The organism is Tatumella sp. JGM118, from assembly GCF_018257515.1.
Taxonomy (GTDB): Bacteria; Pseudomonadota; Gammaproteobacteria; order Enterobacterales; family Enterobacteriaceae; genus Tatumella; species Tatumella terrea.
Genome location: NZ_JAERJR010000016.1, coordinates 1 through 57,671 on the forward strand (window position 1 = coordinate 1; position 57,671 = coordinate 57,671).

A 57,671-nucleotide genomic window follows, 5' to 3' on the forward strand; every position below is an offset into this window, starting at 1 on the left:
TGAAATACAAAACGCCCGATGATGTTCATCAGGCGTTTTACAGACAAAAAACTGTCAACCTATATCAGGACTAGTCAATGAGTCATCAGGATCGTCAGGGATCACCGGCTCAGTCAGGATCCTTTTTCAGGATCAATAGTCACGCTGAACAGACATATGCGCCAGTGACTCAAGGGCCTGACGCCATGGCGTCTGTGGCAGTACCTGTAAAGCAGCAATCGCTTTATCGGCTTCTGCTTCGGCACGCTGGCGGGTCCATTCCAGCGAACCGCACTGCTGCATCGTTGCCTGAACCTCTTCTAACAGGTGACGGCCATTACCCTGTTCAATTGCCTGACGGATCATCGCGGACTGTTCGGCATTCCCGTGCTTCATCGCATGTAGCAGGGGCAGGGTGGGTTTACCTTCACTCAGGTCATCACCGACATTTTTACCCAGCGCAGCATTATCCGCGCTGTAATCCAGCAGATCATCAATCAGCTGAAATGCGGTCCCGATATAGCGCCCGTAGTCGCGCAGTGCCTGTTCCTGCGCATCCGTAGCCTCCGCGAGGATAGCAGACGTCTGTGCAGCCGCTTCAAATAACCGGGCCGTTTTACTGTAGATAACCCGCATATAGCTCTCTTCAGTAATATCCGGATCGTTACAGTTCATCAGCTGCAGCACTTCACCTTCTGAAATGACATTCACCGCTTCAGACATTAAGGCGAGGATCTTCAGGGATCCCAGCGAGGTCATCATCTGAAAGGCGCGGGTGTAGATAAAATCCCCGACCAGTACACTGGCGGCATTACCGAAGGCTGCATTAGCGGTGGCTTTGCCACGGCGCATATCGGATTCATCGACCACATCATCGTGAAGCAATGTCGCAGTATGGATAAATTCGATCAGCGCGGCATTAAGAATATGTTGATCATTCTGATAGCCAAGTGCCCGCGCAGACAGTACCGCAATCATCGGACGAATACGTTTACCACCACCGCTGACAATGTAATGACCTAACTGACTGATAAGCGCGACATCGGAGTCAAGCTGGTCAAGAATAGTCTGATTGACGGCCGCCATATCTGCGGAAGTAAGTTCTGTAATTTGTTCTAAGTTCATACGTCTGTTCAGTTTTGACCCGGTTTTAGCCCTTACAGGGCTTTTTAAACAAGAGTGCTCAGATAGCGTCATCGGTCTGTATCTGAATAAATTTCTCTGTCGGCAGTCGTGGCAGTCTCAGGCAGGATGAACACTGCGCCAGTGAACCACTGATGACACCCATTGTACTTGAAAATCGGTTACAGGAAACACCCGGCTGTGCCCTGTGTTTTTTTTCTGCAATACAGCGCAAAGTAGGCTTGTCTTCTGTCGGATATTTGCGTAGAATTCGCGCCCTATTGTGAATATTTATAGCGCCGCCTGATTTTATCATAAGGGCTAGCGCAGAAGCGGAGTTTATATGTACGCGGTTTTCCAAAGTGGTGGTAAACAACACCGAGTAAGCGAAGGTCAGACCGTTCGCCTGGAAAAGCTTGACATCGCAACCGGTGAAACTATCGAGTTTGACCAGGTTCTGATGATTGCAAACGGCGAAGAAGTTACCATTGGTGCGCCACTGGTTTCTGGTGGTGTTATCAAAGCTGAAGTCGTTGCTCACGGTCGTGGCGAGAAAATTAAGATTGTTAAGTTTCGTCGTCGTAAACACCACCGTAAGCAGCAGGGTCACCGTCAGTGGTTCACTGATGTGAAGATCACTGGCATCAGCGCTTAATAGGAGATTTGACAAATGGCTCATAAAAAGGCTGGCGGCTCCACACGTAACGGTCGCGATTCCAATGCAAAACGTCTGGGCGTAAAACGTTTCGGCGGTGAAACTGTACTGGCTGGTAGCATCATCGTTCGTCAGCGCGGAACTAAGTTCCACGCAGGCGCTAACGTAGGTTGTGGTCGTGACCACACCCTGTTTGCTACTGCAAACGGTCAGATTAAATTCGAAGTTAAAGGTCCTGATAACCGTAAATACGTAAGCATCGTTGCTGAGTAATTATGGCAAGACCCTGACAGTCTGATGACCGTCTGACACAACGAATTAAAGCCCCGCAGCTTTTGCGGGGCTTTTTACATTCTGCTGTCATGAACGCAGAAAGCCCGCGTTTTTCAGCAGAATGCTGTACACTTGACAGAAACCTACAGAATACTGATATCACTGGTTTGAATACCGGTATTATCCGCCGCCGGTCAGCTGAGTCGACCCTGGCGGGCCCGTCTGGCAGGCTGTTGACCTGACAGGCGCAAGAGTGACGGAGAAGAAAGATGAAGTTTGTTGATGAAGCGACAATCCTGGTCGTTGCCGGTGACGGCGGTAATGGTTGCGTCAGCTTCCGCCGGGAAAAATACATTCCTAAAGGTGGCCCTGATGGCGGCGATGGCGGAGACGGCGGTGACGTCTGGCTGCTGGCCGATGAGAACCTTAACACCCTGATTGATTATCGCTTTGAAAAAGCCTTCCGCGCTGAGCGTGGCCAGAATGGCCAGAGCCGTGACTGTACCGGTAAGCGTGGTAAAGATGTCATCATCAAAGTCCCGGTCGGTACCCGTATTATCGACCAGGATACCGGGGAAACCATGGGCGATATGACCCGTCACGAACAGCGTCTGATGGTCGCTAAAGGTGGCTGGCATGGCCTGGGTAACACCCGCTTCAAATCCTCCGTTAACCGTACACCTCGTCAGAAAACGATGGGGACACCGGGTGAAAAACGTGACCTGCAGCTGGAGCTGATGCTGTTGGCCGATGTCGGGATGCTGGGCCTGCCGAATGCCGGTAAATCGACCTTCATCCGTTCGGTCTCTGCGGCGAAGCCGAAAGTGGCCGATTACCCGTTCACCACCCTGGTACCGAGCCTGGGCGTGGTACGTATGGATCACGAGCAGAGCTTTGTCGTGGCAGATATCCCGGGCCTGATCGAAGGGGCTGCCGATGGTGCCGGATTAGGGATCCGCTTCCTGAAGCACCTGGAGCGTTGCCGTGTGCTGCTGCACCTGATCGACATCGCGCCTATCGATGAATCCGATCCGGTAGAGAATGCCCGTATCATCCTCGGCGAGCTGGAAAAATACAGCGATAAACTGTACAGCAAGCCGCGCTGGCTGGTTTTCAATAAAACTGACCTGCTGGATAAAGAAGAGGCTGAAAGCCGCGCTAAAGCAATTGCAGACGCCCTGGGCTGGGACGATAAATATTATCTGATCTCTGCTGCCAGCCGTGACGGTGTGAATGCCCTGTGCTGGGATGTCATGAGCTTTATTAAAGCCAACCCGAAAGAGGCTGAGCTTGAAGAGAAGCAACCCGAGAAAGTGGAATTCATGTGGGATGACTATCACCGTGAAGCCCTGGAAAGCGGCGCGCAGGAAGTTGAAGAAGATGATGAAGACTGGGATGACTGGGACGAAGATGATGATGAAGGGGTAGAGATCATCTATCAGCGTTGATCTTCAACGATCGTCAGTTTTCTCAGGATCATAAAGCCGGGTTATCCCGGCTTTTTTATGTCTGCGATTTAGCCCTGAACGGAGACGGTGAGTCGGGCGGTACAGCATAACTTTGCCCGATCGTTACGGATCTCTGTCTGCCAGACCTGTAATTGTCCGCCGATATGCAGCGGAAAGCACTTCGCGTGTACCCACCCCTGAGAGACCGCCCGGTGATGGCTGGCGTTCACTTCGATGCCGACCACACTCTGCCCGGCCTGAGTCGCCATGTAGCCAGCGACCGACCCCATGGATTCGGCCAGCACGACAGACGCCCCGCCATGCAGCAACCCGAAGGGCTGACGGGTGCGCTCATCGACCGGCATGCTGGCCTCCAGATGCTGTTCGCCTATCAGAGTAAAGACGATGCCCAAATGGCTGACCAGGTTTCCCTGGCCCAGCGCATTCAGTTCATCCAGCGTACAGACCCGCTTCCAGAGTTCGGCCATCCTTCAGCTCCCCAGGGTTGCGCCGCCATCCACCACAATATCCTGCAGGACCACGTGGCTTGCACGGTCAGAGGCCAGGAACAGGATAGTATCGGCAATCTCCTGCGGCTTTGCGATCTTCTTCAGCGGAATACCCAGCTTAAACTGCTCCGGGAAGCCCTCAATCGTCTGCTGCTCTGCCTGTGGTGTTTTCCAGAGGCTGCGTTGCATTTCGGTATCGGTGGAGCCAGGCGAAACGATATTACAGCGAACCCCGTACGGGGCCATTTCCAGACCGACCGTCAGGCACAGGCTACGCAATGCGGCTTTCGACGCGCCGTAAGCCGACATTCCCAGACGCGGGGCATGCGCGGCATTAGAGGCCACGGTGACAATCGCGCCGTGCTGCTGCCGGCGGAAGTGTGGCAGGGTTTGGCTGAACAGATTAAATGCACCGCCGGCATTCACGTTCAGGCACTGTTGCCAGTCTTCAAAGCTTAGTTCATCGGTGGCACCGATACGCAGGATCCCGGCGGCATTGACCAGCACATCCAGTTGTGGCTGGCGGGAAAGCAACGCCTGGCAGACCTCTTTGACCTGAACGGGATCAGCGACATCCAGTCTCTGGCAGCGAAACGGGTAGGCCTGCTCACCAAACTTAAGATCAAATGCGGTGACAATGGCCCCGGCCTGATGAAAAGCTAACGCGGTGTGATAACCGATCCCCTGGCCTGCGCCGGTCACCCACACATGTTTAGCGTGAAAGTCCTGCTGAACGGTCATGGTGTTTCACCCTGTGACAGAAGTGCCCACCAGCCATCGATAGAGGCATTTTTGGCGAGGGCCACAAAATCAATCTCCGGGAGGGCCTGACGCCAGCGGCCCGCCAGCGCCATCATGCGCACGGAGTCCAGCCCGTAGTCGATCAGGTTTTCATCATCCTCCGGAATGTCATCATCTTCCAGCAGCGGTAACACTAACGCGCGCAGCGCCGCTTTACTTTCCGGCAGGATCAGCAGGTCTTCACAGCGGACAACTTTACCGCAGCGGCCGGCAGTATATTTTAGTGCCATCATATGTTCTTCACGGGTGAAATCGGCCAGCGCATCGGCCACCATAAAGGGCTTAATATCGCGCATAAAGGCATCCGTGGCGGTGGTCAGGCAGCCGATATGGGCGTACACCCCGGTAATGATCAACTGGTCACGGCCCATTTCCTGTAACTGCTGCTCCAGCGGTGAACGCTGAAACGCACTGTACCGCCATTTGGTCAGCACAATGTCATCCGCCTCCGGCGTCAATCCGTCAACCACCTGCTGCTGTTCCGGATGACGGTTCAGCCCGGGACCCCACATATCGTTCAGTAGTGCACGATCTTTATCACTCTGCTCTGTGGGCTGTGCGGTATAAAACACCGGAATCCCCAGTGCTTTGCATTGTGTCCGCAGACGGGCGATATTCGCGATCACTTCCCTGACCAGCGAACTGTCTTCCTCCCAGAAGCGGAGAAAATAATTTTGCATATCATGAATAAGCAGGGCTGCCCGCCCGGGTTCAAAGGCCCATTTCACCTTATTATCAGGAAGTTCATCTGCTGTCGGCAGGCGATAAGATTCAGGTTGAGGGATACTCATAAGGACTCCATTTGCCGGGTCTGAACCCGGACTACTTTTGTTGTTCTGTCAGCCATTGACGTAAGGCTTTCTTATCCACTTTACCCACCGGGGTTAACGGCAGGCTATCCTGCTGAATGACCCGGTCAGGTAACTTAAATTCGGCGATGCCTTGTTCACGTAAGTGACGGCGAAGATGAGCAGGCTTAACAGGCTGGCTGACCACGATAAACGCACAGCTTTTTTCGCCCATCAGCTCATCTTCCATCGAAACCAGTGCCGCATGAATAATGTCCGGATGACGTTGCAGCAGGTTTTCTATCTCTTCGGCGGCAATTTTTTCTCCGCCACGGTTTATCTGATCTTTCTCGCGGCCCTCCACCCGAACGTTACCCTCCGCGGTGATGGCGATAAGATCTCCGGAGGCGTAGAACCCTTCTTCATCAAAGCAGGTCGCGTTATGGCCGGGATTACGATAATACCCACGGAACGTGTAAGGACCGCGGGTCATCAGGCGACCGGTGGTTCCCGCAGGGACAGGGCGGTTATGCTCATCAACCACGCGAATTTCATCATCTTCAGAGATGGGGCGCCCCTGGGTAGTGGTGATCACGTCTATCGGGTCATCCGGACGGGTGTAGTTCACCAGGCCTTCGGCCATGCCGAACACCTGCTGTAACTGACAGCCAATCTCTGAGAGCACCCGTCTGGCCAGCGACTCGCTCAGTCGTGCCCCGCCGACCTGCAGCAGGGTCAGGGAAGCGAGCTCGCGGGCATGACCGTTCTCTTTTATCGCCTGCAGCCACAGACTGACTGCCGGCGGGACCAGCGCGGTGACGGTGATCCGGTGGCGGGCAATCAGCGGGAAACAGAGGGTTGCGCTCGGATCACGTGCCATGACCACCCGCCCCCCGGCATAGAATACCCCCAGGCAACCGGGGGAACTCATCGGGTAATTATGAGCAACAGGCAGCGCACAAAGGTAACGGGTATCGCGGGTAAAGCCGCAGATATCCACGCTGCCGCGAATGCTGTAGTAATAATCGTTATGTGTTCTGGGGATCAGCTTTGGCGTCCCGGTACTGCCGCCGGAGAGCTGGAAAAAAGCGACCTCATCGGCTGCCGACGGGTCAGGTGTAAAACCGGCCACCGGGGTGTTGTACAAGCCGGAAAGGCTGAGGTCACCCGGGGTCGCGTTATGCATGACGACGGTGTTAAGTGACGGGATCTGCGCTGCAAATGTCTGCAGAAACTGGTCATCGGTAAACAGGCTGTGCTGACGGTCACCAATAAACAGGGCTGGCTCTGTCTGGCTGGCATAGGAAAGCAATTCACTTTTCTGATGGCTGAACAAGGCGTTGACCGGAGCGACCCCCAGCTTCAGTAAGGCGAAGAACACCAGATAGAATTCAGCACCGTTCCCCAGTTGTACCAGAGCGGTATCGCCCGGTTGCAGACCACGTTGTTGCAGTTGCGCGGCCAGCTGATCACTGAGGTTATCCAGTTGCTGATAAGTCAGCGTTCTTTCTCCGTCAATAATAGCGATGGACGGATTATCTTTCTGTCGCCCGCAGATATCACTGAGAGGCTTATCTATCCAATAGCCTTTACGACGATAGCGTTCTGCCAGGTCGTCCGGCCAGCGGGTATAAGGGAGCGTCATACAATTACCTTTCTGTTCTTTCAAGGCCGAAGGCGCGCAGCATCGTATTCAGTTTGATGCCGGTTTCCCGCCATTCGGAATAGGGATCGGAGGCAGGAATGATCCCTGCGCCGGCGAACAGGGTGACCGTTTTCTCTTTCACCGTGGCACAGCGGATGGTCACCACCCACTCACCGTTACCCTGATCGTCACACCAGCCCACCATGCCGCCGAACAGTTGCCGGTTAAAAGGCTCCAGCGTTTTTATCAGATCCAGAGCCTGCCGGTGAGGATAGCCACTCAGTGCCGGCGTCGGGTGCAGCAGAGCCGCCAGCGACAAGGCTGATGTGTGAGGATGATGCAGGGTTCCCCGGATATCGGTCGCCAGATGCCAGAGGGTGGATGTGGTCAGCAGATGCGGGACGTCCGGTACCGAGAGGGTCTGACTGACCGGTTGCAGTGTTCTGCGCATATCATCCGTGACCAGCTGATGTTCACGGCGGTCCTTTTCCGAGTTCATCAGTTCCCAGCCCCGCAACGAATCTTCTGCCGGATCCGTTGAGCGTCCGGCAGACCCGGCTAACGGACAGGAATAAAAGTTTTCACCTTCTTTTCTGAGCAGTAACTCCGGGCTGGCACCGAGCAGGGTGGCTCCGCAGGACAACGGCAGGTGGAAGTGGTAGTTATCCGGGTTCTGACGCACAATCTGTGTCATCAGTCCGGTCATATCGATAGCATCACGACTGCAAATTTCCTGCAGGCGGGATAACACCACTTTATCTGCCTCACCGCGTTTCATCGCCTCAATGGCCCGGGACACCATCGTCATAAACGCCGGCTGATCCGGAATCAGACGGGAGCCCGTAACCTCTCCGCCGGAGAAGGCCGGGAATGTCTTCGCTGCCCTCACCAGCTGATCGCGGTCAATGAAACGGCAGCTTTCAGGAATAAAGAGTTCTGAAGGCTGACCGGGATCAAAAGGGATTGCACCGGCAATGACAGGATGCCGGATACCGGCAAGACGGGCTTCGCGAAAAGCCGTCTCTGCCTGCGCGGAAAACTGTGCACCCGACAGGTCATTGCCGATAACAGGGGATGTCAGACGTCTGAAACAGCCATCGGTTAACAGGCTTTTCCAGCGGGAGGTAAACAGGAAACGGTCTGACAGGGAAGGAAAATCATACACAGAGGGATTTTCAAACTGTTCCATTTCTACCATAATCTAATCCTGGAATGATAAGATAATTAATAATGATTATCATTTGTATTATTCGTGTAAGCTAACCGGATCCCCGGATTGTGTCAATGGGATCGTCATTTGCAGAGGAAAATTCGCGAGCTATGCGACAGTTAATTTCCGGCAGGACCAGAAAAATCACATTAAAATCAACAATTCCGGGTTTCCTGTTGTGGGGGGCGTTACTCATACTGTTGACCGGCTTTCATGCCGTTGCCGGCGACGGGTGGCCACGGCAGGTCCACAGTGAAACCGGGACTGTGACGCTTCAGCAGCCTCCGCAACGGATAGTCTCTACCAGCGTGACCCTGACCGGCGCCTTGCTGGCGATCGATGCGCCGGTGATCGCCAGTGGTGCCGCAGCCCCGGGAGGGCGCTTTACGGATGCGGAAGGCTTTTTGCGTCAGTGGGGAGATATCGCCCGGCAGCGGCAGGTGAAACGCCTCTATATCGGGGAGCCTGACGCCGAAAGTATTGCCGGCATGGTACCGGACCTCATTGTGGTCAGTGCGACAGGCAATGACAGTGCTCTTCGTCTGGTGAGTCAGTTGCAGGCGATCGCACCGGTGCTGGTGGTCAATTATGACGATAAAAGCTGGCAACAGGTGATGACACTGCTCGGGCAGGCTACCGGACATGACGCGCTGGCGGCGAAGCGGGTGGCGGAGTTCGATCAGCGGGTAGCCCATTTGAAACCGCGGCTGAAATTACCGCCACAACCGGTCTCCGCAATGATCTGGAACGGTGGTGGTCGCGAAGTGAATCTCTGGACAGCGGCTTCCGCGCAGGGGGAGCTGTTGCAGGCCCTTGGATTTACGCTGGCGACGCCCCCGGCTGAGGTGAAAGGCAATACCAGTATGGGCCACCGTAAAGACATTATTCAGCTGTCTGGAGAAAATGTCGCCAGCGGGCTGAACGGGAAAAGCTGGTTGCTCTTCGCCGCCGGCGGGAACACCGTACCGGATGTCCTGAGCGATCGTTTCCTGTCACAGTCAGCGGCGGTGCGGGACAAACAGGTTTATGCGCTGGGCAATGATAATTTCCGTCTGGATTATTACAGTGCCAGCCATCTGCTGGATACGTTGCAGACGTTATTCACTCACTGAGTTATCCGGGCCACCGCTTTCCTGCCGGTGCCCGGGGTAATGGCGGGGGTTCCCGCCGTGTAAGGTCCGGAATGTTATGCGTCAATCCTGCTTACTGATCTTTCTGCTGGGGGTCCTGCTGTTACTGGTCATGCTCAGCCTGAGTACCGGGGCCCGGCCGGTGCCTGTCCGCGAGAGCTGGCAGGCCCTTTTTTCTCCTGAGTCCTGCCTGTCGCAGAACTGTACCCTTATCCGTTATGCCCGGTTACCGCGAACCCTTGCCGGTATTGCGGCCGGGGCTTCACTGGGGCTGGCCGGTGCATTGTTGCAGACACTGACACGTAACCCCCTGGCCGATACCGGGATCCTGGGCATAAATTCAGGGGCATCTTTTGCGATTGTTCTGGGAATTGCCTTTGCCGGGGCAGATACGCCACTGGCCTGGCTCGGGTTCGCCTTTGCGGGCGCATTGATTGCGTTGCTGATTATCGCTCTGACCGGCGCCGCGGCAGGGGGAAATATTAATCCGCTCCGTCTTACCCTGGCAGGAGTGGCGCTGGCCGCGGTACTGGAGGGAATGACAAACGGTCTGTCACTGATGAACCCGGATATCTATGATCACCTTCGCTTCTGGCTCAGCGGTTCGCTCGATATTCGTCAGTTTACGTCATTACTGATCCTCAGCCCGGCGATGATTGCCGGAGGGGTGCTGGCGCTGTTGCTGGCTCGCGCGCTGAATAATCTCAGTATGGGCGGGGAGGTGGCGGTGACGCTCGGTACCCGTGTGGTACGCACGCGGATCCTGGGGCTGTTATCGGTCGCCTTACTGGCCGGGGCAGCCACGGCACTCACCGGGCCTATCGCCTTTATTGGCCTGATCGCCCCTCATCTCAGCCGTTTTCTGGCGGGGTCCGATCACCGGCGAATGCTCCCGGTGACGCTGCTGCTGACACCCTGTTTATTACTGATGGCCGATATTGCCGGACGGTTGCTGACGGCCGGCGAGTTGCGGGTTTCCATCGTTACCGGCTTTATTGGCGCGCCGGTACTGATATTCCTTGTCCGCCGCCAGTCGCAGGGATCAATGTCATGAACCGGCAACTCACGGGCGGGATAGTATTAATCGCGGTGCTGATGACGGTCAGTTTTTTCGCCCTGACGCAGGGGGCATTTCCGCTCAGTGCCGGGCAGTTCGGGCAGGTCCTGCTGGGTAAAGCTCCTCAGGCGATGACGCGGGTGGTACTGGACTGGCGTTTACCGCGGGTATGTGCCGCTATGGTAACCGGCGCAGCACTGGCGCTGAGCGGTGCGATCTTCCAGTCACTGTTGCGTAACCCGCTGGGCAGCCCGGATGTGCTTGGCTTTAATACCGGCGCGTTTTCTGCGGTGTTACTGATGATGGTTTTCCTGCCAGGAGACCCCGGATTACTGGCTCTGGCCGCTCTGACCGGGGGCTTACTCACCGCCCTGACGGTGTATTTGTTTGCCTGGCGCAACGGTATTAACACGTTCCGGCTGATCCTGGTCGGTATCGGGATCCGCGCGTTACTGATGTCGCTGAATAGCTGGTTAGTCACCACGACCTCACTGGATACGGCATTATCGGCCGGATTATGGAGTGCCGGGTCCCTGAATGGCGTCAGCTGGCAGAAACTACTGCCGGTGACGGGGATACTGATTCCGGTCGCCGTGCTGGCAGGACTGATGGCACGCAGGATGCGTCTGCTGGAGATGGGCGATGAGATGGCTGTCGCGCTGGGCGTTCCCGCCGAACGCAGTCGGATGATTTTACTGATACTGGGCGTTATCCTGACGGCGGTGTGTACTGCCTTAATCGGGCCGGTGTCCTTTATTGCGCTGGTGGCACCGCAGATTGCGGCCCGCTTTACCTCCGGACGTCGCGATTCGCTGGCCCTCAGTATGCTGTGTGGTGCCGCCCTGATGCTGACCGCGGATTATCTGGCGACTCATCTGTTTGGTGTTTATCAGTTACCGGTGGGGGTCGTCACTGTCTGCCTGGGGGGCATCTACTTAATGAGTTTACTGATCCGGGAGACGCGCTATCGATGAATAAACTCACTTCCCCGCTGGCAGGCGAACACCTGACGGTGGGATATGACAAAAAAATAATTATCCGTGATCTGTCGGTCGCGATACCGCCCGGAGAAATTACGGTGATCATCGGGCCGAATGCCTGCGGAAAGTCGACGCTGCTGAAAACACTGAGCCGGCTGATCACACCGGTGGCAGGGAAGGTGTTGCTGAACGGTAAAGATATCAAAACGTATCCGACCAAAGAGACGGCCCGCCACTTAGGATTACTGCCTCAGTCACCGACGGCACCCGCCGGCATCACGGTTCGCGAGCTGGTTTTCCGCGGACGTTATCCGTACCAGACATTGTTTAACCGGCCAGATGCGCAGGACCAGGAGGCCGTAACGCGTGCGATGCAGGCGACCCGTGTCGATCATCTGGCCTGCCAGGCGGTCGATACCCTTTCCGGCGGACAGCGTCAGCGGGTATGGATTGCGATGGTGCTGGCTCAGGAAACACCGTTGTTACTTCTGGATGAACCGACGACCTGGCTGGATATCACCCATCAGATCGAGCTGATGGAACTGATGCACGACCTGAACCGCCAGCATGGCAGAACGCTGGTGGTGGTCTTGCATGAGCTTAATCATGCCTGCCGTTATGCGACTCATCTGATAGCGATGCGTGACGGGCAGATAGTGGCGCAGGGTAAACCGTCGGAGATTGTGACCCCGGCACTGATCGAACAGGTCTATGGTCTGAACGCGATGATTATCAGCGACCCGGTCGCAGGAACCCCGATGGTGATCCCCCTCGGAAGAGAGTGAACGTGACGCCGGCGGTCTTTACAGATCCCCGCCGACGTCACAGAACCGCTAGCGCAGGGCCGCTGACAATAGTCTGTCGAGTTCCGGCCCTATCTGTGCAAATACCTCTTCCGCAAATATTTCTGCGTGTGCACACTGGATGGGGATAATTTCCGTCCGGGCGATGTAGGGCGCCCAGCATGGGCCGGCTTCCATCCCCGGCTGTCGGGTTTTTTCCGCGACAAACAGCGTGGCTTTCCCGCCGAAACGGGCGCTGGTGGCCGTCCCCAGCAGCCTGACCGCACTGGCATAGTTAGCGCTGATGGTATCAAACATTACCGACATATCTTCGCCGGCCTGGTTCCGCTGGCTGGCCATAAAGGCTTCCCGCTCCCGGTCCACTTCGGCCAGCACGGCCGGGTCCGGCAGATTTTCACCCTGCCGCTGATCCCAGCGTTGTGTTTCCGGTGGCCAGGTATCGAGTAACCCGAGGAATGCCACCTCTTCACCGGCAGCCTCCAGGCGTGCCGCGATCCCTTGCGCCAGTGTTCCCCCGAGGGAGTAGCCGGTGAGGTAGTAGGGGCCGTGGGGCTGATGCTCACGCAGTCGCTGCAGATGGTCATCACAGAGTTCATTAATGTCGCGGCTGCGGTTGAGGATCCCGTCGGCAGAAGGTGACTGGATCCCGGTGACTGACCAGCGCGGGTCCAGATAACGTCGCAGCACACTGAACTGCCAGGCAAAGCCGGAGGCCGGATGGAAGCAGAACAATGTCGGGCCGGTACTCTGACGCAGTGGCAGCAGAGGTTCATAACCGGCACGGCGGGCTGCATCCTCTGAGGGTTCACTGAGCAGAGCCGCCAGTTTCTCCACACTCGGGGCCACCATAATCTGACCGACCGTGACCGGACGTTGCAGCCTCTGACGCAACCGGGCAGCAAGGCGCATGGCCAGCAGAGAATGGCCGCCCAGCGCAAAGAAATCATCGCCGGCAGAGACACTGTCGCAGTTCAGCAGTGCAGCGAACTCTGTCGCCAGCTCGCTTTCCACTCCGGGGGAAGGGGCACGCTGAACCGTATCCCGATGTACCGAGGGCAGAGGCAGGGCTTTACGATCCAGCTTGCCGTTAGGGCTCAGCGGAAAGGCATCGACCTGCATAATCGCCACCGGTACCATCGGCGGTGGCAGGCAAGCTTGCAGGGCCGTCAGTAGCTGCCCGCTGTTTACCGGCTCCGGGCTGATTACATAGGCGATCAGCTGACGAGAGTCTTCCCATCCTTCGCTATGCGAGCCTAAGGTTCTTGCCAGCGTTACCGCCTGATGGATGCCTGGTAACTGTTGCAGCTGATGATCGATTTCTGTCAGTTCAATACGCTGACCGCGGATTTTCAGTTGGTCATCATTACGGCCCAGATATTCGATGGCACCGTTTTCCAGACGACGTACCACATCCCCGGTCCGGTACATCCGCTCACCCCCGCCTCCGGGCAACGCCACAAAGCGGGAGGCGGTCAGCCCCGGTCGGCCCAGATAGCCTTTCGCCAGCTGTATCCCACTGAGCCACAGCTCCCCGGCCACACCGGCAGGCAGAGATCGGAAACGGTTATCGAGGACATGTAACCCGGTGTTCCAGACCGGATAACCGATCGGCACACTGTTACCGGTGACGGCGGCTAATGCCGGGCCGAAGGCCGGATAACTGCTGACATCCACCGCGGCTTCTGTCGGTCCATAGAGATTATGCAGAGGCGCACCACAGGCAGACTCCCACTGACGAGCCAGTGCGGTCGGCAGGGCCTCACCGCTGCAAAATACCCGTTGTAACTGCTTTCCGACGCGACGTGCGCTGTCAGCGCAGAGGGCTGAGACAAAGGCAGATAACATCGACGGAACAAAATGCACGGTGGTGATGCGGTAATCGAGCATCAGCTGCAGCAGAACATCCGGTTCACGGTGGGCCTCCGGAGGCGCCATCATCAGGCTGGCCCCGGTGATCAGTGGCCAGAAAAACTCCCAGACCGAAACATCAAAGCTGGCCGGCGTTTTCTGTAACACCACATCCTCTGTCGTGAGCGGATAACTGTCCTGCATCCACAGTAAGCGGTTAACGATGGCCTGATGCCCGACCAGCACCCCTTTCGGGCGACCGGTCGATCCCGAGGTATAGATCAGGTAGGCACCGTCCTGCGGGGCGGGCGGCTCAAACGAGTTATCCGGGGCCGGTTCCGGTAGCAGCGACTGATAATAACAGGCCGGGACGGTACTGAGCTGGCGGAAACGCTCAGCCAGTTCATGGCCGGTGATCAGTAAGGCCGGAGCGGCATCTTCCAGCATAAATTGCAGACGTTCATCCGGATACCCGGTATCCAGAGGCAGCCAGACGGCACCGACGCAGACGATCGCCTGCAATGCCAGCGACAGGAAAACGGAGCGGGGCAGAGCCACCGCCACAATATCCCCGCGCCTGACTCCGGCATCCTTCAACTGTTGGGCCAGAGCGAGTACCTGCTGGTGCATCTCCCGGTAGGTTAATGTGTGATGAATATCTGCCAGCGCCACGGCTTCCGGGGTACGCCGGGCCTGCTGGCTGAGCAGGCTGAATAGTGTTTCCGGTGCTAACGGAACCTGTGTATGGTTGAGTTTATTGATCTGCCGGGTCTCATCTTCCGTCAGCAGCCCGGCATCGCCGCACTTCAGTCCGGGGGTTTCCCCGAAACGGGCCGCCAGCAGTGGCAGACGTTGCAGATAGCCTGCCAGTTGCTGCGGCGTATAACGTTCGGCGTTAGCCAGCAGTTCGATGGTCAGATCCCCGTCCTCGCCGGGATAGAGCGCAATTTCAAGATCACGGACCGGCCCCGACGCCAGATGTTCTGTTTCTGCGATCACGCCGTCGAAATCCAGACGGTAGTCAAACATTTTAACGTTGATCACTGGCCCATACAGGGGATGGTGATCGGCATTCAGCCCGGCATCCCGCATAATCTGTTCAGCATTGAAACGCTGATGCCGGCGATTTTTTTTGATTTCCGCGGCCAGCCGGGACGCCAGCGCCGGCAGGGTCAGATCCGGATCATAATCGACGGTCATCGGTAACACATTAATGACCGGGCCGGTAGCACACAGAGCGGCTGAACCCAGACGGCGCATAAAGATAAATCCGGCGCTGAACGGCTGCTGTCCTGTCAGCCGGGCCAGCCACAGTGAGACCAGGGCGATAGCACCATCGGTCAGCGTTAACCCGTGGGCGGTAAACTGTTCCGTCAGGGGCTGTAATCCGGCGACCGGCAGTTGCAGTTGCTGACGTATCAGCCGGACCCCCGGGACCTGCCCGGCGAGCGCCTGTTCCGACAACGTCACCGGGGACGGCAGTGAGGCCAGTTTTTCCTGCCAGTACCGGCTGTCACGCTGCCACGCGGAGGACTGCTGGTAGTGCAGGTATTCGTCGACGACCGCTGAAAACGGTGTAAACGGGGACGAGGCTGCCGGGGTTTGCTGCATCCTTGCGGTATAAATTCCGGCGATATGGCGGGTGAGTGCCGCGAAACTAAAACCATCCACGGCAATATGATGATAACGCTGGTACCAGAGCCAGTGAGTATCACCAATCTGCAATAACAGATGCCGGTACAGGGGCTCTGCGGAGGTAATACGCAAGTCGCTGTCGAGATCACGACGTATATAGTCTTCAGCGGCTGACCGGGGGTCGGCTTCCTGCCGTAAATCATAATATTCGGGGACGATGACCGGCAGCGGACCGGGAATTTGTACGGCTTCACCGTCCTGCTCTTCATAGCGCATCCGGAGCGTATCGGCGCCGGCCATAGCGCTGATAATGGCAGCACTCAGCACCGGCTGAGAAATTTCGCCGGGAATATCGATCAGGTGGGCAACGGCGTAGGCATTGCGGTGAGGAGAAAGCTGATCGGCCAGCCAGATCCCTGGCTGAGCCGCCACCAGCGGTAACGCATTCTGTTTATCAGTCATGGGAGTTTTCCCGGGCAGTGAGTGGCGCGGGACGAAGCGTGTCCCCGTTATCGTCCAGCCAGAGCAGGCACTGTTCCAGCGTGTCCGGGCCCGCGACCAGCTCCCAGCCTGCCGGGATTTCCATCAGGCCGGGCCACACGCTGTACTGCTGCTGATGGTTTTTTAAAACGCAGGTCGTTGCCTCTGGTTGATCAAAGGGATGCAGATGATTCACGTCAGGCTCCTTATTATTCGCTTGCAGGAAAGGGGGATAGGGCACCGGGGCCGAGCAACGCCTGTAATCCGCTCAGCAACCCTCCGCGCCAGCACAACGCATCGTGTCCGCCCTCAACCTCTGTCAGGGTTGCCTCAATATTCCGGCGTTGTAATGCATGGAAAAGCTCATTACCCGCCTGATAAACCACCGGTTCACGGCGGCCCGCTTCGAGATAGATTTTTCGCGGGTCAGCGGAGAAATGGCCTTCGTCCAGTTCGCGGGTCAGAACTCCCCGCGAACCTCCCCGTTGCGGCCACCAGAATGACCCGGACAGGCTGATGGCGTTGCCGAAAACGTCCGGCCAGTTAAGCGTGGCATAGACCGCGGCAAGACCACCGAAACTCTCTCCGGCAACCAGGGTACGGGCGGCATCATGCTGCCAGCCGGTCTGCCGGGAAATCAGCGGTAAAAGCTCCTGCTGCACCGCTAACCAGAAATCCTCATTGCAGGGCAGTTCATGGCTGCGGTGCTGGCGATCGATGGTATCTATCATGACGTAGATAGCTGGCGGCAGTTTTTGCCTGTCGGTCAGGGATTGCAGCGGGGCTGCTATCGGCATTTGCTCAGCCCAGAACTGCCCGTCGAGCAGTAATACCAGCGGGCGGTCCGGGGCTTCAGTCTGGCCTGTCTCGCAGAGCCAGAGAGGGCGTTGATTATTCAGTCGCTGACTGTGCCACTGTAAGCGGCTGATGTTCAGGGGTAAGGCGTGCCCCTGATCCAGCGGAGCCCAGTCGGCCTGGCACGGAGCTTCCGGCATATGCAGCGGAGACACTGACATTCCCCGTCCACCCTGCCAGGGGCGCAGCGGATTCAGCGGATCATGGCCGGCGATGGCAAACTTTTCACGCCACCAATCCTTGCGCTGACTAAGGTCGGTTAACCTCTCCGGCGATTCGGCAGACGTATCCGGGATCAGGCAATAGCTTCCGCGCCAGTCGGCCGGCAGTTCGGTCTGCCAGTACCAGACATCACTGCCGGGGACCCGTTGTAAGGAGCGGGGAGGTGCCGGCTGATGATGGTCGGTAATGCCGGTGATATTAATCCAGACATGCTGAAAGGCTGACGTTTCCTCAGTGCCCTGCGGGTCCCGCCATAGAAAGGTGACCCGGCAGAGCGAATTTTCCAACCGCTCAATAAAGGGTAATCCTCGTTGCTGTTGTTGTTGCCACCAGGCATCAGTTCCGGGAGAGACAAACCATTCAGGGATCACCATCAACACCGTGTTCAGTTCAATAAAGGGTAATAGTATTGATAATACTATTGATAATTATTTCCATTTGCAATACTCTGTTTCACCGCCTGCCGTTGTCGTATTGATCAACTGCTCATTGCCTCTGAACCTTCTTCAGGCGCACAGACCGCAAGCCGTTGTCCGTCAGACTGCAGCTAAAAAACAGTGTAAAAACAGTGGCTCAATAACAGGATCCTCGCCATCACATTCTCTGTGGCAGAGGACCAGGATCCTCATAATGAAAAAATTATCCCGACTTTCAACTGCGATTTGTCTTGAACTGGGCGCCAGCGCCTTCTTTATTTCTTTTCAGGTGATGGCAGCAGAGACAGCCTCTGTGACAACGCCCCCGGCCAGCCAGCAGCAAACCAGCGGCAAGGCGGAAGACAGTACGACGCAGGCAGAGAGCGGCACACTTCTTGTGACCGCCAGACAACAAAATTTACAGGCACCCGGGGTGTCGACCATTACGTCGGATGAAATCCGTAAACATCCGCCAGCCCGCGACGTTTCCGAAATTATCCGTACTATGCCGGGCGTCAACCTGACCGGAAACTCCACCAGTGGTCAGCGCGGAAATAACCGGCAGATCGATATCCGCGGGATGGGCCCGGAAAATACCCTGATCCTGATCGACGGTAAGCCGGTGTCCAGCCGTAACTCCATCCGTTTCGGCTGGCGGGGTGAGCGTGATACCCGCGGGGATACTAACTGGGTCCCGCCGGAGATGATCGAGCGTATCGAAGTGATCCGCGGTCCTGCCGCAGTCCGTTACGGTAATGGGGCGATGGGCGGGGTGGTTAATATCATCACTAAACAGGCGACCAGTCAGTGGCATGGTTCCTGGAACACTTACCTGAATGCGCCGCAGCATAAAGCGGAAGGCTCGACCAAACGCACCAACTTCAGTCTGATGGGCCCGGTGACTGACAGCCTGACACTCAGTATCTGGGGGAACCTGGATAAGACGCAGGCAGATGCGTATGACATCAATAAAGATCACGCGGCGGAGCGAACCGGTTCTTATGCCGGCAGCTACCCGGCCGGCCGGGAAGGTGTGATCAATAAAGATCTGCACGGTAAGCTGAACTGGGAGTTTGCCCATAACCAGCACCTGGAATTTGAAGCAGGCACCAGCCGGCAGGGGAACCTGTATGCCGGTGATACGCAGAATACCAATACCTCGGCCTACGTGAAGTCTAAATACGGTGACGAAACCAACCGTATTTACCGTCAGAACTATGCGCTGACATGGACCGGGGTCTGGGATAACGGCGTCAGCACCAATACTTACGCCCAGTACGAAAGAACCCGTAACTCCAGGATCACCGAAGGCCTTGCCGGCGGTACCGAGGGTATCTTTAATACTAACGCCGGGTTCTCGGATATCGATTTAAGCGATGTCCTGTTACACAGCGAAGTCAGTATCCCGTTTACGGCGCTGGTTAACCAGAACCTGACGCTGGGGACGGAGTGGAATCAGCAAAAAATGAAGGACGGGGTGTCCACCAGTCAGGCACTGACCGGCACCAATACCGGGGGCGCCATCGATGGCACAGATACCGGCACACGTAATCCCTATACCAGTGCGCAGATCTTCTCCCTGTTTGCCGAAGACAACATGGACCTTACCGACAGTACCGTCCTGACGCCGGCATTACGTTTTGATCATCATTCCATTTCCGGCACTAACTGGAGTCCGTCGCTCAACCTGTCACAGAATCTGACCGACAATATTACCCTGAAAATGGGCATCGGACGGGCCTATAAAGCCCCTAACCTGTACCAGACTGATCCAAACTATATTCTGTACAGTAAAGGACAGGGATGCTATGGCTCCTCGGCGTCGGGTTGTTACCTGATGGGCAACGATAACCTGAAAGCTGAGACCAGTATCAACAAAGAAATTGGTCTGGAATATAAAGATGATTCCGGCCTGCAGGCCGGTGTGACCTGGTTCCGTAATGACTACCGCAATAAAATCGAAGCCGGCTATAGCCCGCTCAGTACCAACAGTTCGGGCACCCGTATTTATCAGTGGGAGAATGTCCCGAAAGCGGTGGTCGAAGGACTGGAAGGCACGTTGAATATCCCGGTTACCGACACGGTGAGCTGGAATAACAACATGACCTGGATGCTGCAGAGTAAGAACAAAACGACCGGTGATCGCTTATCGATCATTCCGCAGTTTACGCTGAACTCCGGCGTCAGTTGGCAGGCACGTGATGATTTATCTCTGCAGACCACGCTGACCTGGTATGGCCGTCAGAAACCAAAACGTCTGGATTACCAGGGGAATGTCGTGAGCTATCCGGATACCCGTGAGGTGAGTCCGTACAGCATTATCGGGGCCAGTGCGACCTGGGATGCGACCAAAAATGTCAGCCTGACGGCCGGGATTGATAACCTGTTTGATAAGCGTCACTTCCGTGAAGGTAACTCCCAGTCCACCGGAACGATCAACGGGGCAGGGGTCAGCAGTTATCTCTACGGTGCGGGTGCTAATACCTATAATGAATCAGGCAGAACCTTCTATATGAGTCTGAATACTCACTTCTGATCCTGTTCTGATAATGCATCACCCATAAAAAAGCCGCTTTCATCACTGAAAGCGGCTTTTTCTTTGCCCGTCAGTATTGCTGATATAAATCGCGATACAGACGGCTTTCAAACCGTACCAGCGGGGCACGGCGGGTTCGCTGGTCCTGAGGCGGGACCGCGTAACCGGAAAGATACTGCACAAAGGCGACCCGGGTACCGCTGGCGGTAGTCAGGAATCCGGCCAGGTTGTAAACCCCCTGCAGTGAACCGGTTTTCGCAGACAGCTTACCGTCGACACCGGCTTCATGCAGCCCGCCACGATACTGCAGTGTGCCGTCATGGCCGGACAGGGGCAGCATACTGATAAAGTCCAGTGTGCTGTCATTCTTGCCGATATATTGCAGCGCCTGCATCATCGTCGCCGGAGACACCAGGTCATGACGTGATAATCCTGAGCCATCCATCTGCACGGTATTACCTAAATCAATGCCCGCTTTTTCTCTCAGAATGCGTCTGACCGCATCCGAACCGGCACGGTACGTCCCCGGGACATTGAAATAGTGGTGGCCGATGGTACGGAAAATGGTATCCGCGTACATGTTATCGGACACTTTCAGCATATGATGCAGAAGATCGTGCAGAGGTGCCGAGTCATGGCTGGCCAGCAGCGTCGCCGGAGGTGTCGGCTGTGTGCGGCGCAGCAGATGGCCGGAATAGTCGATATCTGCCTGGTGTAATTCATCACGCAGGATCTCACCGGCCCAGGCCGCGCCGTTCTGCACGGCAAACGCTAACGGCAGCGGGTCAGCCCGTTTACGCAGACATCCGGTCAGGGTGTAGCGGTTCAGTTCGCCCGGTACCACATCCAGCTCGCAATACTGGCCTTCACCGGAGTCAGGGGCAATCGTGCGTACTTCGCTGAACATATGCGCAGGATAATAAGACGCGATACGGATATACGCATTTTTGCCCGGGGTATCGGCGCTGTACAGCGCGACCGAGAAGCAGTTTTTATCGATGATCGCGGCGCCCGGCGGGGCATCGAAGCATTGAGTCAGGTCATTCCAGGGCCAGCCCGGAGCAGCATCATGGCTGGCAAACACCGAAGTATCGATCACCAGGTTGCCATCGATATGGGTAATGCCCTGTTTTTTCAGACTACTGACCATGGCCCGCAGATCCTGGCGGGTAAAACTCGGGTCGCCGGCAAACCGGGCCACCAGGTCCCCTTGTAATGTTCCGTTACTGATTTTCCCGGAGGTTTCAAACGTGGTTTGAAATCTGAAATCTTTGCCGAGCTCCAGTAACGCGCTCAGCGCCGTAAAAATTTTCATGGTACTGGCTGGCAGAGCCATTTGCTCACCATGATAGTTGACCAAAGGTTCCTGCGAGCCGACTTTTTCTGCCAGAAATGCCAGACTGGTTCCGGTCGGCAAATATTGTGTATATTGCTCTACAGGAATAGCCGCCTGGGCCTGCAGAGTAAAAGCGAGAGTCAATCCTGATATAAGTCGTAAAAATCGCATAATCTCGGGCTAAGTAACGGAGGAAGTCGCAATACTACGTCCCCTTATAGGGCAAAGTAAACGATGACCCATAGGGAACTCCGGGGTAAAATACGTATCAAAATGAAAAACTGATCCTTGTCTGTGGTGGATATTGCCCCGGACAGGGTTGTTTTATTCCTAAATTAACGCGTTGCAGAACGTTGTTTTCTGCAGTCATCAGTCAGGATGACACTTCTACACATAAGAGAATGAGGAGTTTAAGATGAGTCAGGTTCCTATGACGCTGCGTGGGGCTGAGAAACTGCGTAAAGAACTGGAAGAACTAAAAACAGTTAAACGTCCGCGGATCATTGCCTCAATCGCGGAAGCCCGTGAACACGGGGATTTAAAAGAAAATGCCGAATATCATGCCGCCCGTGAAGAGCAGGGATTTTGTGAAGGACGCATTCAGGAAATCGAAGCGAAATTATCGAACGCACAGATCATCGATGTGACCAAAATGCCGGCCACAGGACGGGTCATTTTTGGTTCCACAGTCACCGTTTATAACACCGCGACCGATGAAGAATCGACTTACCGTATCGTGGGTGATGATGAAGCGGATTTTAAGCAAAATCTGATTTCTGTAAATTCACCGATGGCACGTGGTTTGATTGCAAAACAGGCAGATGATGTTGCCATTATCAAAACGCCGGGCGGGGATGTGGAATATGAGATCCTGCGGGTGGAATACCTGTAATCTCTTGCTACGCTTAAATAACTCCCGATGATTCCTTCAGGCATCTCAGGCAGTCATTGCCGTGAAATCTGAGCGTTAAAGCGACACCGGTACCCCGGGCGTGGTAACATAAGCCGTTCTTCAGGAATGTAAAGAACAGAAAAGGCCGCGGTGCGGCCTTTTCACCCACACCGGAGCGTGGCAATTTCTTTGGCGCCGGAATCAGCGCGGCAGAGAAATTTTGTTTTCTTTAGAACGGCGATACAGCACCAGTATTTTGCCGATAACCTGAACTTCACAGGCTTTGGTCTCACGGACGATTGCGCTAACAATTAAATTTTTGGTTTCGCGATCTTCGCCGGCAATTTTCACCTTGATAAGCTCATGGTGTTCCAGTGCATTTTCGATTTCCGCCAGAACACCTTCAGTCAGGCCGTTGTTACCTAACATGACAACCGGTTTCAGGGGATGGGCCAGACCTTTGAGGTGCTGTTTTTGTTTGGTGCTTAGATTCATCGTATTATTTACTTACTCAGGGATTGAAAACGGGTCATTCTACCGCCATCTCTGGGTTATCGCCAAATCAACGCGACATTTACGTGATGTTTTATCGCGAGGATGTGGAATTAGTTGGAAAAATTATGACCGGTAAGAAGCGTTCAGCCAGTTCAAGTCGCTGGCTTCAGGAACACTTTAGCGATAAGTATGTGCAACAGGCACAAAAAAAAGGGTTGCGCTCGCGCGCCTGGTTTAAACTTGATGAAATTCAGCAGGGTGACAAATTATTTAAACCCGGCATGACAATCGTCGATCTGGGGGCAGCTCCCGGCGGCTGGTCCCAATATGCAGTACAGCAAATCGGATCGAAAGGACGCATTATTGCTTGCGACCTGCTACCGATGGACCCTATTGTAGGAGTTGACTTCCTTCAGGGGGATTTCCGTGATGAAGCTGTCCTTGCGGCATTGCTTGAACGGGTCGGTGATAATAAAGTTCAGGTCGTCATGTCTGATATGGCACCGAATATGAGTGGTACCCCGGCGGTGGATATTCCACGTTCGATGTATCTGGTAGAACTGGCGTTAGATATGTGTCGGGATATTCTGGCGCCGGGTGGTAGTTTTGTAGTGAAAGTGTTTCAGGGAGATGGCTTCGAAGAATACCTGCGGGAAATTCGCTCCCTGTTTACGAAAGTGAAAATTCGGAAGCCTGACGCTTCACGTTCACGTTCACGTGAAGTGTACATTGTAGCGACTGGGCGCAAACTATAGTACCCTACGCTGTCTGTTAACATCGTTGTAATATGAGGTTAATCCCTTGAGTGACATGGCGAAAAACCTGATTCTCTGGCTAGTCATCGCGGTCGTACTGATGTCGGTATTCCAGAGCTTTGGGCCCAGCGAGTCGAATGGCCGGCGGGTTGATTATTCAACTTTCCTGTCGGAAGTGAACCAGGATCAGGTCCGCGAGGCACGTATTAACGGGCGTGAAATTAACGTTATCAAAAAGGACAGTGGTAAATATACGACTTATATCCCTGTCAACGATCCCAAGTTGCTCGACAACCTGCTGACTAAAAATGTGAAAGTTGTCGGTGAGCCACCGGAAGAGCCAAGTCTGCTGACTTCAATCTTTATCTCCTGGTTCCCGATGCTGTTGCTGATAGGCGTGTGGATCTTCTTTATGCGCCAGATGCAGGGCGGTGGCGGTAAAGGCGCAATGTCTTTCGGTAAAAGTAAAGCGCGCATGCTGACCGAAGACCAGATCAAAACGACGTTTGCTGATGTTGCCGGGTGTGATGAGGCAAAAGAAGAAGTCAGTGAACTGGTTGAGTATCTGCGTGAACCCAGCCGTTTCCAGAAATTAGGCGGAAAGATCCCTAAAGGTGTACTGATGGTAGGCCCTCCGGGGACCGGTAAAACCCTGCTGGCAAAAGCGATTGCAGGTGAAGCCAAAGTACCTTTCTTTACTATTTCCGGTTCAGATTTCGTCGAAATGTTCGTGGGTGTGGGTGCATCCCGTGTCCGTGATATGTTCGAACAGGCGAAGAAAGCCGCACCTTGTATCATCTTTATCGATGAGATCGATGCCGTAGGCCGTCAGCGCGGTGCAGGTCTGGGTGGCGGGCACGATGAACGTGAACAAACTCTGAACCAGATGCTGGTTGAGATGGATGGTTTTGAAGGTAACGAAGGTATCATCGTTATTGCCGCGACTAACCGTCCGGATGTTCTTGACCCTGCGTTACTGCGTCCGGGACGCTTTGACCGTCAGGTGGTTGTCGGTTTACCGGATGTCCGTGGCCGTGAGCAGATCCTGAAAGTCCATATGCGTCGCGTTCCTCTGGCAACAGATATCGATGCTGCGATCATCGCCCGTGGAACTCCGGGCTTCTCCGGGGCAGACCTGGCGAACCTGGTCAACGAAGCTGCACTGTTTGCCGCCCGTGGCAACAAACGTGTCGTCTCCATGGTTGAGTTTGAGAAAGCGAAAGACAAAATCATGATGGGTGCGGAACGTCGCTCAATGGTTATGACCGAAGCTCAGAAAGAGTCCACGGCTTACCATGAAGCGGGCCATGCGATTATTGGTCGTCTGGTGCCGGAACACGATCCGGTACACAAAGTGACCATTATTCCGCGCGGACGCGCACTGGGTGTGACCTTCTTCCTGCCGGAAGGCGATGCTATCAGTGCCAGCCGTCAGAAACTCGAAAGTCAGATTTCCACGCTGTACGGTGGTCGTCTGGCAGAAGAGATTATCTATGGTGCTGAACGTGTTTCGACCGGTGCGTCTAACGATATTAAAGTGGCCACCAACCTGGCACGTAACATGGTAACGCAATGGGGCTTCTCAGAAAAACTGGGTCCACTGCTGTACGCGGAAGAAGAAGGTGAAGTCTTCCTCGGCCGTTCAGTCGCCAAAGCGAAACACATGTCAGATGAGACAGCACGTATTATCGACCAGGAAGTGAAACATCTGATCGACAGCAACTATGATCGTGCACGTACGCTACTGAATGAGAACATGGATATCCTCCATGCCATGAAAGATGCGCTGATGAAGTACGAAACCATAGATGCCCCTCAGATCGATGATTTGATGGCCCGTCGTGATGTTCGTCCGCCAGCCGGTTGGGAAGAGCCGAAAAACAACGGTTCTTCGTCCGACGGTAACAGCGGTACGCCTGCACCTCAGCCTCCGCGTCCGGTTGATGAACCGCGCACTGAGAACCCAGGTAATACAATGTGTGAATCATTCGATAAATAAGATGATTTCGCGTTAAAATGAAACCCCGGCCTGTCCGGGGTTTTTTATTGCCGTTTTTTGCCGCAGGGAGAAGTTGCTCAATGAAGCTGTATGCCCGGGATTCCGAACTCGACCTCTCATTTCCCCATGTGATGGGAATACTCAATGTGACACCGGATTCATTTTCAGACGGGGGAAATCATGCCACACTGTCTGATGCCATTACCCATACCAACGAAATGGTTATTGCCGGTGCCACTATCATTGATGTCGGTGGTGAGTCTACCCGGCCAGGCGCAGCCGAAGTCAGCGTTGAGCAGGAGCTTGAACGGGTGATCCCGGTCGTCACCGAAATAGCCCGTCGCTTTGAAGTCTGGATCTCCGTGGATACGTCACGCCCGGAAGTGATCCGCGAAGCGGCCCGGGCGGGAGCGCATCTCATTAATGATGTGCGTGCCTTACAGGTGCCGGGGGCACTGTCGGCGGCGGCAGAGACCGGGCTGCCGGTCTGTCTGATGCATATGCAGGGGCAACCGGAAACCATGCAGAACGCGCCCGGCTATACCGATGTGATTGCGGAAGTGGACCATTTTTTTACAGAACATATTGCACGCTGTCTCGAAGGCGGCATAAAAAAAGAGAATCTCCTGCTCGACCCGGGCTTTGGTTTCGGTAAAAATCTCGGACATAACTATCAGTTGCTGGCCAGTCTGCACCATTTCCACCATTTCGGCCTGCCATTGCTGGTGGGTATGTCACGTAAATCGATGATTGGACAGCTGCTGAATGTCGGACCGAACCAGCGTCTGAGCGGGAGCCTGGCATGTGCGGTGATTGCCGCGATGCAGGGGGCACACATCGTCCGTGTCCATGATGTTAAAGAAAGTGTTGAGGCGCTGCGGGTTGCGGAAGCCACATTAAGAGCGAAAGGATAACAGTATGAGTGAGCGTAAATATTTCGGCACCGATGGGATTCGCGGCAAGGTCGGGGAAGCGCCGATTACGCCAGACTTTGTACTCCGCTTAGGCTGGGCGGCCGGAAAGGTATTAGCCCGCCACGGCTCTAAGACAATTATTATCGGTAAAGACACGCGCATTTCCGGCTATATGCTGGAATCCGCGCTGGAAGCCGGGCTCGCCGCGGCGGGACTCTCTGCGGCCTTTACCGGACCTATGCCGACGCCGGCGATTGCTTACCTGACCCGTACCTTCCGCGCAGAAGCCGGTATTGTGATCTCCGCCTCCCATAATCCGTTCGATGATAATGGTATTAAGTTCTTTTCGACAGAAGGGACAAAACTGCCTGATGATGTCGAAACCGCTATCGAACAGGAAATGGAAAAAACGATCACCTGTGTGCCTTCCGCCGAACTCGGCAGAGCCAGCCGGATTGTGGATGCCGCAGGCCGGTATATTGAGTTCTGTAAGGGGACGTTCCCGAGCGAACTGAACCTGAATGGTCTGAAAATTGTGGTCGACTGTGCGAACGGGGCAACCTACCACATTGCACCTAACGTCCTCCGGGAACTGGGGGCGGAAGTTATTACCATTGCGGCACAGCCGGATGGGATGAACATCAATAAAGAGTGTGGTGCCACCGATCTGCGTTTACTTCAGCAACGGGTACTGGCAGAAAAAGCGCACGTGGGGATCGCTTATGACGGCGATGGCGATCGCATTATGATGGTGGACCATGAGGGCAACCAGGTCGACGGTGACCAGATCCTCTATATCATCGCCCGCGAAAAACTGCGCCAGGGGAACCTGCGTGGCGGTGTCGTCGGGACGCTGATGAGCAATATCGGCCTGGAGCTGGCACTGAAACAGCTAGGGATCCCGTTTGCCCGGGCGAAAGTGGGTGACCGCTATGTGCTGGAAAAACTACAGGAAAAGGGCTGGCAACTGGGGGCAGAAAACTCGGGCCATGTCATTTTACTGGATAAAACAACCACCGGAGACGGCATCGTGGCCGGTCTGCAGGTATTAACGGCGATGGTACGTAATCACATGAGTCTGCATGACTTATGCAGCGGTATGAAATTATTACCGCAGGTACTGGTGAACGTACGCTTTAGCGGGGATTCCGACCCGCTCACTTCGGATTCCGTAAAAGCGGTGACCGAAGCGGTCGAAAAAGAACTGGGTAGCCGGGGCCGTGTACTGTTGCGCAAATCGGGCACAGAACCTCTGATCCGGGTCATGGTGGAAGGGGAAGATCGACAGCAGGTGACCTTGCTGGCGAACCGGATTGCCGATGCGGTGAAAGCGGGTTAATCCGTTCCGGAAAAGGGGGGTTGCCGATAAAAACATCAGAGTGGTGATTTTATCGGCAGTCGGAATCTGCAAAGAAAATTGCTCTTGCAGAGAATCACGCCATTGGTTAGTATTCAGACCCGCTTCTGATAGGTACTCTGTTATCTGTCGGCGCAAGGTGAAGCTTTAACTGTACGGTGGCGTACAAGGAAACAGGTCAATTATGTACGAAGCTCTTTTAGTTGTTTTCCTTCTGGTAGCACTTGGCCTTATCGGCATGGTAATGCTGCAGCAAGGTAAAGGCGCTGATATGGGAGCATCTTTTGGTGCTGGTGCGTCAGGTACACTGTTTGGTTCGAATGGGTCTGGTAACTTCATGACTCGCACAACCGGCATTCTGGCTGCGCTGTTCTTTATAATGAGTCTGCTCCTTGGCAACATGAACACCAACAAAAGCGCCAAAGGAAGTGAGTGGGAAAACCTGAGTGCCCCTGCGAAGTCTGAACAGACCCAGCAACCGGCTAAACCGGCAGCACCAGGTAGCGATATCCCGCAGTAAGCAGTAAACGAAGCAGTATCAGCAGTACCCTTACTTTCGACGGCTGGTTTCTCCGGCGTCTTAAGCAGTACCGAGGTGGTGGAATTGGTAGACACGCTACCTTGAGGTGGTAGTGCCCAATTGGGCTTACGGGTTCAAGTCCCGTCCTCGGTACCAATTCAGTTTAACTTGCAATTATTGCATGTTCGGCGTAAAATTCGCCACGTTTCGGACGCGGGGTGGAGCAGCCTGGTAGCTCGTCGGGCTCATAACCCGAAGGTCGTCGGTTCAAATCCGGCCCCCGCAACCACTTTCCCTTAGAGTTGTTTTTCAAAAGACCAGCAGGTATCCTTTCTCACCTGATTTTGAAAAAAACTCTTTTGGTATGTGTTTCTGTCGCATGGCGACAAACACAGGGTCCAGTGATAAAAAGCCCCGAATATTCGGGGTTTTTTGTTATCAGGTAATCGTGATTTTGGGCTTCAGGCCCTTTTTTTATGTCTTGGGGGTGGGCTTGTCCACATTAGAACAAAAATTAACAGAATTAATCACTGCTCCGGTAGAAGCGCTCGGCTACGAACTGGTTGGTATTGAGTTTGTCCGCGGTCGTACCTCGACTCTGCGTATCTACATTGATAGTGAGGATGGCATCAATGTTGATGATTGTGCTGATGTCAGCCGCCAGGTAAGCGCCGTTATGGATGTCGAAGATCCGGTGACAGTCGCTTATAACCTTGAAGTTTCCTCACCAGGTCTTGAAAGACCACTGTTCACTGCCGCACACTACCAGCGTTTCATCGGCGATGAAGTCAGCCTGGTATTGCGCATCGCGGTGCAGAACCGCCGTAAATGGCAAGGTATCATTAAAGCCGTAGAAGGTGAGATGGTGACCGTGACCGTCGAGGGTAATGATGAAGTATTCGCGCTGAACAATATTCAGAAAGCGAATCTGGTCCCCCATTTTTAAACGTCCGGATTGAGGCTAACCAGGATGAACAAAGAAATCTTAGCTGTTGTAGAAGCCGTTTCTAACGAGAAATCTCTGCCGCGCGAAAAAATTTTTGAAGCGCTGGAAAGTGCGCTTGCAACGGCCACAAAGAAAAAATACGAACAGGAAATCGATGTTCGTGTTTGTATTGATCGTAAAAGTGGTGACTTTGATACCTTCCGTCGTTGGCTTGTCGTTGAAGAAGTGACGCAGCCTACGCGTGAAATCACGCTGGACGCTGCGAAATTCGAAGACGAAAACCTCAATCCAGGCGATTTTGTTGAAGATCAGATCGAGTCAGTCACTTTTGACCGTATCACCACCCAGACCGCGAAACAGGTCATTGTCCAGAAAGTACGTGAAGCTGAACGTGCGATGGTCGTCGACCAGTTCCGTGAGCAGGAAGGTGAAATCATCACCGGTGTGGTGAAAAAAGTTAACCGTGACAATATCTCACTGGAAGTCCGCCCGACCGATGGTTCTAATACCAGCGCGGAAGCGGTCATCATCCGTGAAGATATGCTGCCACGTGAAAACTTCCGTCCGGGTGACCGTATCCGCGGTATTCTCTATGCCGTCCGTCCGGAAGCCCGCGGAGCGCAACTGTTCGTCAGCCGCTCTAAACCTGAAATGCTGAAAGAACTGTTCCGCATTGAGGTGCCGGAAATCGGCGAAGAAGTGATCGAGATTAAAGGTGCGGCCCGTGATCCGGGGTCCCGTGCGAAAATCGCAGTAAAAACGAATGACAAACGTATCGATCCGGTGGGTGCCTGTGTAGGTATGCGCGGAGCTCGTGTGCAGGCCGTTTCCAGTGAACTGGGCGGTGAGCGTATCGATATCGTGCTGTGGGATGATAATCCGGCACAGTTTGTTATCAATGCCATGGCCCCTGCTGATGTCGCCTCCATTGTTGTGGACGAAGATAATCACACCATGGATATCGCTGTTGAAGCCGGTAATCTGGCCCAGGCGATCGGTCGTAATGGCCAAAACGTACGTTTAGCCTCACAGCTGAGTGGCTGGGAACTGAACGTGATGACAGTTGATGACCTGCAGGCGAAGCATCAGGCAGAAGCACATGCAGCCATCGATATGTTCACAAAACACCTCGATATCGACGAGGAATTTGCCACTGCACTGGTAGAAGAAGGGTTCTCTACTCTGGAAGAACTGGCCTATGTGCCGGTCGATGAGCTGCTGGAAATCGATGGGCTCGATGAAGAGATGGTAGAGGCTCTGCGTGAACGAGCTAAAAATGCGTTGACCACCCTGGCGTTAGCGAAAGAAGAGAGTTTAGGCAACCAGAAACCTGCGGATGACTTACTGGCACTGCAGGATATGGATAAAGACCTGGCCTATCGTCTGGCCGCTAAAGGCGTCTGCACTCTGGAAGATTTAGCTGAACAGGGTATCGACGACCTCGCAGATATTGAAGGGCTCTCCTCAGAGAAAGCCGGTGAGCTAATTATGGCTGCACGTAATATCTGCTGGTTTGGCGGCGACGCATAACAAACAGGAAGGAACAGCATGACTGATGTAACTGTAAAATCGTTAGCTGCAGAAATACAGACCCCTGTCGATCGTCTTGTACAGCAACTGGCTGATGCAGGGATTTCCAAGTCTGAAAACGACTCTGTGACTGAGCAGGAAAAGCAACAGCTCCTGTCACATCTGAATCGTGAGCATGGTAATGCCGATTCAGGTAAACTGACTCTGCAACGCAAAACGCGTAGCACCTTGAATATTCCGGGCACCGGCGGTAAAAGTAAATCGGTGCAAATTGAAGTCCGCAAAAAGCGTACCTATGTGAAAGATGATGCCGAGGCAGAACGCCAGGCAGAAGCAGAAGCGCAGGCACAGCGTGAAGCGGAAGAGGCGGCACGCCGTGAGGCTGAAGAAGCAGCCAAACGCGAGGCCGAAGAAAAAGCGAAGCGTGAAGCCGAAGAAAAAGCTAAGCGTGAGGCAGACGAAAAAGCCAGACGTGAAGCTGCGGAAAAGACAAAAGTGACAAATCAACAAAACAACGATATGACCAAGGCAGCGCTGTCAGACAAAGCTCGCCGCGAAGCGGAAGCCGCTGAACTCAAGCGTAAGACCGAAGAAGAAGCCCGCCGTAAACTGGAAGAAGACGCGAAACGTATCGCGGAAGAAGCCCGTCGTCTGGCCGAAGAGAAAGGCGAAGAGTGGCAGAAGCCGGTGGAAACTGAAGATTCTTCTGATTACCACGTGACGACCTCGACCCATGCCCGTCAGGCAGAAGACGAGAACGACCGTCAGGTTGAAGGTGGCCGTGGCCGTACCCGTACCGCGACGAAGAGCCCGCGTGCCAAAAAAGGCAACAAGCACTCCGAAGCGAAAACCGACCGTGAAGAAGCCCGTGCAGCCATCCGTGGCGGCAAAGGCGGTAAGCATCGTAAAGGCAGCGCACTGCAGCAGGGCTTTAACAAGCCGGCACAGGTCGTTAACCGCGATGTGGTTATCGGTGAAACGGTAACCGTTGCGGAACTGGCGAACAAAATGGCCGTTAAAGGCTCTCAGGTCATCAAAGCGATGATGAAAATGGGTGCGATGGCAACCATTAACCAGGTGATTGATCAGGAAACTGCGCAGCTGGTTGCTGAAGAGATGGGTCATAAAGTTATCCTGCGTCGTGAGAACGAGCTGGAAGAAGCGGTAATGAGCGACCGTGATCTGGGCGGTAACACCGAAGCGGAATCACGCGCGCCGGTAGTGACCATCATGGGTCACGTTGACCACGGTAAGACCTCTCTGCTGGATTACATTCGTTCTGCGAAAATTGCCTCCGGTGAAGCGGGTGGTATTACCCAGCATATCGGTGCTTACCACGTTGAGACCGGTAACGGGATGATCACCTTCCTGGATACCCCGGGCCACGCCGCGTTTACCGCGATGCGTGCACGTGGTGCTCAGGCGACTGACATCGTTATCCTGGTCGTTGCTGCAGACGATGGTGTGATGCCTCAGACTATCGAAGCTATCCAGCACGCCAAAGCGGCTAACGTCCCTGTCGTGGTAGCAGTGAACAAGATCGATAAGCCGGAAGCCGATGCGGACCGTGTTAAGAACGAACTGACTCAGTACGGAATCATTCCGGAAGAGTGGGGCGGCGAAAACATGTTCGTCAATGTTTCTGCGAAAGCCGGTACCGGTGTTGACGATCTGCTGCAGGCTATCCTGCTGCAGGCGGAAGTGCTGGAACTGAACGCAGTACGCAGTGGCATGGCAAGCGGTGTTGTCATCGAATCTTTCCTGGACAAAGGACGTGGCCCTGTCGCGACCATCCTGGTCCGTGAAGGTACGCTGAACAAAGGCGATATCGTCCTGTGCGGCTTCGAATATGGCCGTGTTCGTGCCATGCGTAACGAACTGGGTCAGGAAGTCCTGGAAGCCGGTCCGTCTATCCCTGTAGAAATCCTGGGTCTGTCAGGTGTGCCTGCAGCCGGTGATGAAGCGACAGTGGTACGTGACGAGAAGAAAGCCCGTGAAGTTGCACTGTACCGTCAGGGCAAATTCCGTGAAGTGAAACTGGCTCGTCAGCAGAAATCTAAACTGGAAAACATGTTTGCGAACATGAGCGAAGGTGATGTTTCTGAACTGAACATCGTTCTGAAAGCCGACGTACAGGGTTCTGTGGAAGCTATCTCTGACTCGTTACTGAAACTGTCTACCGACGAAGTCAAAGTGAAGATTGTCGGTTCCGGTGTCGGTGGTATCACCGAAACGGATGCTACGCTTGCCGCAGCGTCTAACGCTATCGTCCTGGGCTTCAACGTCCGTGCCGATGCGTCAGCCCGTCGTGTTATCGATGCTGAAAGTCTGGACCTGCGTTACTACTCCGTCATCTATCATCTGATTGACGAAGTTAAAGCCGCGATGAGCGGTATGCTGGCCCCTGAATACAAACAGCAGATTATCGGCCTGGCTGAAGTCCGTGATGTCTTCAAATCACCGAAATTTGGTGCGATTGCCGGTTGTATGGTGACCGAAGGTATCGTGAAACGTCACAACCCAATCCGTGTTCTGCGTGACAACGTGGTTATCTACGAAGGTGAGCTGGAATCTCTGCGCCGCTTCAAAGATGACGTTAACGAAGTCCGTAACGGTATGGAATGTGGTATCGGTGTGAAGAACTATAATGATGTTCGCGCCGGCGATGCTATCGAAGTGTTTGAAATCATCGAGATCAAACGGACCATCGATTAATCGTTATCGGATTACGACGATTTGGGAGGCCGCTGGCCTCCCGAATTATTTGAGAGGAGCAAAATATTATGGCAAAAGAATTCGGTCGTTCTCAGCGTGTGGCTCAGGAACTGCAAAAAGAAATTGCCCTGATCATTCAGCGTGAAATCAAAGATCCACGTCTCGGGATGATGGTCACTGTTTCCAGTGTCGAAGTCTCCCGGGATCTGGCCTACGCCAAAGTCTTCGTGACCTTCCTGAATGACAAAGATGAAGATGCAGTAAAAACCGGCGTAAAAGCCCTGCAGGATGCGTCCGGCTTTATCCGGACACTGCTCGGCAAAGCCATGCGTCTGCGTATCGTGCCTGAACTGACATTCTTCTACGACAACTCCCTGGTTGAAGGGATGCGGATGTCTAACCTGGTCTCCAGCGTCGTCAAAAATGACAATGAACGTCGTGGTAATACTGCAGAAGAGAGCAAGGAGGACTGATGGGCCGTCCCCGTCGCCGTGGTCGTGATATACACGGGGTACTGTTGCTGGATAAGCCCACCGGTATTTCCTCCAATGACCTGCTGCAGAAAGTAAAACGTATTTATAACGCCAATCGCGCCGGGCACACCGGTGCGCTTGATCCTCTGGCAACGGGGATGTTACCCATCTGCCTGGGGGAAGCGACTAAGTTTTCCCGTTATCTGCTGGACTCCGATAAGCGTTATCGGGTGATTGCCCGACTGGGCCAGCGGACAGATACGTCTGATGCCGATGGTAACGTGGTGGAAGAGCGTCCTGTGACTTTCACGGCAGAGGAACTCGCTCAGGCGCTGGAAAGTTTTCGCGGGGAGACGCAGCAAGTTCCTTCGATGTTTTCTGCACTGAAGCACCAGGGACGCCCGCTGTACGAATATGCCCGCCAGGGGATCACCGTCGAACGCGAACCGCGTCCGATCACGGTGTACGAGTTACAGTTTATCCGTCATGACGGTGATGAACTGGAGCTGGAAATCCATTGCTCGAAAGGCACTTACATCCGGACCATTATCGATGATCTGGGTGAAAAGCTGGGCTGCGGGGCGCATGTCATTATGCTGCGTCGCGTGCAGGTCGCCCGTTATCCGATGGAGAACATGGTGACCCTGGAGCAGCTACAGGCTCTGGCAACGCCGGATGAGCAGGGGCAGGTCAATACCGCGCCGCTGGATGAATTACTGATGCCAATGGACAGCCCGGCCGCGGATTATCCGCTGGTTAACCTGCCGGAATCCGTCAGTCACTGGTTTAAACTGGGACAGCCGGTGCAGATAGCCGGTGCGCCTTCTGACGGGCTGGTGCGTGTCAGTGAAGGTGAGGCTAAAAAGTTCATCGGCATGGCAGAAATTGACGATCAGGGCCGTGTTGCACCGCGCCGGCTGGTCGTTGAAAATTTCGACTGAGTTATTTGCACTCATCTCTGCCGCAGAGTAGAATGGCGCGGCTTTAAAGTGGGAAGCTGAATTAGAGATCGGCGACCTGAAATCAAACATATACTGGAGTTTATTATGTCTCTAAGCGTAGAAGCTAAAGCAGAGATCGTTGCTAAATACGGTCGTGGTACTAATGACAGCGGTTCAACTGAAGTTCAGGTTGCTCTGCTGACTGCTCAGATCAATCACCTGCAGGGTCACTTCTCTGAGCACAAAAAAGATCACCACAGCCGTCGCGGTCTGCTGCGTATGGTTTCCCAGCGTCGTAAGCTGCTGGATTACCTGAAGCGTAAAGATGTTGCACGCTACACCAGCCTGATCGAAAGCCTGGGTCTGCGTCGCTAAGTCTGACGAATTTTTCCAGGGTCAGAACTATGCCTCGGTATCATTCTGTTTCCGGCGGAAAAATTTGAGCGAGTTTCGCGAAAAGGGGGCCTTTATGGCCCCTTTTTTTGGGTGACCGGCAGTATTTCTGTTAAAACTCATGTATTGTTACTGTGAGTGATCTTTATTTGCACGATTCGCGCGGCTAATGAGAAACCTTATCCGCCCTGAGCACCGGGACGAGAGCTTTGTCATTAGTCGCGAGGATGCACAAAAGATCAAAACCAAGACTCAGACCGCCCGAACGTGGCGTCTGATAAAAAATTAAAGGATCTAAATTTTGCTGAATCCGATTGTACGTAAATTCCAGTATGGCCAGCATACCGTCACTCTGGAAACCGGAATGATGGCTCGCCAGGCGAGCGGTGCTGTAATGGCTAGCATTGATGACACTTGTGTCTTCGTGACCGTCGTTGGTCAGAAAAAAGCGAAGCCAGGTCAGGACTTTTTCCCGTTAACCGTGAACTACCAGGAGCGTACTTACGCTGCCGGTCGTATCCCGGGAAGCTTCTTCCGTCGTGAAGGTCGTCCGAGTGAAGGTGAAACCCTGATCGCTCGTCTGATCGACCGTCCGGTACGTCCGCTGTTCCCTGAAGGTTTTGTTAACGAAGTCCAGGTCATTGCGACCGTGGTTTCCGTTAACCCACAGGTGAGCCCGGATATCGTTGCCATGATTGGTGCTTCTGCTGCACTGTCTCTGTCAGGCGTTCCTTTCAACGGCCCAATCGGTGCGGCACGTGTCGGTTATATCAATGACCAGTACGTTCTGAACCCGACCCGTGATGAAATGGCTGAATCCCGTCTGGATCTGGTCGTTGCAGGGACTGAGAATGCCGTACTGATGGTTGAATCAGAAGCGGACATCCTGAGCGAAGAGCAGATGCTGGGTGCGGTCGTGTTCGGTCACGAGCAGCAGCAGGTTGTTATCGAAAACATTAAATCTCTGGTGGCTGAAGCGGGCAAACCTCGCTGGGACTGGCAGCCAGAGCCGGCGAACGAATCGCTGAATGCGCGTATCGCTGCGCTGGCTGAAAGCCGTCTGAGCGATGCTTACCGCATCACTGAGAAGCAGGAGCGTTACGAGCAGGTTAACCTGATCAAGAGCGAAACCACTGCCGCATTGCTGGCAGAAGACGAAACGCTGGATGAAGGCGAAATCAGTGATCTGCTGCACGCTATTGAGAAAGACGTTGTACGTGTTCGTATCCTGAACGGTGAACCACGTATCGATGGCCGTGAAAAAGATATGGTTCGTGGTCTGGATGTCCGTACCGGTGTTCTGCCACGTACTCACGGCTCTGCGCTGTTTACCCGTGGTGAAACTCAGGCGCTGGTGACCGCGACCCTGGGTACCGCGCGTGATGCACAGAACCTGGACGAGCTGATGGGTGAGAAGACCGACAGCTTCCTGTTCCACTACAACTTCCCTCCATATTCTGTCGGTGAGACAGGAATGGTCGGTTCGCCTAAGCGTCGTGAAATCGGTCACGGTCGTCTGGCGAAGCGTGGTGTTCTGGCTGTGATGCCAAAACAGGATGCCTTCCCGTACACCGTACGTGTTGTTTCTGAAATCACCGAATCAAACGGTTCATCTTCAATGGCTTCTGTCTGTGGTGCTTCTCTGGCACTGATGGACGCCGGCGTTCCTATCAAAGCAGCCGTTGCCGGTATTGCGATGGGTCTGGTTAAAGAAGGTGATCGTTACGTGGTACTGTCCGATATCCTGGGCGACGAAGACCACCTGGGCGATATGGACTTTAAAGTTGCCGGTAGCCGTGAAGGTGTGACTGCACTGCAGATGGATATCAAGATTGAAGGTATCACCCGCGAAATTATGCAGGTTGCACTGAATCAGGCTAAGGGTGCGCGTCTGCACATCCTGGGCACCATGGAACAGGCTATCAGCACGGCTCGTGTTGAAATTTCTGAATTCGCTCCGCGTATTCACACTATCCGTATTAACCCGGATAAGATCAAAGATGTCATCGGTAAAGGTGGCTCTGTGATCCGTGCTCTGACCGAAGAGACTGGCACCACCATCGAAATCGAAGATGATGGTACCGTGAAAATCGCAGCAACGGACGGCGATAAAGCGAAAGAAGCGATTCGTCGTATCGAAGAAATCACCGCAGAAATCGAAGTGGGTCGTATCTATAACGGTAAAGTGACCCGTATCGTCGATTTCGGTGCTTTCGTTGCGATCGGTGGCGGTAAAGAAGGTCTGGTACATATTTCTCAGATCGCTGACAAGCGTGTTGAGAAAGTGACAGACTATCTGCAGATGGGTCAGGAAGTACCGGTCAAGGTACTGGAAGTCGACCGTCAGGGTCGTGTCCGCCTGAGCATCAAAGAAGCGGTTGAAAAACCACAGGCAGAAGAAAATACCGCGGCGAACCCGGCTGACGCTGGTTAATCGTCCGATGATTATCCTTCTCTCTGAGTATTCAGGGAGAAGGATTGATGTTATCGCGAGGGCAGGATTCCTTTGCACGGCAGGCGGATGAAAGGATATTCATCCTAATGTTTGTATTCGGGAGTGGGATAATGAAGCCTTATTTGCGCTGGGGTTTTGTTGCAGCAGCTTTAGTGCTTGCAGGATGCAGCAGCTCTGACAACTGGCGTCAGAATGAAGTTCTTGCCGTCCCTTTGCAACCCACATTGCAACAGGAAGTGATTCTGGCAAGGATGGAACAAATACTTGCCAGTCGTGCCCTTACAGATGATGAACGCGCACAGCTTTTATATGAGCGCGGAGTGTTGTATGATAGTCTTGGTTTGCGGGCACTCGCACGGAACGATTTTTCCCATGCGTTGTCTATAAGACCAGATATGCCGGAAGTGTTTAACTATCTCGGCATATATTTAACGCAGGCAGGTAATTTTGATTCTGCCTATGAAGCGTTTGATTCTGTACTAGAGCTTGATCCAACTTACAATTATGCGCATTTAAATCGAGGTATCGCCCTCTACTACGGTGGACGATACAAGTTAGCGCAAGATGATCTGCTGGCGTTTTATCAAGACGATCCTAATGATCCGTTTCGTGCGCTTTGGCTCTATCTCGCAGAACGTGAGATCGATGCTAAAAAAGCGAAAGTCGCGCTCAGACAGCGTTACGACTCTGCGAATAAAGATCAATGGGGATGGAATATTGTCGAGTTCTACCTGGGCGATATCAGTGAGAAAACACTGATGCAACGACTACAGGCAGATGCAACGGATAACACCTCGCTCGCTGAACATCTCAGTGAAACCAACTTCTATTTAGGTAAGTACTACCTAAGTCTGGGGGAGAAGGACAACGCAGAAGCGTTGTTCAAACTGGCGGTTGCCAACAATGTGAATAACTTTGTTGAACACCGATATGCATTGTTGGAACTGGCAGAACTTGGCCAGGCACAAGACGACCTATCAGAATCTGACCAGCAATAGCTGACGAAAATTGACACCCTTTTTTTATTTCCTGTCATCCTTCGGGGTGAGGGGTGTTTTATTCGTCAAAAACTTCTAATTTGAGCCGGTTCACACTTTTCAATGAAAATAACTGAAAGTTTTCATGACGAGTTATGTAGACTGGCCGCCGTAATCTAAGAGGCACGTGTACTACATGACTGATATTCAAACCACTTTTTCCGATCTGGGCCTTAACGAATCTATCCTGTCTGCGCTGAATGACATGGGATACGTTAAACCATCGCCAATCCAGGCGGCCTGTATTCCACACCTGCTGGCAGGTCGTGATGTACTGGGTATGGCTCAGACCGGCAGTGGTAAAACAGCGGCATTCTCTCTGCCATTGCTGAACAACATTGATCCTGCCCTGAAAGCACCTCAGATCCTGGTGCTGGCGCCAACGCGTGAGCTGGCGGTACAGGTAGGCGAAGCCTGTAATGAATTTTCCAAACACATGCGCGGTGTAAACGTCCTGGCCCTGTACGGTGGTCAGCGTTATGACGTTCAGCTGCGCGCCCTGCGTCAGGGACCACAGATTGTTGTGGGTACTCCTGGCCGTCTGCTGGACCACCTGAAACGCGGTACCCTGGATCTTTCCAACCTGCGCGGTCTGGTACTGGATGAAGCTGACGAAATGCTGCGCATGGGCTTCATCGAAGACGTAGAAACGATTATGGCTCAGATCCCTGAAGGCCATCAGACTGCGCTGTTCTCTGCGACTATGCCTGAAGCGATTCGTCGCATCACACGTCGCTTTATGAAAGATCCACAGGAAGTCCGTATCCAGTCAAGCGTTACCACGCGCCCTGATATCAGCCAGTCTTACTGGACTGCTTATGGCCGTAAGAGTGATGCTCTGGTTCGTTTCCTGGAAGCCGAAGATTTCGATGCGGCAATCATCTTCGTTCGTACCAAGAATGCCACGCTGGAAGTGGCAGAAACGCTGGAGCGTAACGGCTACAGCAGTGCTGCCCTGAACGGTGATATGAACCAGTCACTGCGTGAGCAAACCCTGGAGCGCCTGAAAGATGGTCGCCTGGATATCCTGATTGCGACAGACGTTGCTGCACGTGGTCTGGATGTTGAGCGTATCAGCCTGGTCGTTAACTATGATATCCCGCTGGATGCTGAATCTTACGTTCACCGTATCGGCCGTACCGGTCGTGCAGGTCGTACCGGTCGTGCGCTGTTGTTCGTAGAGAACCGCGAGCGTCGTCTGCTGCGTAACATCGAACGCACCATGAAGCTGACTATTCCTGAAGTTGAACTGCCGAATGCGGAACTGCTGAGTACCCGTCGTCAGGCGAAATTTGCTGAACGTGTTCAGCAGCAGCTGGAAAGCAGCGATCTGGATCAGTATCGTGCACTGCTGGAGAAATTATCTCCTCAGGAAGATCTGGATATGGAAACTCTGGCCGCAGCACTGCTGAAAATGGCTCAGGGCGAACGTCCGCTGATCGTTCCTGCTGATGCACCTCGTCCTGCGCGTCGCGAATTCCGTGACCGTGATGAGCGTAGCGACCGTGGTGGCCGTGACGATCGTCGTGGTAACCGTGAACGTGATGGCGGTGACCGTCCGCGTCGTGAACGCCGTGATGTGGGTGATATGCAGATGTACCGCATTGAAGTTGGCCGTGATGATGGTGTTGAAGTACGTCACATTGTTGGTGCTATTGCCAACGAAGGTGATATCAGCAGCCGTTACATTGGTAACATCAAACTGTTTGGTACTCACTCAACGATCGAGTTACCGAAAGGTATGCCAGGTGAAATCCTGCAGCACTTCACCAAAACGCGTATTCTGAACAAACCGATGAATATGCAACTGATTGGTGATGCACAGCCACAGTCCCGTGAACCACGTCGTGGTGGCGGTCGTGAAGGTGGCCGTGACGGCGGTCGTGAAGGTGGTCGTGAAGGCGGCGGACGTCGTTTCTCTGACCGTCGCGAAGGTGGTGGCCGTGGTTCTTTCAGCGGTAACCGTGAAGGCCGTGGTCCGCGTCGTGAAGACGGTGCAGCACCGGCTCCGCGTCGTCGCGAGTACTAATCCGCAGGACGGGCAGATAAGGAGAACACTCTGAATTTGCCCGCCATGCTGAATAAAAAAAGCGAGGGGATAATCCCCTCGCTTTTTTTTTAACGGTGTCCGAAAATACCTGCCTGCCTGCCTGCCTGCCTGCCTGCCTGCCTGCCTGCCTGCCTGCCTGCCTGCCTGCCTGCCTGCCTGCACATCACTGCATCACTGCATCAGTGACTGTGCCGCCGCCATCGCCAGAGAGAAGGAATAAATTCTGGAATCAGGGTCAAAGATCTGACCGTTAACGATGATCTCATCAGCCTGATATTGCTGCTGTAAGGCAGCCATTCCCTGCGCAACCGAATGCTGATCGCCGACCAGTGACATCCCTAATGCCCGATCCACCCCGTATTTCTCTGCCGGAGACCAGAGGGGATCCATGGTTTCTACCGGTTCGGGGAGGGGGCCTGGCATACCGCGACGCAGGTTAATAAACTGCTGTTGCTGCGACGTGAACAGGAAACGTGCTCTGGCTTTACTTTCCGCGGCAATCACATTCACCCCGATAATCACATACGGTTCAGCCAGCCGTGAGGACGGCCTGAATTTTTCACGGTACAGCGTGAGCGCGTCGGCGAGCATATCCGGGGCGAAATGCGAGGCAAAAGCAAACGGCAAGCCCAGCTGCGCAGCAAGTTGTGCGCTATAGAGGCTGGAGCCTAATAACCAGACCGGAATCTGTAACCCGACACCCGGCACCGGCTGGACGTCAAAATGGCTGCCTGCCGGCGCATCAAACCAGCGGATAAGCTGTTCAATGTCCTGCGGGAAACTTTCTTCATGACTGCCCGACAGATGCCGGCGTAAGGCCATCATGGTGCGCTGGTCTGATCCGGGCGCCCGACCTATTCCGAGATCAATTCGTCCGGGGTAGAGTGTTGCCAGGGTTCCGAACTGTTCAGCTATCACCAGCGGGGAATGGTTAGGGAGCATCACACCGCCTGACCCCAGCCGCAGATGCGTGGTGTTGGCCGCCAGATAACCTATCAGTACTGAGGTTGCCGCACTGGCAATGCCCGTCATATTATGGTGTTCGGCCAGCCAGTAGCGGTGAAATCCCGCGGATTCCGCATATTTCGCTAATGCCAGTGAGTTGCTGAAGGCAGCCTGCACGGAGGACCGGGCCGGTACCGGTGCGAGATCTAATACAGAGAGCTTAAAGGGTTTCAGACAGGACATAAGTATACCTTTATCATACCGAAGCACCTGGCAGTCGCCAGCAGGGCGATGCTGAAAGCATCCCCCTGAATGTAGCGTTTTTCAGCGGTAAATACCTACGCGGATTGTGCCCCGACGGTCGTCTCCAGTGCCATACCCTCGATATTATGCCAGTAGCCGTTACAGTGAGTCCGTTTATCCAGCGTGAACGGCATCTCTGCCTGCTGATTACGGCGAAATTCGCTGATTAAGGCCGGAGTCTCTGCATCCTGCGGCGATATCCGCAGCACATCGACCAGCGACTGCATAGCATGTTGCTCATTACCCAGATGGTAACAATAGCTGCTCAGGGTCTGGATGCCATTCAGCACAAAGACCGGTTGTCCTTCCCGTGACAGTACTTCACGGCCCTGTGGGTAGCGCAGGCAGCAGGTTTCACAGTGGTCTTTATCACGGTTTTCTGAGCGCGCCGTGAAGCAGCGCGCCGACAACGCCAGCGGTAAATGACCGTAACCGAAAACTTCCACTTCAAACTGATCCCGGAAACCGTCATGCTCACAGGCTTCCAGCAATGCGGTCAGCCAGTCGCGGGAAAGCTCTACCGGCATACACCAGCGTACCATCCCCTGTTTCAGCAGTATTTTCAGGCTGGCGGCGTTATAGATGTTCAGCGCAGGACCGGCGACAAAGGGTAACCGGTGGGTAGCTGCCAGATTCACGGTACCCATATCACTCGCTTCCACCATAAATTCGCCGTTATCCACATAACGTCTCAGTTCTTTCAGCTCAGACGGCGACTGTAATAAGGCCAGGGTACTGAGAACGACCTGTTTTCCGGCCGCTGCGAGGGGCCTTGCCATTTCCATCCATTGAGAAAACGACGTCGCACGGCGTTTACTGCAGACCGTTTCCCCCAGATAGATAATCTCCGCGTCACTGCTGGCGGCCTGCTGGTAAAAGGTGTTCAGTTTTTCTGTCGGCCAGTACCACAACACCGGCCCGAGCGAATATTTCATGGTTGTTTCCTATTGCCATTGGCGGTGCAGGGCACCCAGAGTGGTTTGCGTACCTTCCGCAAGCTCTCCCAGTTGCTGCATCCAGCGCGGGTCAACATTAAAGGTCGCCGGCGACGTCCGGCAGTGATCGATGGCCTGCCGCCAGACGCTCGCTACCTGCCTGACATAGGCGGGGCTGCGCTGTCGCCCTTCAATTTTCACCGAGACAATCCCCATCTTTTGCAGTTCCGGCAGCAGGGCCAGCGTATTCAGACTCGTGGGTTCTTCCAGTACGTGGTAACACTGACCCCCGACCTGATAGCGTCCTTTGCAGAGGGTGGGATAGCCTGCATTTTCGTGCGGCGGATAACAATCGATCAGCACTTCGTTGAGCCTGGCCTCCATGCCTTGCGTCGTGGTTTGCCAGCGCACAAATCTGGCCGGCGAGCAGGCGCCAGCGGTGTTCGGGGATTCACCGGTCATCCATGAGGACAGATAGCAACGCCCTTCAGCCATAATACACAGGCTTCCGAAGGCAAAGACTTCGAGCGGGACGGTGGTTTCGCGCGCCAGCTGCCGGACCTGGTGTAAAGACAGCACGCGCGGCAAGACCACACGATGAACCGCGAACTCACGTTGATAGAAGAGAATGGCTTCGGTATTGGTAGCCGACGCCTGAACCGATAAGTGTCGCTCCACGGTCGGGTGGCGGGTACAGGCATAATCGAGCAAGGCAGGGTCGGCGAGGATCAGTGCATCCGCACCGCTGTCTGCGGCAATATCAATCGCCTGTTTCCAGCGAGCGAAGCCTTCAGGGTGGGCGAACGTGTTGACCGCGACATGCAGCTTTTTCTTTCGCTGGTGCAGATACCGGGCCGCTTCTTTCAGCCGGACAGGGGTGAAATTAAGCCCGGTAAAATGGCGGGCATTGGTATCATCTTTCAGGCCGACATAGACCGCATCCGCCCCGTTATCAGCAGCGGCTTTCAACGCAGGTAAATTCCCCGCCGGGCACAACAGTTCCATAGTGTTCTCCCTGTAAATATCAGGGATAAAAGTGTAGAAAAATTTATCCACCGAAAAGTTGATGCAGGGCAGTGTATGGCGGGTTAATCACATAAATCGTCGCAGCGACAGTTAAAATAGCCGCAGTCTCCCTGTCATCGATTTAAGGAAAAATATGCTGCAGCGATTACATCATCATCTGGTCAGTGAAATGCCAAGGCTCCTGGCCTGGCCTCTGGGACGGGTGCCTTTCTCCTGTAAAAAGGTCCTGTTACGGCAACTGATTAACTGGCAATATCAGCAGCTGATCGCGGCCGGTGACATTGACTTTCTGCAGCAGCGCCGGCTGGGGATCGAGATCCGTGACCTGCGGCTGAAGTGGGTGATGACACTGGAAAACCAGCGGATCATGATCACCGACGGGCAGGAGGCCGATGTCTGGTTTCGCGCGGATACCAACGATTTGATTTTACTCGCGGCAGGCCGGAAAGACCCGGATATGTTATTCTTTCAGCGTCGGCTGGTGGTGGAAGGCGATACAGAATTAGGCTTGGCAGTAAAAAACCTGATGGATGCTATCGAACCCGACGCGATGCCGCCGATACTACTTAAAGGGTTGCAGCATCTGGCTGCATTTACAGAAGCAGGAATGACACAGGACGCCAGCGTAATAACGGTGCGCGAAGAGAACTCATGCTAATCCGGACTGAAATTGGTATTGATGCGCCAGGCATCGACCGTTTATTAAAAAACTGCTTCGGCTCCGAGCAGGAAGCGGAGCGGGTCAGACAGCTACGTGAGCAGGGATTACTGACTCTGGGAATGGTGGCGACCGATGATGAAGGCCAGATTCTGGGATATGCGGCATTCAGCCCGGTCACGCTGGCAGGAGAAGATAAAGGCTGGGTGGTACTTTCCCCGCTGGCTATCGATGCCGCCTGCCGGTCACAGGCACTGGATGAACAACTGGTCCGGGAAGCCCTGGATACCCTGAATGAGTTTGGTTATGGTGCCGTTCTCGCCAGAGAAAGCCTGGCCTGTCTGACACAGGTCGGGTTCCGGCCAAGTGAAAAACTGCATTATCAGTCGCCGGCCGATAACCGGCAGCAGACGTTGCTGATTTACCCGCTGGCAAACGACCCGGTCGGGGATGAAGCCGGCGAATTACAGCTTTCCACACCCTTTTACGGGTGACGGGCAAGCCAGCAGGGCAGATCGGCAGGCTGGTCACTGACCAGTAACAGCTTATCCGCCCGGGTCCGTTGCTTCACCTGGTATTCCAGCTTTGATGCCTGTGACCGGTCACCGGCAGGGCTCTGAAATACCAGCGTCAGCGGACCTTTGCCCCGTAACGCCCTCGCACCTGTACCGCGCTGATGTTGTAAAAATCGCCGTGCGACGTCGGTCGTAATCCCGGTGTACAACGCACCGGAGGCTGTTTGTACCATGTACAAAAACCAGCGATTTTCCATCCTGATCATTATCCTGTTCGGTGAAGAGCGGGCAGTGTAGCGTGCAATGTCTGAGAATGTCATGATTTGATCATCAGAGGATGTCTATGTCGGACCTGAACCACTGTCTTAACTATCTGAAAAAACACCATGTGCTGACGCTTTGTACCGGTAGCGGTGACACCTTATGGGCAGCCAATTGCTTTTATGTTCTGGATGAAACCGGCATTGCGTTCTGGCTGATGACAGAGGAGACCACCCGTCACGGTGAATTAATGCGCCTTAACGCCCGCGTTGCAGGTACGGTGACCACGCCTGCCAGCACGGTGATGAAGATCCAGGGCATCCAGTATGCCGGAGAGATATTCCGGCCGGAAGGGGAGCGGGAGAAGCAGGCACTGGCCTGCTATCAGCAACACTTTCCGATTGCCCGCGCGATGAAAGCCCCGTTATGGGAAATCCGGCTGGATGAACTGAAGATGACCGATAATACGCTGGGCTTCGGGAAAAAAATCCACTGGTCCCGCACCTCCTGAATCCCTTTTTCGGCGTCCGCAGGACGCCATTCCCTCCCGCCGACCGGCCTTTTCACGGGCTGTTGCCTGCCTTGATCCGGCGTTAATGCACGGTGAGCTGAATACCTGCCCGGGGTAATAAATAAAAAATATTCACATTAAATGTTAATTTATTTAATCAATTTCGCTTGCAATTAACGGCCCTGACGGATCATAGTGAAGGCCGGCAGCAGAAAAGTGAATATCCGTTCCGCCGTGAATATTACGGAGCCATCACAGGGAATCACTGTCAGATAAACGCGTTAAAGCTCCTCACCTGCATGAGATAACCAGTCCACCATACACGTTAATTTAATTTATTAAAATTAGCGTGTTAGCTAACGGTTTCTGTTTTACACGGGGGATATATGCACAATGACACATCACCGATACAACCATCTCATCCATCGACCGCGCACCATATTGTTCAGCGTAATGAAAAGGGTATGTTGCCCAATCTGACTTCCCTGAACGGTATCCGCTTTATCGCGGCTATCGGGGTATTTTTTTTCCACTCTTCACTCGGGGCTATAATGGCACCCTTTGCCAGCCCGCGTGTCAGTGACCTGTATTCCTTTATCTTTAGTATTTCCGGCTGGGTCAGCGTTTCCCTGTTTTTTATTCTCAGCGGTTTTGTGATGGGCTGGTCATCCCGGCCGGTCGACCATCCGCTGCGCTTTTACCGCCGGCGGCTGGCAAAAATCTATCCGATGAATGTGGTCGTGATGGTGATCGCGCTGGTTTGTGGCGTGGTCAGTATTCATCGCCCGGATATCTGGGGGCCTAATTTCCTGCTGGTGCAGGCCTGGATCCCGAGGGTGGAAAATTATATCGGCGGGAATACCCCCAGCTGGTTCCTCGGTGCCATTGTTCTGTTTTATTTTCTTTTCCCGATCGTATTCCGCTGGGTAAAAGCACTGCCGGCAGACAAACTCTGGACCACGGTTTTTCTCTGTTATGCCGGGATGATTATCAGCCAGTTCGTTATCTATTACTTTACACATAATGAACCGCTGCTCTCCGGCTGGCCGTTTCCTATCGGTGAAACCCAGTTCTGGCTTTCCTACACATTGCCAATCACCCGGATATTTGAATTCGTGATTGGCCTGGTACTGTCCCGAATTATTCTTGAAGGCTATTTTATCCGCATCAGTACCGGTGTCAGTTTTTTGCTGGTGGTTATTGGCTATATTATTGATTTATATGTTCCTTTCCAGTTCAGTTTTAACCTCGTGATGTTACTCCCGCTGGTCTTATTACTGGGATCTCTGACGGTCGGCGATATAAACGGTAAGACCTCATTTCTGAACTGGCCGGTGATGCAATGGCTGGGCGATATCTCCTTCGGGTTTTATATGATCCACTTTACCCTTCTGATGTTGCTTAAACGCTGGACCGGCGGGGAGAAATTTACTACCCCGACAGCCTTACTGTTACTGTTACTTGCAATCATTGCCAGTGTGTTCTGTGGCTGGTTACTGCATAAATATGTCGAAATCCCGTGCGGTAATTACCTGAACTCCCGTTCCCGTGCCGGAAAGCCTCTGGCCCGCAGGGAAAGTGTACGCTGAAAGCTCCGCTGACGGCCCGGAGAGCTCCGGACCGTCAGGGTTACCGTGCCTGACGCAGATACCAGATCCGCTGATTCCGGCTGCCGCGCCATTTGAGCGACAGATCTTTTTCAGATTCTACGAAGGGACCATCCACCAGCACATGAATGTGCCGTGTGACTTCGCGCTGGGCGGCGGTCAGCCATTGAAAAGAGTATCCGGTCCATAGCCAGATATCTTTTTCCGGACATTCACTGACCACGCGCCTTACCAGTTGCAACACGGCAGTGACATTGGCCGGGTGGAGCGGATCGCCGCCGGATAAGGACAATCCCTGACGGGGGATACGCGTGTCGTTAAGGTCCGTGATGATCCTGTCCTCCTCCTGCCGGGTAAACGGTTGTCCGGAATCCACCCGCCATGTGGACTGGTTATAGCATCCCCGGCAATGATGTTCACAGCCCGCGACAAACAGCGTACAGCGGGTCCCCGGTCCGTTGACCACATCCAGCGGATAGTAGCGATGATAATTCATGGCGGGGTCAGGCCAGTCCGTCGGGCATATGTTTTACCCGGCGTCTGACTTCTTCCTGTTTTCCGTGATTAAAGGGGCGGGCATCGGGACTGCCCAGGTAACCGCACACCCGCCGGGTGACCGACACTCTGGCCGGATCATGATTGCCGCATTGCGGACAGGTAAATCCTTTACTGGTACAGCTAAACTCGCCTTTAAAACCGCAGGTATAACATTCATCGATCGGGGTATTGGTGCCGTAATAAGGGATTCGGGAATAGCTGTAGTCCCAGACATCTTCCAGGGCTTTCAGGTTATGGCGCAGGTTGGGATACTCCCCATAGCAGATGAAACCGCCGTCAGAGAGGGCCGGATAGGGGGCTTCAAAATCAATTTTATCGTAAGGGCTGGCGGCCTTTTCCACATCCAGATGGAAACTGTTGGTGTAATAGCCCTTATCGGTGACCCCCGGGATAACACCGAACTCAGCAGTATCCAGCCTGCAGAAACGATCACACAGATTTTCACTCGGTGTGCTGTAAAGACTGAACCCGTACCCGGTTTCGGCCTTCCAGCGGTCGGTCGCCGCGCGTAACCGGCTAACTATCGCCAGCGCTGTCTGCTGTAACTCTGCGGAATCAAACAGATGCTGCTGCTGACCTTTCAGGGCGTTAATCGTTTCATGCAGGCCGATGAATCCCAGGGAAATCGAGGCCCGGCCATGACGGAAGATCGGGCCGACCTTGTCATCCGCATTGAGGCGGACACCACAGGCCCCTTCCATATAAAGTATCGGTGCAACCCGGGCACAGGTATTCTCCAGCCGGTTGATACGGGTCAGTAACGCCTGCCGGGCGATCTCCAGGCGTTCGTCGAGCAGTGACCAGAAGCGCGTCTCATCGCCTGCCGCCTGCAGGGCGATCCGCGGGAGATTCAGGCTGACCACACCAATATTGTTTCGTCCTTCGTGGATCTGCCGGCCTTCTTCCTCATAAACGCCCAGAAAACTCCGGCAACCCATCGGGGTCTTAAAGGATCCGGTAATTTTTACCACCTGATCGTAATTCAGGATATCCGGGTACATCCGCTGGCTGGCACATTCCAGCGCCAGCTGTTTAATATCGTAGTTACAGTCTCCGGGCCGATGGTTGATCCCGTCGCGGATGGCAAACACCAGTTTCGGGAACACCGCCGTTTTACGATTACTGCCCAGCCCGGCGAGGCGGTTCTGTAAAATCGCCGTCTGGATCATGCGGGAGGCGGCAGACGTCCCCAGCCCGAAACCGAACGTCACAAACGGGGTCTGGCCGTTCGCGGTGTGCAGGGTATTCACTTCATATTCCAGTGCCTGAAACGCGTCATAGCACTCTTTACGGGTCCGGGCTTCGGCGTAGGCTTCAGCATCGGTAACCTGCCATTCCCGGCCCGTATCCCGGTGACGTTGCAGACTGGCTTCCACATAGGGCGCAAGCACTTCATCGATACGATTAATCGTGGTACCGCCATAGATATGGCTGGCGACCTGAGCGATGATTTGTGCGGTGACGGCGGTTGCCGTGGCAATGGATTTGGGCGGGGCAATATCGGCATTCCCCATTTTAAATCCCCGGGTCAGCATCCCTTCCAGGTCAATCAGCATGCAGTTGAACATCGGAAAAAACGGGGAGTAATCCAGATCGTGATAATGGATGTCTCCGCGATCATGCGCCTGCATGATCGGTGCCGGCAGAATATGTTGCCGTGCATAGTGTCTGGCGACGATCCCTGCCAGTAAGTCCCGCTGCGTCGGGATCACTTTACTGTCTTTATTGGCATTTTCGTTCAGCAGAGAGGTGTTGGTCTGTTCAATCAACCCGCGGATCTCCCGGTAGAGCTGACTGCGCTGTTCACGGCGGGTGTCTCTGTCATGACGATATTCAATATAGCAGCGGGCCACATCCGGCCATGGGCCGGTCATCAGCGTATCTTCTACCACTTGCTGTATCCGGCCGATGTCCAGCTCGTGGTTCTGCCGTAACGCCGCGCAGACCTGGCCGGTCATCTGCTCACAATACGCGGCATCGGTCACTCCGGCGGCACTGGCTGCGGCCCCGATAGCATTCATAATGCGTTGACGGCAGAAGGGCACTTTACAACCGTCCCGTTTTACAACGATAGTATTCATCAGGATCACCCATATATTGTGCTGTAAGTAATTCTAGATACTATATGTGGTATTTTCAGCGAAATAAGTGATCGAAATTTGATTCAGAACAAAGAAGCGGAAAAAGACAAACCCGGGGGACGGAACGGTCGCTGGGGGGATAACGGCGGGCAATTACGTGCGGAAACGGCTCCCGGAGGAGCCGCTATTGGTATCAGCGACGAACGGCGATCGCTTCAATTTCGATTTTTACGTCTTTAGGCAGACGAGCGACTTCCACGCACGAGCGCGCAGGAAAGCCGGACTGATTCTCAGTAAAGAAGGCTTCATAGGCGGCATTAACGGTGGTGAAATCGTTTAAGTCTTTGACGAAGACGGTGGTTTTTACGATATCGCCCACGGTCAGCCCGGCTTCTTCAATAATGGCTTTCACGTTTGCCAGAGACTGGCGGGTCTGAGCGGTAACATCCTCAGGAACCTCACCGGTTTTCGGATCAACCGGGATCTGGCCGGAAGTAATGATCATATTGCCGAGATCGACAGCCTGTACATACGGGCCGATAGCAGCCGGTGCATTTTCGGTACTGATGACGCGGGACATAACTTCTCCTTAATGAATATACGAGGACGACTCAGCCCTCAGGCGGATGCGTCCCCATTATAAAAGGGTGAATGATGATTACCAGTGTCCCATCACGACATGACGGGCAAATTCTTTTTCACAGTATTTGCAGGTCAGCATGATGTCCTGTGGGCGCTGACGCACCGTAAAAGAGGAGCTGACCGGTTCGTTATGACTGATGCAGTTACTGTTCGGACAGCTCAGTACCCGCTCTATCCGCTCAGGTAATTCCGGCACTCTTTTGGCGACCACGTCATAATTGTCGATACGGTTAACGGTGGCATGCGGGGCATAGAGCGCCAGCTGGTTGATCTGTTCTTCTGTCAGAAAGGTATTTTCGATTTTTATCAGGTCTTTCTGCTGCATTTCGCCGGAAGGCAGGTTAAGGCCAATGGTAATACGCTGATCGGTTTCTGTCAGGCGGAACAGCGAGAGTAACCGGAAGCCGACACGGGCCGGAATATGGTCAATGACGGTGCCACATTTGATGGCTTCAACCTGTAATTTATTATCCTGAGTCATCTGTCTGTTCCCCCGTTATGCAGTGAGTTCTTCATTTAACACCAGAGCCAGTAATGCCTGGCGGGCATAGATACCATTCCCGGCCTGGCGGAAGTACCAGGCATAGGGGGTCGAATCGACGTCGGTATCAATTTCATCCACGCGGGGCAAAGGATGTAGCACCTTCATCGTTTCACGTGCGCCGGTCAGGTCGGCCGCCCGCAGGATAAACTGGGCTTTTACGTTGGCATATTCGGAAGGGTCCAGACGCTCTTTCTGGACCCGGGTCATATATAAAATATCTGTCTGCGGGATCACTTCTTCAATGGAAGCGTGGCGCGACCAGCTGATGCCCTTTTCGTCGAGCAGATCAGTAATGTACGCAGGCATGGTCAGGGCTTCCGGCGCAATAAAGAAGAAACGGTTATTGCTGAATTTGGCCAGGGCCTGGGTCAGTGAATGCACGGTCCGGCCATATTTCAGGTCACCCACCATGGCAATGTTCAGGTTATCCAGCCGCTGCTGGGTTTCACTGATGGTGAACAGGTCGAGTAATGTCTGGGTCGGGTGCTGATTTGCACCGTCGCCGGCATTCAGCACCGGAATATCACCGGCAAATTCGGTGGCCAGCCGGGCGGCACCTTCCTGTGGATGACGCATGACGATGGCATCCACATAGGTGCTGATCACCGAAATCGTATCGGCCAGTGTTTCACCTTTTTTGCCCAGCGAAGTGTTACCGCCGTCAGAAAAGCCGACCACTGAAGCCCCCAGCCGGTGGATCGCCGTTTCAAAAGAGAGACGGGTACGTGTCGACGCTTCAAAAAAACAGCTGGCAATCACCTTGTGCTTTAACAGCTCAGGTTGTGGCGAAGCCTTCAGCCGTGCAGCAGTGGCTAAAACCAGCTCCAGTTCATCACGGTTCAGGTCATTAATTGAGATAATATTCTTTCGATAGAGGGGGTTAGCCATAAGTAATATCCTCGGCACGAGCGGATGACAGGCAAAAAAAAGCCCCTGAAACAGGGGCTTTTTTTATGAAATAGACAGTGATGCGGGAAAAAAAAGGGCTGCCGCCTGCGGTCGGGCAGGTACGGATCTCATGTTGTGTGATGATCTGTGGCATGCGATTTCCCGGAAAATTTTCGCGCATTATACCGGCCACAGAATTCCTGACAAGAGAAGCCGGCATAAAATGCGCGGCCGGTAGCGGTGATTCAGGGAACCTTCAGCAGGGTACAGATTTCCTGGTAAAGCGCAGAGATCTGCCTGCACTGCCGGGGCGCAATCCAGACATTATCGCTGCCGGCCACCACGCCCATCACCGGGGCCAGATCCTGGCAATCAAGGATGCGGGCGACGGCGCGGCCATAACCTGCGGCCGTGTGGATCAGTATAAATTCGTTGTTGCAGACAATATCGATCACCATCTCTGCAATGGTTCTGCTGGCGCGCGGTGCTAACTGCAACAGAGGATTAAGGGTATAGATCCGCTGCCCACGGCCATTACGGATTTTGATAGCACCGAGGAGTTTCAGTAAACGGGACACGGTTGACTGGCTTATCAGGGCATAGCCGTTACGTTTCAGGTCACGGCGCAGGGCTTCCTGGGAAAGATAGCTGTTTTGCATAATCAGCCGCTGGCAGAGGGCCAGTTGTCTGAGTTCTTTCTGACTGGCGGGGGTGAGAACAGGCATAATGACATCTCCATTGTCAGGCGAGGATGGTCACTGACCGTGTACGGGCTGCAGTGACAGGGCCCTGACCGGCGGCGGCATCAGGGCACCTCTGTCAGTTATAGTAACGCAGAGACACTGAGCAGGACTATATTCAGTATCACAAGTATCAGCAGCAGCGGCGCTATCCACTTCAGGAAACGCACATAAGGCACTCTGGCAATTGCCAGCCCGCCCATCACTACCGCGGAGGTCGGTGTGATCAGGTTAACCAGCCCGGAAGCCGACTGATAGGCACTGACCACGAGTTCGCGGCCGGTACCGGCAAAGTCGGCCAGCGGAGCCAGTACCGGCATACTGAGTACCGCCAATCCGGAAGACGATGGCACCAGGAAAGACAGCAGCACTTCAATAAACCAGGTGACGTTGATAAAAATAACCGCCGGTAATCCGCTGACCATATGTTCAGCCGCATTCAGCAGGGTATGGGTGATCATGCCATTATCCATGACCACGACAATGCCACGGGCGATACCGATAATCAGCGCGACCCCGAGCAGATCGCGGGACCCGTCGATAAAAGTGGTGGTAAAGGTTTCTTCACTCATACCTGCGACCAGGGCAACAAGAATGGCCGCCGCGAGGAACATGGCGGAAATTTCGCCCATCCACCAGCCCTGTACCGCCACGCCGTAAATCATAATCACAAACGCAACGGCGAACAGCAGCAGAATGATTTTCCGTCTCAGGGTGAATTCCAGAATCTCTCCGGTCTGCTGAGACAGAAAGTAACGACGGTTCTCGTCAGCCTTATCGGCCACGATGGAAAGTCCCGGGTCTCTGCGGACCCTGAGGGCATAGCGGCGCACCCACCAGACACACAACAGCCAGCCGCAAACCAGCATCATCACCCGCAGCATAATCCCGTCGGTGAAAGGGATCCCTGCGGCGTTCGAAGCGATAACGGTAGCGAACGGGTTGATGGTGGACCCCAGGGTCCCGATGCCGGCCCCCAGTAATACGGTGGCTGCGGCGACCAGGGGATCAAAACCGGCCACCATCATCACCGGCACCAGCAGGGAATAAAACGGCAGAGATTCTTCCGACATCCCGTAAATGGTGCCACCCAGCGCGAACAACCCCATCAGAATAGGGATCATCCACTCTTCTTTGCCCTTTAGCCGTAACATCACCCGCTGGATCCCGGCATCAATCGCGCCGGTTTTATTGGTGACCCCCAGGAAGCCACCAATAATCAGAATAAAGAGTGCAACATCGATGGCACCGGCTTCGCCGGTTTTGTGATCCCAGAGCCCGTCGATGGGGGCCAGTAAAATATCGCTGATCCCCTGAGGGTTGGACGCGACGGTATGATAGGTTCCGGCGATCGGCACTTCCTGACCCAGACGGGCATTCATCACCATCTGGTACTGACCGGCGGGGATTATCCAGCTCAGTGCGGCAACCACCACAATCAGCCCGAACAGAATGGTATATGCAGAAGGAAATTTAAAACTTTTCATCTCACTCTCCCTGCAGGCACGCCAGACAAGCCGTACCTGCATGCGGTCAGTTAGTCGGCCAGAGTTGCGACCATCACGGCCTTAATCGTATGCATCCGGTTTTCTGCTTCATCGAAAACAATCGACCGGGCAGATTCAAACACCTCTTCGCTGACTTCCAGCCCTTTCAGCCCGAAAGTCTCCTCGATTTCCCGGCCGACGGTGGTTTGTTCGTTATGGAAAGCGGGCAGACAGTGCATAAATTTCACCTGCGGATTGCCGGTGGCGTCAACGACCTGCTGATTGACCTGATAAGGCGTCATCAGGCTGACACGTTCCGCCCAGGCCTCTTTCGGTTCGCCCATCGATACCCAGACATCGGTGTAGAGGAAATCGACATCTTTCACACCTTCAGCCACGGATTCGGTGAGGGTGATACGGGCTCCGCTGGTGGCTGCAATTTCACGACACTGGCTGACCAGTGCGTCGTCCGGCCAGAAAGCCCGCGGGGCGACCAGACGGATATCCATTCCCATAATGGCCGCACCGGCCATCAGGGAATTGCCCATGTTGTTACGGGCATCGCCCAGATAAGCAAACCGTAAAGAGTTAAGCGGGCGGTCAGGCGCATGCTCCAGCATGGTCATTAAATCCGCCAGGATCTGGGTGGGATGAAACTCATTGGTCAGGCCGTTCCAGACCGGTACACCGGCATTCTCTGCCAGTTCTTCGACTATCTTCTGCCCAAACCCGCGGTACTCGATACCGTCATACATGCGCCCCAGCACCCGGGCCGTATCTTTCATCGATTCTTTGTGACCAATCTGCGATCCGGAAGGCCCCAGATAAGTAACCTGCGCCCCCTGGTCAAAAGCCGCGACTTCAAAAGCACAGCGGGTGCGGGTGGAACTCTTCTCGAAGATCAGCGCGATATTTTTACCGCTCAGCCGGGGGCGTTCCTGGCCACACCGTTTGTCATGTTTAAGCTGACGCGCCAGCGTCAGCAGGTAATGAATTTCATCGGCGCTATAGTCCAGCAGTTTCAGGAAGTGGCGGTTTTTCAGTGAGACTGACATAGTGAATATCCTTATTTTCAGGGGAATACTGCCTGCCGGACGGAGGCAGACAGCAGGGGATCATGCGGGGGACTAGCCCGGAATGATCAGCGTGCCTTTCTGTCCGCAGAGGATGCGGCTACCGTCCTGCAGGGAACCGATGCCGGCATGGCCGCCACTTGTCCTGACAAACTGACAGCAGGCGTCCACTTTCGGCCCCATGGAACCGGCATCAAATGAGGTGCCTGCCAGCGCACTGACGGTAACCTGACCGATAGCTTCCTGAGACGGCGTTCCCCAGTTCCGGTAGACGGCATCAGCATCGGTCAGGATCAGCAGTGCATCGGCCTGCAACTGACGGGCGAGCAGGGCGGCAGAAAGATCTTTATCGATCACGGCTTCGCACCCCGTCATGGTCTGCCCGGTCTGCACCACCGGGATCCCTCCGCCACCATTACAGATGACCAGATGACCATGCTGCAGTAAGGTGTTAATGGCTGCGCTTTCCGAAATCGCCAGCGGCGCGGGAGAAGGCACGACGCGGCGAAAACCGGTCCCGTCTTTCTTCATGATCCAGCCCTTTTCAGCCGCCAGGTCAGTGGCCTGTGCGGCGGTGTAGACCGGACCAATGTACTTACACGGATCCTGAAACGCCGGATCGGCGGGGTCTACGGTCACCCGGGTCAGCAGAGTCGTGACTTCCTGAGAGGGCAATTCATTCCGCAATGCCTGTTGCAGCATATAGCCCACCATCCCCTGACTTTCCGCGACCAGAATATCCAGCGGATAAGGCGCGACGTCGGGATAAGCCGCATTCTGTAACGCCAGCAGGCCGACCTGTGGCCCGTTACCGTGAACCAGAACCACCCGCCACTCATCGGTCAGACGGGCAATGACACCGGCAGCAATCAGAATATTTTGCTGCTGAATACTGGCTTCCAGTGGTTCACCCCGTTTGAGGAGTGCATTACCACCCAGAGCCACGACCAGTACTGGTTTTTTCTCCATCTGTTTTTCTCCTTAGCCTTCAGATCCCGTCCCTTTCCAGCGGACAGCTCATACATCTGGCGCCGCCACGGCCACGCCCGAGTTCATCACCGGCAATCGGCAGCACAGTGATCCCGGCCTGGTCATATTTTTCATTGGTCCGTAAATTACGCTCGTAGCTGACGACCACACCCGGCCGCAGGGTGAGAACATTGTTGGCATCGTTCCACTGTTCCCGTTCGGCTTCAAAACGGTCGCCGCCGGTGGTGATCACCCGTACCTGATCGATCTCCAGTGCTTGCTCCAGCGCGGTCAGGTAATTTTTTTCTGCAGTGCGGATTAAGCCGCCTTTACCGTCCGGCGTTAAGATCCAGCAAGGCATTTCGGTATTAATGATTTGCGGATAGATGGAGAACGTATCGATATCCAGATGGGTCATTACTGTGTCGAGATGCATACAGGAGCGTTGTCTTGGCAGCTCCATAACGACCACACGTTTTGCCTGATGATGGCGAAAGAGTGAGAGAGCGAGGAATTCTATTCCCTGAGCCGTGGTCCGTTCTGAGAGGCCGATAAGAACACTGCCCCGGCCTGCGACCAGCACATCGCCCCCTTCCAGCGTGGCATGGTCATAGTTACGATCTTCGTCACCGTAATATTTAATAAAATCACCGCCCGCAAAAGCCGGGTGCCAGCGATAGATCGCCCGCAGATTATGGGTTTCACGTTGTCTGGCAACTTTAGCCATC

Annotated in this window: 53 protein-coding genes and 2 tRNA genes (1 of these 55 running past the window's edge); 30 read left to right on the forward strand and 25 right to left on the reverse strand. The window is 54.3% G+C overall.

The features are described 5' to 3' along the window. Positions 1-132: 132 nt before the first annotated feature. On the reverse strand, positions 133-1,104 hold the full coding sequence (ispB, locus tag JK223_RS13195; protein ID WP_212714641.1) for an octaprenyl diphosphate synthase: 972 nt from the start codon (positions 1,102-1,104) through the stop codon (positions 133-135). A 340-nt stretch (positions 1,105-1,444) separates the two neighbouring features. Here ispB and rplU point away from each other — a divergent pair, with 340 nt between their 5' ends. The 3 genes from rplU (at position 1,445) to cgtA (ending at position 3,477) form a co-directional block, all read left to right on the forward strand. Then, a complete protein-coding gene (gene rplU / locus JK223_RS13200) occupies positions 1,445-1,756 on the forward strand; it encodes a 50S ribosomal protein L21 (protein ID WP_025903839.1) in 312 nt (103 codons plus the stop codon). 15 nt (positions 1,757-1,771) lie between these two features. Beyond that, complete coding sequence (gene rpmA / locus JK223_RS13205; RefSeq protein ID WP_025903840.1) at positions 1,772-2,029, forward strand: 50S ribosomal protein L27; 258 nt, start codon at positions 1,772-1,774, stop codon at positions 2,027-2,029. A gap of 269 nt (positions 2,030-2,298) precedes the next feature. Then, positions 2,299-3,477 carry an Obg family GTPase CgtA gene (cgtA, locus tag JK223_RS13210; RefSeq protein WP_025903842.1) on the forward strand — a complete coding sequence of 393 codons (1,179 nt, stop codon included), beginning with the start codon at positions 2,299-2,301 and terminating at the stop codon, positions 3,475-3,477. 68 nt (positions 3,478-3,545) lie between these two features. On the opposite strand, the gene JK223_RS13215 is transcribed toward cgtA, so the two are convergent. From JK223_RS13215 to JK223_RS13235, 5 genes are read right to left on the reverse strand one after another with little or no spacing between them, the layout of a single operon-like run. Beyond that, on the reverse strand, positions 3,546-3,965 hold the full coding sequence (locus JK223_RS13215) for a hotdog fold thioesterase (protein ID WP_029989717.1): 420 nt from the start codon (positions 3,963-3,965) through the stop codon (positions 3,546-3,548). Positions 3,966-3,968: 3 nt separating this feature from the next. Further along, the gene (dhbA, locus tag JK223_RS13220; RefSeq protein WP_212714642.1) at positions 3,969-4,727 is read right to left on the reverse strand and encodes a 2,3-dihydro-2,3-dihydroxybenzoate dehydrogenase; all 759 of its coding nucleotides are present in this window, start codon (positions 4,725-4,727) and stop codon (positions 3,969-3,971) included. Continuing rightward, on the reverse strand, positions 4,724-5,578 hold the full coding sequence (locus JK223_RS13225) for an isochorismatase family protein (protein ID WP_212714643.1): 855 nt from the start codon (positions 5,576-5,578) through the stop codon (positions 4,724-4,726). The genes dhbA and JK223_RS13225 overlap by 4 nt, the downstream gene beginning before the upstream one ends. Positions 5,579-5,609: 31 nt before the next feature. Further along, the gene (locus tag JK223_RS13230) at positions 5,610-7,220 is read right to left on the reverse strand and encodes a (2,3-dihydroxybenzoyl)adenylate synthase (RefSeq protein ID WP_212714644.1); all 1,611 of its coding nucleotides are present in this window, start codon (positions 7,218-7,220) and stop codon (positions 5,610-5,612) included. A gap of 4 nt (positions 7,221-7,224) precedes the next feature. After that, a complete protein-coding gene (locus JK223_RS13235; protein WP_212714645.1) occupies positions 7,225-8,418 on the reverse strand; it encodes an isochorismate synthase in 1,194 nt (397 codons plus the stop codon). A gap of 122 nt (positions 8,419-8,540) precedes the next feature. Here JK223_RS13235 and fepB point away from each other — a divergent pair, with 122 nt between their 5' ends. The 4 genes from fepB to JK223_RS13255 all read left to right on the forward strand — a co-directional run bounded on the left by fepB (position 8,541) and on the right by JK223_RS13255 (position 12,382). Then, on the forward strand, positions 8,541-9,542 hold the full coding sequence (gene fepB, locus JK223_RS13240) for a Fe2+-enterobactin ABC transporter substrate-binding protein (protein WP_212714646.1): 1,002 nt from the start codon (positions 8,541-8,543) through the stop codon (positions 9,540-9,542). A gap of 76 nt (positions 9,543-9,618) precedes the next feature. Continuing rightward, entirely contained in the window at positions 9,619-10,614 is a 996-nt protein-coding gene (gene fepD, locus JK223_RS13245) for a Fe(3+)-siderophore ABC transporter permease (RefSeq protein ID WP_212714647.1), read from the forward strand. Further along, positions 10,611-11,591 (forward strand): iron-enterobactin ABC transporter permease, encoded by a 981-nt coding sequence (gene fepG, locus JK223_RS13250; protein WP_212714648.1) that lies wholly within the window; start codon positions 10,611-10,613, stop codon positions 11,589-11,591. The genes fepD and fepG overlap by 4 nt, the downstream gene beginning before the upstream one ends. Continuing rightward, positions 11,588-12,382 carry an ABC transporter ATP-binding protein gene (locus tag JK223_RS13255; RefSeq protein ID WP_212714649.1) on the forward strand — a complete coding sequence of 265 codons (795 nt, stop codon included), beginning with the start codon at positions 11,588-11,590 and terminating at the stop codon, positions 12,380-12,382. Before fepG ends, JK223_RS13255 begins: the two co-directional genes overlap by 4 nt. Before the next feature lie 48 nt (positions 12,383-12,430). On the opposite strand, the gene JK223_RS13260 is transcribed toward JK223_RS13255, so the two are convergent. Genes JK223_RS13260 through fes form a run of 3 tightly spaced genes read right to left on the reverse strand, consistent with a single transcriptional unit; the run spans position 12,431 to position 17,814 of the window. Further along, the gene (locus JK223_RS13260) at positions 12,431-16,345 is read right to left on the reverse strand and encodes an enterobactin synthase subunit F (protein WP_212714650.1); all 3,915 of its coding nucleotides are present in this window, start codon (positions 16,343-16,345) and stop codon (positions 12,431-12,433) included. Beyond that, positions 16,338-16,559, reverse strand: a complete 222-nt coding sequence (locus JK223_RS13265) for an MbtH family NRPS accessory protein (RefSeq protein WP_212714651.1) — start codon at positions 16,557-16,559, stop codon at positions 16,338-16,340. The genes JK223_RS13260 and JK223_RS13265 overlap by 8 nt, the downstream gene beginning before the upstream one ends. 13 nt (positions 16,560-16,572) lie before the next feature. After that, a complete protein-coding gene (gene fes, locus JK223_RS13270; protein ID WP_212714652.1) occupies positions 16,573-17,814 on the reverse strand; it encodes an enterochelin esterase in 1,242 nt (413 codons plus the stop codon). A 256-nt stretch (positions 17,815-18,070) separates the two neighbouring features. Here fes and JK223_RS13275 point away from each other — a divergent pair, with 256 nt between their 5' ends. Next, complete coding sequence (locus tag JK223_RS13275) at positions 18,071-20,392, forward strand: TonB-dependent siderophore receptor (RefSeq protein ID WP_212714653.1); 2,322 nt, start codon at positions 18,071-18,073, stop codon at positions 20,390-20,392. A 70-nt stretch (positions 20,393-20,462) separates the two neighbouring features. Here JK223_RS13275 and dacB read toward each other — a convergent pair whose 3' ends face one another. Continuing rightward, entirely contained in the window at positions 20,463-21,899 is a 1,437-nt protein-coding gene (dacB, locus tag JK223_RS13280; protein ID WP_212714654.1) for a serine-type D-Ala-D-Ala carboxypeptidase, read from the reverse strand. Between the two features lie 244 nt (positions 21,900-22,143). Here dacB and greA point away from each other — a divergent pair, with 244 nt between their 5' ends. Then, a complete protein-coding gene (gene greA / locus JK223_RS13285; protein ID WP_212714655.1) occupies positions 22,144-22,620 on the forward strand; it encodes a transcription elongation factor GreA in 477 nt (158 codons plus the stop codon). Positions 22,621-22,821: 201 nt separating this feature from the next. Here greA and yhbY read toward each other — a convergent pair whose 3' ends face one another. After that, positions 22,822-23,115: a ribosome assembly RNA-binding protein YhbY gene (yhbY, locus tag JK223_RS13290; RefSeq protein WP_212714656.1), complete on the reverse strand. Its 294-nt coding sequence runs from the start codon at positions 23,113-23,115 to the stop codon at positions 22,822-22,824. A gap of 125 nt (positions 23,116-23,240) precedes the next feature. Between yhbY and rlmE the strand changes: the two genes are divergently transcribed. From rlmE to JK223_RS13375, 17 genes are all read left to right on the forward strand, one after another. Then, on the forward strand, positions 23,241-23,870 hold the full coding sequence (gene rlmE / locus JK223_RS13295; protein ID WP_025903859.1) for a 23S rRNA (uridine(2552)-2'-O)-methyltransferase RlmE: 630 nt from the start codon (positions 23,241-23,243) through the stop codon (positions 23,868-23,870). A 55-nt stretch (positions 23,871-23,925) separates the two neighbouring features. Next, positions 23,926-25,869 (forward strand): ATP-dependent zinc metalloprotease FtsH, encoded by a 1,944-nt coding sequence (ftsH, locus tag JK223_RS13300; protein WP_212714657.1) that lies wholly within the window; start codon positions 23,926-23,928, stop codon positions 25,867-25,869. An 80-nt stretch (positions 25,870-25,949) separates the two neighbouring features. Next, a complete protein-coding gene (folP, locus tag JK223_RS13305) occupies positions 25,950-26,783 on the forward strand; it encodes a dihydropteroate synthase (RefSeq protein ID WP_212714658.1) in 834 nt (277 codons plus the stop codon). Between the two features lie 4 nt (positions 26,784-26,787). Further along, positions 26,788-28,122 (forward strand): phosphoglucosamine mutase, encoded by a 1,335-nt coding sequence (glmM, locus tag JK223_RS13310; RefSeq protein ID WP_212714659.1) that lies wholly within the window; start codon positions 26,788-26,790, stop codon positions 28,120-28,122. 202 nt (positions 28,123-28,324) lie between these two features. Next, a complete protein-coding gene (gene secG / locus JK223_RS13315; protein ID WP_212714660.1) occupies positions 28,325-28,660 on the forward strand; it encodes a preprotein translocase subunit SecG in 336 nt (111 codons plus the stop codon). 69 nt (positions 28,661-28,729) lie between these two features. Next, positions 28,730-28,816, forward strand: a tRNA-Leu gene (locus JK223_RS13320). A 56-nt stretch (positions 28,817-28,872) separates the two neighbouring features. Further along, positions 28,873-28,949 (forward strand) — tRNA-Met (locus JK223_RS13325). A gap of 204 nt (positions 28,950-29,153) precedes the next feature. Next, on the forward strand, positions 29,154-29,606 hold the full coding sequence (gene rimP / locus JK223_RS13330; RefSeq protein ID WP_212714661.1) for a ribosome maturation factor RimP: 453 nt from the start codon (positions 29,154-29,156) through the stop codon (positions 29,604-29,606). Between the two features lie 24 nt (positions 29,607-29,630). Further along, positions 29,631-31,136 carry a transcription termination factor NusA gene (gene nusA / locus JK223_RS13335; protein WP_212714662.1) on the forward strand — a complete coding sequence of 502 codons (1,506 nt, stop codon included), beginning with the start codon at positions 29,631-29,633 and terminating at the stop codon, positions 31,134-31,136. Between the two features lie 18 nt (positions 31,137-31,154). Then, entirely contained in the window at positions 31,155-33,851 is a 2,697-nt protein-coding gene (gene infB, locus JK223_RS13340) for a translation initiation factor IF-2 (RefSeq protein WP_212714663.1), read from the forward strand. 68 nt (positions 33,852-33,919) lie between these two features. Further along, entirely contained in the window at positions 33,920-34,324 is a 405-nt protein-coding gene (rbfA, locus tag JK223_RS13345) for a 30S ribosome-binding factor RbfA (RefSeq protein WP_212714664.1), read from the forward strand. Further along, positions 34,324-35,265: a tRNA pseudouridine(55) synthase TruB gene (gene truB / locus JK223_RS13350; protein WP_212714665.1), complete on the forward strand. Its 942-nt coding sequence runs from the start codon at positions 34,324-34,326 to the stop codon at positions 35,263-35,265. The genes rbfA and truB overlap by 1 nt, the downstream gene beginning before the upstream one ends. 105 nt (positions 35,266-35,370) lie before the next feature. Beyond that, positions 35,371-35,640 (forward strand): 30S ribosomal protein S15, encoded by a 270-nt coding sequence (gene rpsO / locus JK223_RS13355; protein WP_025903869.1) that lies wholly within the window; start codon positions 35,371-35,373, stop codon positions 35,638-35,640. Positions 35,641-35,959: 319 nt separating this feature from the next. Then, positions 35,960-38,092 carry a polyribonucleotide nucleotidyltransferase gene (gene pnp, locus JK223_RS13360; protein WP_212714666.1) on the forward strand — a complete coding sequence of 711 codons (2,133 nt, stop codon included), beginning with the start codon at positions 35,960-35,962 and terminating at the stop codon, positions 38,090-38,092. Between the two features lie 131 nt (positions 38,093-38,223). After that, a complete protein-coding gene (gene nlpI / locus JK223_RS13365; RefSeq protein ID WP_212714667.1) occupies positions 38,224-39,111 on the forward strand; it encodes a lipoprotein NlpI in 888 nt (295 codons plus the stop codon). A 102-nt stretch (positions 39,112-39,213) separates the two neighbouring features. After that, entirely contained in the window at positions 39,214-39,270 is a 57-nt protein-coding gene (gene yrbN, locus JK223_RS17205) for a protein YrbN (protein WP_111678723.1), read from the forward strand. 16 nt (positions 39,271-39,286) lie between these two features. Further along, entirely contained in the window at positions 39,287-41,179 is a 1,893-nt protein-coding gene (locus JK223_RS13375; RefSeq protein ID WP_212714668.1) for a DEAD/DEAH family ATP-dependent RNA helicase, read from the forward strand. 192 nt (positions 41,180-41,371) lie between these two features. Here JK223_RS13375 and JK223_RS13380 read toward each other — a convergent pair whose 3' ends face one another. From JK223_RS13380 to JK223_RS13390, 3 genes are all read right to left on the reverse strand, one after another. Further along, positions 41,372-42,388: a luciferase-like monooxygenase gene (locus JK223_RS13380; RefSeq protein WP_212714669.1), complete on the reverse strand. Its 1,017-nt coding sequence runs from the start codon at positions 42,386-42,388 to the stop codon at positions 41,372-41,374. Between the two features lie 95 nt (positions 42,389-42,483). Then, entirely contained in the window at positions 42,484-43,383 is a 900-nt protein-coding gene (locus JK223_RS13385; protein ID WP_212714670.1) for a U32 family peptidase, read from the reverse strand. Between the two features lie 9 nt (positions 43,384-43,392). Beyond that, a complete protein-coding gene (locus JK223_RS13390; RefSeq protein ID WP_212714671.1) occupies positions 43,393-44,388 on the reverse strand; it encodes a peptidase U32 family protein in 996 nt (331 codons plus the stop codon). 154 nt (positions 44,389-44,542) lie between these two features. On the opposite strand from JK223_RS13390, the gene JK223_RS13395 reads away from it, so the two are divergent. Both JK223_RS13395 and JK223_RS13400 read left to right on the forward strand, forming a co-directional pair. Further along, entirely contained in the window at positions 44,543-45,067 is a 525-nt protein-coding gene (locus JK223_RS13395; protein ID WP_212714672.1) for an SCP2 domain-containing protein, read from the forward strand. Beyond that, entirely contained in the window at positions 45,061-45,561 is a 501-nt protein-coding gene (locus JK223_RS13400) for a GNAT family N-acetyltransferase (protein WP_212714673.1), read from the forward strand. The genes JK223_RS13395 and JK223_RS13400 overlap by 7 nt, the downstream gene beginning before the upstream one ends. Here the strand turns inward: JK223_RS13400 and JK223_RS13405 are convergent. After that, positions 45,552-45,839, reverse strand: coding sequence for a GIY-YIG nuclease family protein (locus JK223_RS13405; protein ID WP_212714694.1), 288 nt, complete (start codon positions 45,837-45,839; stop codon positions 45,552-45,554). The two genes, JK223_RS13400 and JK223_RS13405, sit on opposite strands and share 10 nt — an antisense overlap. 86 nt (positions 45,840-45,925) lie before the next feature. On the opposite strand from JK223_RS13405, the gene JK223_RS13410 reads away from it, so the two are divergent. Together JK223_RS13410 and JK223_RS13415 are read left to right on the forward strand one after the other, a co-directional pair. Further along, a complete protein-coding gene (locus JK223_RS13410; RefSeq protein ID WP_212714674.1) occupies positions 45,926-46,354 on the forward strand; it encodes a YhbP family protein in 429 nt (142 codons plus the stop codon). A gap of 464 nt (positions 46,355-46,818) precedes the next feature. Continuing rightward, positions 46,819-47,943 (forward strand): acyltransferase, encoded by a 1,125-nt coding sequence (locus JK223_RS13415; RefSeq protein ID WP_249213617.1) that lies wholly within the window; start codon positions 46,819-46,821, stop codon positions 47,941-47,943. Positions 47,944-47,983: 40 nt separating this feature from the next. Here JK223_RS13415 and nrdG read toward each other — a convergent pair whose 3' ends face one another. The 10 genes from nrdG to arcA form a co-directional block, all read right to left on the reverse strand. Continuing rightward, positions 47,984-48,457: an anaerobic ribonucleoside-triphosphate reductase-activating protein gene (nrdG, locus tag JK223_RS13420; RefSeq protein ID WP_212714676.1), complete on the reverse strand. Its 474-nt coding sequence runs from the start codon at positions 48,455-48,457 to the stop codon at positions 47,984-47,986. 7 nt (positions 48,458-48,464) lie between these two features. After that, on the reverse strand, positions 48,465-50,600 hold the full coding sequence (gene nrdD, locus JK223_RS13425; RefSeq protein ID WP_212714677.1) for an anaerobic ribonucleoside-triphosphate reductase: 2,136 nt from the start codon (positions 50,598-50,600) through the stop codon (positions 48,465-48,467). 193 nt (positions 50,601-50,793) lie between these two features. After that, positions 50,794-51,180: a 2-iminobutanoate/2-iminopropanoate deaminase gene (ridA, locus tag JK223_RS13430; protein ID WP_212714678.1), complete on the reverse strand. Its 387-nt coding sequence runs from the start codon at positions 51,178-51,180 to the stop codon at positions 50,794-50,796. Between the two features lie 78 nt (positions 51,181-51,258). Beyond that, positions 51,259-51,723: an aspartate carbamoyltransferase regulatory subunit gene (gene pyrI / locus JK223_RS13435; protein WP_212714679.1), complete on the reverse strand. Its 465-nt coding sequence runs from the start codon at positions 51,721-51,723 to the stop codon at positions 51,259-51,261. Positions 51,724-51,738: 15 nt separating this feature from the next. After that, entirely contained in the window at positions 51,739-52,674 is a 936-nt protein-coding gene (pyrB, locus tag JK223_RS13440; protein ID WP_212714680.1) for an aspartate carbamoyltransferase, read from the reverse strand. A 245-nt stretch (positions 52,675-52,919) separates the two neighbouring features. Then, positions 52,920-53,399 carry an arginine repressor gene (locus JK223_RS13445; protein ID WP_212714681.1) on the reverse strand — a complete coding sequence of 160 codons (480 nt, stop codon included), beginning with the start codon at positions 53,397-53,399 and terminating at the stop codon, positions 52,920-52,922. Positions 53,400-53,497: 98 nt separating this feature from the next. Beyond that, positions 53,498-54,901: a YfcC family protein gene (locus JK223_RS13450; protein WP_212714682.1), complete on the reverse strand. Its 1,404-nt coding sequence runs from the start codon at positions 54,899-54,901 to the stop codon at positions 53,498-53,500. A gap of 50 nt (positions 54,902-54,951) precedes the next feature. Then, positions 54,952-55,956 (reverse strand): ornithine carbamoyltransferase, encoded by a 1,005-nt coding sequence (argF, locus tag JK223_RS13455; protein WP_212714683.1) that lies wholly within the window; start codon positions 55,954-55,956, stop codon positions 54,952-54,954. Positions 55,957-56,028: 72 nt separating this feature from the next. After that, positions 56,029-56,943 (reverse strand): carbamate kinase, encoded by a 915-nt coding sequence (locus JK223_RS13460; RefSeq protein WP_212714684.1) that lies wholly within the window; start codon positions 56,941-56,943, stop codon positions 56,029-56,031. Between the two features lie 19 nt (positions 56,944-56,962). After that, a protein-coding gene (gene arcA, locus JK223_RS13465; RefSeq protein WP_212714685.1) for an arginine deiminase crosses the window boundary here: on the reverse strand, positions 56,963-57,671 show its 3' portion. 512 nt of this gene lie beyond the right edge of the window; only the last 709 of its 1,221 coding nucleotides appear in the window; its start codon lies beyond the right edge, outside the window; it ends in the stop codon at positions 56,963-56,965.

Excerpts from the sequence above, each read along its gene's own strand:
- JK223_RS13215 (WP_029989717.1), bottom strand. The coding sequence starts at position 3,965 with ATGGCCGAACTCTGGAAGCGGGTCTGTACGCTGGATGAACTGAATGCG.
- infB (WP_212714663.1), top strand. The coding sequence starts at position 31,155 with ATGACTGATGTAACTGTAAAATCGTTAGCTGCAGAAATACAGACCCCT.
- rbfA (WP_212714664.1), top strand. The coding sequence starts at position 33,920 with ATGGCAAAAGAATTCGGTCGTTCTCAGCGTGTGGCTCAGGAACTGCAA.
- pyrI (WP_212714679.1), bottom strand. The coding sequence starts at position 51,723 with ATGACTCAGGATAATAAATTACAGGTTGAAGCCATCAAATGTGGCACC.
- dacB (WP_212714654.1), bottom strand. The coding sequence starts at position 21,899 with ATGCGATTTTTACGACTTATATCAGGATTGACTCTCGCTTTTACTCTG.
- JK223_RS13230 (WP_212714644.1), bottom strand. The coding sequence starts at position 7,220 with ATGACGCTCCCTTATACCCGCTGGCCGGACGACCTGGCAGAACGCTAT.
- JK223_RS13390 (WP_212714671.1), bottom strand. The coding sequence starts at position 44,388 with ATGGAACTGTTGTGCCCGGCGGGGAATTTACCTGCGTTGAAAGCCGCT.
- fepG (WP_212714648.1), top strand. The coding sequence starts at position 10,611 with ATGAACCGGCAACTCACGGGCGGGATAGTATTAATCGCGGTGCTGATG.
- dhbA (WP_212714642.1), bottom strand. The coding sequence starts at position 4,727 with ATGACCGTTCAGCAGGACTTTCACGCTAAACATGTGTGGGTGACCGGC.
- JK223_RS13415 (WP_249213617.1), top strand. The coding sequence starts at position 46,819 with ATGTTGCCCAATCTGACTTCCCTGAACGGTATCCGCTTTATCGCGGCT.
- JK223_RS13450 (WP_212714682.1), bottom strand. The coding sequence starts at position 54,901 with ATGAAAAGTTTTAAATTTCCTTCTGCATATACCATTCTGTTCGGGCTG.
- pyrB (WP_212714680.1), bottom strand. The coding sequence starts at position 52,674 with ATGGCTAACCCCCTCTATCGAAAGAATATTATCTCAATTAATGACCTG.
- JK223_RS13410 (WP_212714674.1), top strand. The coding sequence starts at position 45,926 with ATGTCGGACCTGAACCACTGTCTTAACTATCTGAAAAAACACCATGTG.
- ridA (WP_212714678.1), bottom strand. The coding sequence starts at position 51,180 with ATGTCCCGCGTCATCAGTACCGAAAATGCACCGGCTGCTATCGGCCCG.
- nrdD (WP_212714677.1), bottom strand. The coding sequence starts at position 50,600 with ATGAATACTATCGTTGTAAAACGGGACGGTTGTAAAGTGCCCTTCTGC.
- nusA (WP_212714662.1), top strand. The coding sequence starts at position 29,631 with ATGAACAAAGAAATCTTAGCTGTTGTAGAAGCCGTTTCTAACGAGAAA.
- truB (WP_212714665.1), top strand. The coding sequence starts at position 34,324 with ATGGGCCGTCCCCGTCGCCGTGGTCGTGATATACACGGGGTACTGTTG.
- nlpI (WP_212714667.1), top strand. The coding sequence starts at position 38,224 with ATGAAGCCTTATTTGCGCTGGGGTTTTGTTGCAGCAGCTTTAGTGCTT.
- rplU (WP_025903839.1), top strand. The coding sequence starts at position 1,445 with ATGTACGCGGTTTTCCAAAGTGGTGGTAAACAACACCGAGTAAGCGAA.
- fepB (WP_212714646.1), top strand. The coding sequence starts at position 8,541 with ATGCGACAGTTAATTTCCGGCAGGACCAGAAAAATCACATTAAAATCA.
- JK223_RS13395 (WP_212714672.1), top strand. The coding sequence starts at position 44,543 with ATGCTGCAGCGATTACATCATCATCTGGTCAGTGAAATGCCAAGGCTC.
- JK223_RS13445 (WP_212714681.1), bottom strand. The coding sequence starts at position 53,399 with ATGCCTGTTCTCACCCCCGCCAGTCAGAAAGAACTCAGACAACTGGCC.
- JK223_RS13400 (WP_212714673.1), top strand. The coding sequence starts at position 45,061 with ATGCTAATCCGGACTGAAATTGGTATTGATGCGCCAGGCATCGACCGT.
- greA (WP_212714655.1), top strand. The coding sequence starts at position 22,144 with ATGAGTCAGGTTCCTATGACGCTGCGTGGGGCTGAGAAACTGCGTAAA.
- fes (WP_212714652.1), bottom strand. The coding sequence starts at position 17,814 with ATGGTGATCCCTGAATGGTTTGTCTCTCCCGGAACTGATGCCTGGTGG.
- JK223_RS13225 (WP_212714643.1), bottom strand. The coding sequence starts at position 5,578 with ATGAGTATCCCTCAACCTGAATCTTATCGCCTGCCGACAGCAGATGAA.
- nrdG (WP_212714676.1), bottom strand. The coding sequence starts at position 48,457 with ATGAATTATCATCGCTACTATCCGCTGGATGTGGTCAACGGACCGGGG.
- cgtA (WP_025903842.1), top strand. The coding sequence starts at position 2,299 with ATGAAGTTTGTTGATGAAGCGACAATCCTGGTCGTTGCCGGTGACGGC.
- ispB (WP_212714641.1), bottom strand. The coding sequence starts at position 1,104 with ATGAACTTAGAACAAATTACAGAACTTACTTCCGCAGATATGGCGGCC.
- glmM (WP_212714659.1), top strand. The coding sequence starts at position 26,788 with ATGAGTGAGCGTAAATATTTCGGCACCGATGGGATTCGCGGCAAGGTC.
- yhbY (WP_212714656.1), bottom strand. The coding sequence starts at position 23,115 with ATGAATCTAAGCACCAAACAAAAACAGCACCTCAAAGGTCTGGCCCAT.
- JK223_RS13460 (WP_212714684.1), bottom strand. The coding sequence starts at position 56,943 with ATGGAGAAAAAACCAGTACTGGTCGTGGCTCTGGGTGGTAATGCACTC.
- fepD (WP_212714647.1), top strand. The coding sequence starts at position 9,619 with ATGCGTCAATCCTGCTTACTGATCTTTCTGCTGGGGGTCCTGCTGTTA.
- JK223_RS13260 (WP_212714650.1), bottom strand. The coding sequence starts at position 16,345 with ATGACTGATAAACAGAATGCGTTACCGCTGGTGGCGGCTCAGCCAGGG.
- JK223_RS13275 (WP_212714653.1), top strand. The coding sequence starts at position 18,071 with ATGAAAAAATTATCCCGACTTTCAACTGCGATTTGTCTTGAACTGGGC.
- JK223_RS13385 (WP_212714670.1), bottom strand. The coding sequence starts at position 43,383 with ATGAAATATTCGCTCGGGCCGGTGTTGTGGTACTGGCCGACAGAAAAA.
- JK223_RS13235 (WP_212714645.1), bottom strand. The coding sequence starts at position 8,418 with ATGGTAGAAATGGAACAGTTTGAAAATCCCTCTGTGTATGATTTTCCT.
- JK223_RS13255 (WP_212714649.1), top strand. The coding sequence starts at position 11,588 with ATGAATAAACTCACTTCCCCGCTGGCAGGCGAACACCTGACGGTGGGA.
- rlmE (WP_025903859.1), top strand. The coding sequence starts at position 23,241 with ATGACCGGTAAGAAGCGTTCAGCCAGTTCAAGTCGCTGGCTTCAGGAA.
- JK223_RS13405 (WP_212714694.1), bottom strand. The coding sequence starts at position 45,839 with ATGGAAAATCGCTGGTTTTTGTACATGGTACAAACAGCCTCCGGTGCG.
- rpmA (WP_025903840.1), top strand. The coding sequence starts at position 1,772 with ATGGCTCATAAAAAGGCTGGCGGCTCCACACGTAACGGTCGCGATTCC.
- folP (WP_212714658.1), top strand. The coding sequence starts at position 25,950 with ATGAAGCTGTATGCCCGGGATTCCGAACTCGACCTCTCATTTCCCCAT.
- ftsH (WP_212714657.1), top strand. The coding sequence starts at position 23,926 with ATGGCGAAAAACCTGATTCTCTGGCTAGTCATCGCGGTCGTACTGATG.
- rpsO (WP_025903869.1), top strand. The coding sequence starts at position 35,371 with ATGTCTCTAAGCGTAGAAGCTAAAGCAGAGATCGTTGCTAAATACGGT.
- JK223_RS13375 (WP_212714668.1), top strand. The coding sequence starts at position 39,287 with ATGACTGATATTCAAACCACTTTTTCCGATCTGGGCCTTAACGAATCT.
- argF (WP_212714683.1), bottom strand. The coding sequence starts at position 55,956 with ATGTCAGTCTCACTGAAAAACCGCCACTTCCTGAAACTGCTGGACTAT.
- secG (WP_212714660.1), top strand. The coding sequence starts at position 28,325 with ATGTACGAAGCTCTTTTAGTTGTTTTCCTTCTGGTAGCACTTGGCCTT.
- JK223_RS13380 (WP_212714669.1), bottom strand. The coding sequence starts at position 42,388 with ATGTCCTGTCTGAAACCCTTTAAGCTCTCTGTATTAGATCTCGCACCG.